Genomic DNA, 57,671 nt, shown 5'->3' on the forward strand with positions numbered 1-57,671 from the left:
GGGAAATCATGACTGCAGGGCGCTGGTCTGGCAGATGGCATATGGTTGTAGGTTCTATGACCCCAACCAAAGCCCGGGCGCAGGTGCTGGATTTCCCTGCTGTGTACTACTACACCCCGGCAGCCTTTGCGGTTCATAAAAACTCCAAGGCAACATCGCTTAAGGATCTGGACGGCAAGGTGATTGGCGTTGTGGGTTCGTCCACCTACCACAAGTATCTGGAGCACAAGCTTGAGATTGATGCGGTTGGCGCACCAGCTTTCGAATATGCCGTAACGCCGGGCGAGATCAAACTTTATAGCGATATCAATGAGTTTGACGAGCTGTCTCTTGGCGATGGTGTACGCCTTGACGCATTGGCGCAGTCCGTTCCTGTCATTCAGCAGGCGATGAAGAAAGGCCTGCCGATCAAGCAGTTGGGCGATCCGATCTTCTATGAGCCGCTGGCGATTGCAATCGACAAGGGCGACAAGGAACTGAGCGATAAGCTGGCTTCCATTGTTGAAGACATGAAGAGTGACGGCACTTTGACCAAGCTCTCCGTGAAATGGCACGGCGCGGATCTCGTGAGCGTTAAGTAAGATCATGGTTACACTCACCAATGGTGCTTTCAGGCAGGGTCCAGCCCGCCTGAAAGCTGCAGCAACGCTTGGTTCACTTGCCTTCGTGCTCGCGTTCTTTCTCGCGTTCAATCAAGGCCTGATCGGGTCATTCCTTCGCCCTGCGATGAGTGAGGAAACACTTGCCGGCTGGTGGGGGCGTTTTTCTGTATCCATGGTGATTTTCCTGCTGGTGTCAGGACTGGGGTTTCTCGTCCTCAGCCTGTCCCGGCGGGCTCAGCTGATAACCGTGTGGCTTTTGCTTGCTGCCGGAGCTCTCGGGTTCTTTCTAAGCTTTGAGCTGAGTTTTGAGTTTATCGGTCGCAAACTGCCCTTCCTGATAACGACAGGCGCGTTCACCACGCTCTATGTCTCTGCCATTGCGATCACACTGGCCTTCATATTTGCTTTGCTGGGGGCGACGGCCAAGCTCTCGGGCATTGGTGTTGTTGAAGGTGTTGGAGCCTTTTACACTTCGTACTTTCGCGGTGTGCCACTGCTGGTGCAGCTCTTTTTGATCTACCTCGGCCTACCGCAAATTGGCTATGTCATCTCGCCCGTTCCTGCAGCAATCATCGCCCTGTCGCTGGTGTACGGGGCGTATATGACCGAGATTTTCCGCTCTGGCATTCAGTCGATCTCACTTGGGCAATGGGAAGCTGCGGATGCGTTGGGCTTGCCGCGTTTATTGACGTTTCGAAAAGTCATTCTGCCCCAAGCCATGCGGGTTATTGTGCCGCCAACGGGCAACCAGTTCATCGCGATGCTCAAGGATTCCTCGCTGGTTTCGGTCGTCGGCGTCTGGGACATAATGTTTATTGCACGAACGCAGGGACGATCTGACTTCAAGATTCTGGAGATGCTGATCACCGCTTCCATCATCTACTGGGTCATGTCGGTCATGCTGGAATTTGTGCAACAGCGAATTGAGACGCATTACGCAAAATCGCTGAAGCGATAATTATTCTTCCATTGATTTTGAGCGCATAGGTGCGCCACGAGTTTTCGTGCCCTGAAGGGATACGCTTATGACAAGCAATACTGGCAAAACCACGCCGCAGAGCGTGGCTGCTGATAAAAGAACCATTGTCGGAATTTTGGCGAATTCCTCGCAAGAAGCTGGTCTTGGAACGCAAACCATTGATGATAAGTACCTGACAGCTGCATTGCAGGCTGTTGGAGCAATCCCTCTCATCATCCCGACACTTCTGAAGGAAGCTGAACTGGCTCATGTGCTGTCTTTGGTTGACGGGCTTATTCTGACAGGCGATGCCTCCAACATTCAGCCAGCCTATTACAACAATGACGGCACCTCTGAGAGCCATGGCCCTTTTGATGATAAACGCGACACTGCCGCGTTTGCGTTGATCCGTGCCGCTTTTGAAAAAGACCTGCCGCTGCTGGGAATCTGCCGCGGCATGCAGGAAATGAACGTGGCTTTTGGCGGCACAATCCGAAACGACTTATATGCGAACCATGAGTTTTCGCTGCACCACCCCATCGACTACAAGCTGCCACCAATACAAAGATACGGGGCAGCCCATCAACTTATCCTTGAAGAGACTGGCCTATTGACCACTATCCTTGGCGAAGGCGTCCATCAGGTAAATTCTCTGCACGAACAAGCGGTTGAGAGGCTTGGTGAAGGGCTTGTGCTTGACGCCCTTTCTGAGGATGGCGTGATTGAAGCCTTTCACCACCCAGACAAAGCGTTCTTCCTTGGCGTTCAGTGGCATGCGGAGTTTGAAGCGGTGAGCAACCCTGTCTCCACTCGCATTTTTGCAGCCTTCTGTGCGGCAATGCAAAGCTATGAGAATGTGAAGGTGCCTCTTTAATTCCTCACAATTCAAAGAGCATTGCAGCTATTTACCTAGGAAAATTCGAACCAATCTCAACTAAGTGTCCTCTGATTATTCAATGGTTCCGCTGAGTGGTTGAGACAGGGTTGTATCATTGTGAAAAGGTTCATTGATGAATGGAAAGGCTATTTTGGAGACCTCCCTCCCTATAGCCATTACCTCCGTGATGTACTGCCCGAAAGGTGGGTCAGATTCCATGCACTGCCGGATACAAGACGATACGCAGAAACGCCGGAAGAAGCCGCAATTGTCTTTAACAGAGGCAGAGTATTGGCCAATCGGATTTTAAAGGAGGGGCAGAATTGCCTCTTCATCTCGTATTTCCCGAATTTCGATAAGTATCCTCTCCCTTACAGTCACAAGCTTCTTGATCAGTTTCGTCTGAAATACTGGTTCAAATGGAAGTATGAGGATGACCCATGGGGCGAAGAGGAAACCATAGGCTTTTACGGCAACGAGGTGCGCTGGTTTCCTGAGGTCTATCGCGAAGCCCTAAAAGATGCAGCACAGGATGAAGAGCGTTTTCTACTCATGAACCGGGAAACATCGCGCATATTTGCGCCCTATGACGGCGGCTTCGATTGCTTCATGCAAAATGCAGAGGAAGTTGCCCACCTTAAGTGTGAGTTTGAAGAATGGCTTCCTCCTTGCTGATGTTGCGAAGCCAAAAAATCTCACACTGAGTAATAAAGCGTCATCCTGAATTGACCATCTCCAACAACTGGTATGCTTGGGCAGGCGGAGTGTGGCCAAAGCGGAACTTGACGAACTGCCGTTAAGGTGTTCACAGTCCAGCTATGATTTCTGCAGTAATATTTGATCTTGATGAAACGCTTTTTGCTCGCACGTCTTCATTGAAGGCGTTCGCAGAAGACCAGTTAAACAACCAGTACCCGAACGTGTTCCCGACTCCTTCTCATGTCGTGGCTCGTTTGTTGGAGCTCGACAATCGCGGGAAGTCGTCAAAATATAAAGTGTACCAAACGCTATTCAAAGAATTTGGAATAGACGACCAAAATCTCGCAGCTGAGTTATACGATCACTACATGCGAAACGCATGGCGATTTGCGATGCCGTTTGAGGGGCTTAACGAGGCGTTTAGTGAAATCAGGGCCTTGGGTGCAAAAATCGGAATTGTCACTAACGGAAGGACCGACATACAGTTGAGGTCTCTTCTGGCCCTAAATTTGGACAGACTCGCCGACGATTACATTATCTCCGAGGCGGTTGGCTTGCGAAAACCAGATGCGAAGATTTTTCAACTTGCAGCTGGAAATCTATCAGTGCGGACTGAAGATTGCGTCTTTGTTGGCGACTCTCCAACGGCAGATGTTTCCGGGGCCCAAAAAGTTGGAATGAAATCCGTTTGGTTTCCAAATGGCGCTATCTGGCCCACAGATCTTCCCACACGAGCTGATGCAGAAATTCAGTCTTTGTCAGAGTTAATTGGAGTATTGAAGGCTTTTTGAATATCGGCTTGGGCCTTTCGGCATACCGAATAGGCGATTTTGGCTGTTCGGAGGCTTTTGAGTATGAAAGTTTATTACTTTCTCATAGCAGGCCTGATCTATAGTGTTGCGCAAGGGACCGCGCGATATAGGGGACTGGACATATGAAGTTTATTGAAGCCGGGGTGCTGAACATCGCCTATATGGATGTTGGGCCGAAATCAGGTGTTCCAGCTGTTCTGCTTCATGGCTTTCCGTATGATGTGCGCAGCTATGACGAAGTCTCCGTCATTCTTGCCAATCGCGGTTTTCGATGCATCATCCCTTACTTGCGTGGCTACGGGCCAACCCAATATCTGTCTCCGCAAACGCCGCGCTCCGGTCAGCAAGGCGCATTGGCCTTTGATCTGCGGTCACTGATGGTGGCTTTGGAGCTGCCGCAGGCGATTGTTGCGGGCTATGACTGGGGTGGCCGTGCGGCTTGTATCGCCGCAGCACTCTGGCCGGAAAAGGTGAGGGGGCTTGTGAGTGGCGGGGTAGCCTACAACATCCAGAACATTCCTGCAGCCTATCGACCTGCCTCGCCTGAGGAGGAACAGCTCTGGTGGTATCAGTACTATTTCCAGAGTGAACGTGGCCGCAATGGCCTGACTGAGAACCGCGAAGATCTGACAAAAATGCTCTGGCAGCAATGGTCACCCACCTGGGAGTTTTCTCGCCGAACCTTCCGCGAAACCGCCGAGAGCTTTGACAATCCTGATTTTGTTGAGACTGTCATCCACTCCTACAGGCACCGTTTTGGGCTGGTTGAGGGAGACCCTGCTTTTGAGAAGATCGAGGTTCTGCTCACCGCGCAACCGAAGATCAATGTGCCAGCCATTGCATTGCTTGGTGCCAATGATGGCGTAAGCCCACGGCGGCACAGCAAAGGGCACGAGACAAACTTCAACGGATATTTTGAGGCGCGTCTCGTCGAGGGTACAGGACATAATCTGCCGCAAGAAAACCCCGAGGCCTTTGCCGCAGCAATTGTTGAAATTGCTGACAAAACAGAATAGTAAGCCGCGTTCTCGTGGTGGGGAGAGAGGGATGGACCTCTCTCCAATCGCTGGATTAAGCGGCTGATAAAGTCAGCGCGTCCAGCTCTTCAAACGGCAAGCCAACATATTCTTCTGCCAAGGCCCGCTGTTGGGTCTCATTTTGCAGCAACAGCTCGTAGCTGTTTTGCTGGATTTTCGCATCAAACCCATTCATCTCCGGGAAAACATGCAACAGCTGCGTCATCCGCCAGGAGAAGTTCTCAGAGCTCCACACTCGGCGCAAAGCCAGCTCGGAGTAACGCTCCAGGTGAGCGGAGTGATTGCTCTTGATCTGCTCAATTAACCCGCGTGAAAGATAGAACACATCGGAGGCAGCCAGGTTGAGCCCCTTCGCTCCTGTGGGTGGCACAATGTGAGCTGCATCGCCCGCAAGGAACATTCGCCCGTACTGCATCGGTTCAGCCACAAAGCTGCGGAGCGGGGCGATGGATTTTTCAATAGATGGTCCGGTGACGATATCTGACGCCACATCCGCAGGAAAACGGCTAATCAACTCTTCCCAGAACCGCTCATCGGACCAATCCATAACACTGTCTGTCAACGGGCACTGAATGTAATAGCGGCTCAGCAGGCGGTTTCGCTGTGAGGCAAGTGCAAACCCACGCTCATGATAGGCATAGACCAAATCCGGCAGGGGTGGGACTTCTGCCATGATGCCAAGCCATCCAAACGGATAGGCACGCTCGTAGGTGCGCAGAATGTTGTCAGGAATGGTCTTGCGGCTGACACCATGGAAGCCATCGCAGCCAGCAATGTAGTCACAGTCCAGGTGATACGTCTGCCCGTCCTTCACGTAGGTCACAGAAGGTTTGTCAGAGGTCACATCATGCAGGGTTACATCAGTGGCTTCGTTGATGATGTTGCCGCCAGCGCGTTCGCGGGCGTCATACAGGTCTTCGGTGATGTCGGTCTGGCCGTAGACCATCATCTCCTTGCCAATCCATTTGTGCGTATCAATGAAATGACTTTCAAAGCCCTGCCGCGTAATCCATGAGCCTTTTTTGCTCTTACCATTCTTATCCATACGCTCTGCAAGGCCATAATCGCGCAGCAGTTGCACAGTTCCGGTCTCTAAAAGACCAGCACGGATGCGAGAGAGAACATAGGCCTTGGTGCGCTGTTCCAGCACAACACTGTCCACGCCGCTTTCGCTCAGGATGTGAGAGAGTAATAAACCAGCAGGACCGCCGCCGATAATCGCAACCTGAGTACGATCTCTATGGTGGGTCATGAAAAATTCCTTAGGTTCAAAACATCTGGCAGATCGCGGCAATTGGGGTATGCGCTAAGTCAGAAGTAAAATGGATTGCGAATACACGTTTGAATGATGTTCAGTGTTGCTGTTTATGATTGATATGTAAAATTGAATTATAAGCAGAAATTATAGCAAAATTGCTATTAGAACGCTTTTATCCATTCGGTTGTCTCAGCAATCAGTCCTGCCAAGACAACCTGTTGTTTTGCGTTTAGGAAAGCACTCTGGGCAACCAAAGGGTTAGCGCTGGGAAGCTCACCAAAATGGCGACACGCACCAGCTCGGCGCCAAAGAATGGCGCAACACCCTTGAAGGTCTGGATCATTGGCGTGTCTTTTGCCAAAGCTGAAATCACGAAGACATTCATGCCCACTGGCGGTGTAATCAGCCCAAGCTCGACGACAATCAGCGCCAGAATACCGAACCAGATCTTCAGGTCTTCGGTGCTCATGCCATACCCGGCACCATCTGCTCCCTGATACATGCCGCCGTTCAGTTCCATAAGTACAGGCCAGAAGAACGGGATGACCAGCAACATCATGGACATACTGTCCATCAGACAGCCAAGCGCAATGAGTGCTAGCAGGATCAGCAGCATCACGGTCATTGGTTCCAGACCTGAGCCTGCAATCCAAGCCGCCGTCTCCTGAGGAAGACCAATGCGTGACATGAAGATCTTGAGCAGTTCTGCACCAAGCAGGATCAGATAGATCATGCCAGAGGTTGCAGCCGTCTCCTTCAATGCTTCGATCATATCCCCCAAACCAAGATTGCGCTGGAGGAGCCCGAATAGCATCACAAGAAACACACCCACCGCAGCAGCAGGTGTCGGATTGTAAAAGCCGAAATAGATGCCGCCGATGACAAGCCCGAAAACAGTCAGCACCGGCAGCACGCCGAGGGACGCTGCGAGGAACTCTTCTCGGGTTCCAGCACCACCTGCAGGGCCAGATGAGGGACTGACGAAAACATACAGCGCGATGACTGCGAGAAACAAAAGAACGGCCAAAATACCCGGAATAAACGCAGCAACGAACATAGTAACGATGTTTGCTTCCACGATCACGGCATAGATGATCAAAACGACGCTTGGCGGGATGAGAATGCCCAGAACTCCGCCAGCCGCGAGCGTTCCTGTCGCCAAAGCACCTGAATAATTGTAATGCTTCAGCTCCGGAAGGGCGACTTTACCCATGGTTGAGGCGGTCGCAAGCGACGAGCCACAAACCGCGCCAAACCCGGCACAGGAGGCAATCGCGGCCATCGCTGTGCCGCCCTTCATCCAACCAAGCCATGCATTCGCTGCTCTGAAGAGAGATTGGCTCAAACCGGTTTTTGAGGCGAGCGCACCCATCAGAATAAACAGCGGAATGACGGAGAGGTCGTAAATGGCGAACTGGCCATACGCCAATGTTTTCAACTGACTAAGCAGTAACATCGGACCGTTGATGAGCGCAATCCCAACGCCGCCAACAAGGATCATCGCATAAGCAATTGGGATACGGATAACAATGAGAAACACCAGAATGGCGAGGGCTCCAAAGCCCATGAAAAGACTTGCCGCCATCAGGTTCTCCGAGCCAGATCTCTGGTGTTTTCACTCAGCGTAATAACCGCGCCAATACTCAGGAGCAAAAGCGAAATCAAAACAGGTACATACGCATACCAAACAGGGATCTGCAAAATTGCGGTGGTGTAATCGTATTCTTTCTGATCAGACATACCATGGTACATGCGCCACAACAGCAGCAAGCCAAACCCAAACGCGATCACAGATGCGATCAGAGCCAGAAATGCTTTCAAACGAGGGCCAGCCTTACTGGTGAAGATATCCGCTGTGACATTGGCATCAGTGATCTGGCAGAAGGGCAGGAAGGAAAAGACTGCGATAGCAACGCCGATCTCAGTGAGCTCGAAATCTCCGGGAAAGGGAGCTGCCCATATGTTGCCAAGGGTGGAGTAGATGTTTATCGCGACCACCGCCAGCAGAACCACTCCGCCGGTAAGTGCCCATGCTACAATAAGTTTTTCGAATGCACCGGCAATGCCGGCGCGTCCGAGTTTTTGAAAGGCGCCCATAGCTACTCGCTGTGCTTGGAAATCAATGCCTGTGCTTTTGCAACAATCGCGTTGCCATCAATGCCTTTTTTGGCGACTTCTGAGGTCCATTTATCAACGACCGGAGCCAGAGCTTCTCTAAAGACCGCTGTTTCTTCTTCAGAAAGAGTGATGTGTTTGTTGCCTGACTTTACAGCGAGGCCGATGCCAAAGTCATCTGTCGCACGCCAAACTTCACCAACCTTTGCCCACCACTCAGGACCAGATGCATCACGGAAAGCCTTCTGAATGTCTTCAGGCAACCCTTCCCAGCGCTCTTTGTTCATGGAAACCTGGAAGACAGAAGTACCAAAGCGCGCTTTGCCAGCACCTTCGATCTGATACTCGGTCTGTTCCTGAATTTTCAGCGGTGGAATGATTTCCCAAGGAATAAACGCCGCATCAATCACGCCTTTTTGCAAAGCTGTCGGCAGCTCAGGAACCGGCATAGCTGCAGGAGAGGCGCCAAGCGCTTCAATCACCCATGCACCGGTGCGCGATGGCGTACGAATGCGCATACCTGCCATATCAGCCGGACTGCGGACTTCCTTGTCGCGCGTATGAAGGCCTGCACCGGCATGCACGTGCAGGAACATGACTTCCAAGCCCTTGTATTCAACTTCAAGATCGCTCTTGAACATGTCGTAAAGGGCAAGGTTTGCCGCGCGTGGATCATCCAGGAACACGAACGGAAGTTCCATCACTTCAGTGCGTGGAAACAGGCCCGGTGTGTAACCGTTCAGGGTCCAGACAAGATCAACAACGCCGTCACGAACCTGGTTGACCAGCTCTGGTGGACGACCGCCAAGCGACATGGACGGGTAAATCTCGATTTTGACCTGGCCGCCGGAATTTTCTTCAACGGCCTTTGCCCATGGTTCCAGCATCTTGGTCTGCGCTGGCGCTTTGGGGCTTAGAAAGTGGTGGAGCTTAAATGTGTATTCTGCTGCACCTGCCATGGAAACACTGGCAAGCAAAAGTGCTGTAGAAGCGCAGAAGCCTTTGAAATTACCAAACATAAGTATGTGACCCTCCTGAAGAATGGTCGAAACCAGACAAGCCTTCCTGATCCTGCTACTTGGGGCAGTCTCATCTCCCTAAGGCCGTCAAATTCTTAATCACGATCCGGATGATCCGCCAAGGGAATTCTTAGGAATCACCACTGTGAAATCGGAGAATTACATATACTTTTCAAAATGAATAATGAAAAATACCGTGCTTCTCATGCCGTATTGGGTATCAATATGCACCCTGAATTTGCTCTGACTTAGTGAGCTGGAGCGCGAACTTCCTCCTGCTCGCTCAACCCCATAAGGATCTCGGCAAAGCATTGGGCCGCCGTATCCAGCGTTTCGCCAGCGCGCATGTTGAGGCCGACAGAGCCGACCGTCGCACGGGTATCAATCGGCAACTCCACGAACTGGCCGCTTTCAATCTCACGCGCAATCACACCGCGCGAAATGATCCAGATCGCGTTGTATTCCTGTGTGAAGGCTCTGCCGAATGAGTCCGAGACGGTTTCGATTGCCTGCTCTGGTTCAGGAATGCCGTGTTCAATGAAAAGCCGATCGACGAACGGGCGAATAATTGAGGCTGCAGAAGGGATTAGCACCGGATAAGCATCCAGCTCATTCACGCTGATCTGCGGTTTTCCTGCGAGGGGATGGTTCTTGTCGACGGCAAAAACGACACGCTCGCGATAATGCGGTTCGAACACCAATCCCTGCATGTTCTCTGGTGCTGGCAGGCGGCCCATAACAAGATCCAGCTCACCATTTCTCAGTTGATCCAGCAGGACGTGGTTTTCTCCGGTTACGATGTGAAGACGGTTTCGCAACCCTGTATCAAGGAAAGCCTTAACGGCCTGCGGAATGAGCGATGCAGCCACTGTTGGCAGAGCGCCAATGCGGACCATCGGGCCGTCGCTATAGTTGAGCTGAGATAATGCATTGATGCCGTTACGGGCAGCGGCAAGACTGGTGCCTGCATGACGCAGAAATACCTCACCGTAATGGGTGATGCGGATTCCGCGCCCATCTTTTTCAATCAGAGGCTGCCCGCATATTTCTTCCAGTTCGCGAATAGTACGGGTGACGGCTGGCTGGGTGAGATGAAGCACCTCCGCAGCGCGGCTCACGCTGTTTTGGCGAGACACTTCCACAAATGCTTCTAAATGCCTGAGCTTTAATCTGCGTAAGTTATTCATAACAATCTCAATATGATTAGTCTGGATAATATCATTATTCATTTTGAAACAGACATGCAATTGATCCGTTTAGGGGGATGCGCATGCACTTCATAGAATTAAACTCTACAACGCTTCACTTCAGTAAGACCAATTCAGAGTCAGCAGCACCAGCGCTTGTTCTGATTAATTCATTGGGAACGGACTTTCGCATTTGGGATGAATTTCTGGTTCATCTCGGGCATCAAGGCGAAGTTCTGACCTATGATAAACGTGGGCATGGTCTTTCTAGTGTTGGCGATGAGCGGTATTCGATTGACTTGCATATGCGTGACCTTGCTGCGCTCATGGACAGCCAGTCCATCAAGAATGCAGTGATTTGCGGTGTATCTGTAGGGGGCATGATCGCAATGGCACTGCAGGCTGCCCGGCCTGATCTGGTGAGCGGGCTGATCCTGTGTGACACCGCACCGCGCATCGGTGACGCACAGACGTGGCAAGAGCGTATCAACGCAATTGAGGCCAACGGGATGGAGGGGATCGCTGATACAGTGATGTCTCGTTGGTTCTCATCGGGCTTTCAGGCAAAATGGCCAGAAGCAGTTGCAGGATATCGGAATCTTTTGTGCCGAACACCTTTGGACGGATACATCGGCACATGTGCAGCCATTCGGGACGCTGACCTGACCTGTCAGGCCGCGCAAATTGACGTACCTGTTCTCTGCGTTGCTGGTGAGGACGACCAGTCTACACCGCCAGAACTGGTCGAGGAGATGGCATGCCTCATTCCGAACGCCAAATATGAGCGTGTGGGAAACTGCGGACATCTGCCAAGTCTGGAACAACCTGAGTATCTGGCGCATCTTGTTCGGCAGGCGATTTCTCGTTGGCCAAACAGGGTTGACCAGCGTGAACTGCGGCAAAGCGAAATTTACAAACAAGGCATGCAGACACGACGTAGGGTGTTGGGAGACACTCACGTGAACGCTGCTGAAGTTCAAAAGAGCAGTTTTGATGCACCTTTTCAGGAGCTTATCACTGAAGCGGCTTGGGGGCATGTGTGGTCGCGGCACAACTGGACATTGCGAGAACGGTCCATTGTAACTATTGCGCTTCTCGCAGCGTTAGGGCACCTAGATGAGGTGGCCATGCATGTGCGGGCCGCAAGAAACACCGGGGCAACACGGGAAGATATAAGCGAAGCTCTGCTGCACACCGCAATTTATGCCGGTGTGCCAGCCGCAAACAGCGCCATCAAAGTCGTCAAAAATGTTTTCGCGCAGCTTGATGCGTCAGGGGAGTGAGATGAGCAAGCCAACGACCAATGCTGGTCCGTTCTTTCCACGAGACCGGAACTGGCATCCACCGGCATTGTCGCCTAACTACAAAACGAGCGTGTTGCGGTCTCCGCAAAAGGCGCTTCTGTCTCTCGGAAATACAATCAGCGAAACCACCGGACCAGTCTTCGACCACAACATGCTGGGTGAGCTGGATCACGATTTGGTGCAGAATTATGCCAAACCGGGTGAAAGTGCGCAGGGAGAGCGCATCATCGTCCATGGCCACGTTCTGGATGAAGAAGCCAGACCAGTTCCGAATGCGCTGGTAGAAGTTTGGCAGGCCAACGCTGGTGGCCGCTACCGCCATAAAAAAGATGGCTACCTTGCGCCGCTTGACCCGAATTTCGGCGGATGTGGTCGCGTCATCACGGATGAGAATGGATACTATGCTTTTCGTACCGTTCGCCCCGGCCCGTATCCGTGGCCAAACGGGGTGAATGACTGGCGCCCGTCCCACATCCATTTTTCGCTTTTTGGTTCCGGTTTCGCGCAGCGCCTGATCACGCAGATGTATTTTGAGGGCGATCCTCATATTCCGCTGTGTCCGATTGTGAGGACGATCAATGATCCTGCGGCGATTGAGATGCTGGTAGCCAAGCTGGACATGAACCATTGTGTACCAATGGACGCCCGTGCTTACCGCTTTGATATCGTTCTGCGTGGCCGTCGTTCGACCATGTTTGAGAACCGTATGGAGGGCAATTGATATGACTAAGCTGGAGTATCTGAAAGAAAGCCCAAGCCAGACGGCTGGTCCGTACGTTCATATCGGCTGCACCCCGAATTTCATCGGGAACACAGGGATCTTCAAAGAAGACCTTGGCGCGCGCATGGTGAACGAGCAAACCAAAGGCCCGCGCATTACCATTAAAGGTCGAGTGTTTGACGGAACCGGAACGCCTTTGAAAGATGCCATGCTCGAAATCTGGCAGGCAGACAGTGAAGGTCTGTTCAACAGCCCGTCAGAAACGCGTGGTAAAGCTGATCCCCACTTTACTGGATGGGGGCGCCAGCCGGTCAATCTGGAAAGTGGTGAGTTTTGCTTTGAGACTGTGAAGCCGGGGCCTGTTCCGTTTCCTGATGGCAGGACACAGGCACCACATATTAACTTCTGGATCGTTGCGCGCGGAATAAACATTGGCCTCAATACACGCATGTACTTCCCGGAAGAGGAAGAAGCCAACGCAGTTGATCCGGTGTTGGGCCGTATTGAACATCGCGTGCGCGTATCAACGCTGATCGCGAAGCAATCCGGCGACACCTACACCTTTGACATTTACATTCAGGGTGAAAACGAAACCGTCTTCTTTGATATCTGATTGATAAATATGGCTGAATTTCTGTCTTTAAAAGATGCGGTCACGAAATACCTCAAAAGCGGCGACACTGCCGCTTTTGAAGGTTTTACGCATCTCATTCCCCACGCCGCTGCCCACGAAGTTATTCGGCAGGGCATTGATGAACTCACTGTCATTCGCATGACGCCTGATCTTATTTATGATCAGCTCATCGGCATGGGGCTGGTCAGGAAATTGATCTTCTCCTACGCGGGCAATCCGGGTGTTGGGTTGTTGCGACGCGTTCGTGATTCAATCGAAAACGGCTGGCCGCGACCCATTGAGATTGAAGAGCATTCCCATGCCGCTCTTGCCAATGCATATGAAGCTGGGGCTGCTGGCCTGCCATGCGCCGTGTTTCGTGGTTATATGGGTACAGAACTTCAGCGCGTAAATCCGAATATCAAAAAAATAAATTGCCCTTTCACGGGTGAGGAATTGGCTGCTGTTCCCTCCATTCGTCCTGATGTTGCTTTCATCCATGCTCTTAAAGCTGACCGCAAAGGCAACGTGTTGATTGAAGGAATTGTGGGTGTCCAGAAGGAAGCCGTGCTGGCTGCTACGCACTCCATTGTGACGGTTGAGGAAGTGGTTGATGAGCTGGATACGCATATGAACGCGTGCATCCTGCCACACTGGACCGTCTCCGCTATTTGCGAAGTGCGCGGCGGGGCACATCCGTCTTATGCGCAAGGGTATTACGGCAGAGACAACAAGACGTATATCGACTGGGATCCGATCGCAGCAGATCGTGAGGCGTTTCAGGCATGGATGGAAGAACACGTGCTGAAACAGGGACCAGAGGTGTTTGCTGACCGCATCAAAGGGTTGGAGGTAACATCATGACAACACAAGATTTTACCCCGGATGAGATGATGGCCATTGCGGCATCCCGTGCTTTGAGCAACACGGATGTCTGCTTCGTGGGCATCGGTCCGCCATCAGCTGCCTGCAACATAGCACGATTGACCCACGCGCCTGATATTACGCTGATTTATGAGAGTGGAACGATTGGCACTGCGCCGGACGTTCTGCCGCTTTCCATTGGTGATGGCGAACTCTGTGATACAGCGCTCACGACAGTCTCAGTAACCGAGATGTTCCGCTATTGGCTACAAGGCGGCAAGATCACTGTTGGTTTTCTGGGGGCAGCGCAGATTGATCGTTTCGCCAACATCAACACCACTGTTGTGGGAGATTACGACAATCCAACGGTAAGATTGCCGGGTGGTGGTGGAGCGCCTGAGATCTCTTCGTCCTCTCAGGAAATTTACATCACTATGAAGCAAAGCAAGCGTGGTTTTGTAGAGAAACTGGACTTTTTTACCTCCTTTGGACACGGAGAAGGAGGGGACCATCGCACTCGCATGGGCATCACCACAAAAGGCCCAACCCTGCTGATTACGGACCTTGCTATCTGGAAACCTGATCCTGTTACCAAAGAGATGACAGTGGTCTCGCTTCATCCGGGTACGACCAAAGAACGGGTGCAACAAACCGTGTCTTGGGCTGTACGTTTCAGTGATGATTTGCAGGAGACCCCTGCGCCGACTGAGGAGGAACTGTCTGTTCTGCGCGCATTAAAAGCGCGAACAGCGGCGGCGCATGCGGGTAACAGAGTGGAGACGGCCTGATGTCTGAGGCATATATTTGCGATTATATTAGAACACCGATTGGTCGTTATGGGGGCGCGCTGTCTTCTGTTCGGGCGGACGATCTTGGCGCATTGCCAATTAAAGCGTTGATGGAGCGGAACCCTTCAGTTGATTGGGAAGCCGTTGATGAAGTGTATTACGGCTGTGCCAATCAGGCTGGTGAAGACAACCGCAACGTGGCTCGCATGGTCGCGCTGCTGGCAGGTTTGCCTGAGGCTGTGCCAGGGACAACGCTGAACCGTTTGTGCGGTTCTGGTATGGATGCTGTCATTGCGGCGTCTCGTGCCATCAAGACAGGTGAATGCGACCTTGTGATTGCTGGCGGCGTGGAATCCATGTCCCGTGCACCCTTCGTGATGCCAAAGGCGACCTCACCGTTTTCTCGTGCCAACGAAGTGTTTGACACCACCATCGGTTGGCGCTTTGTGAACCCTAAGATGAAGAAGCAGTTCGGCATCGACAGTATGCCTGAGACTGGCGAAAACGTTGCTGAAGATTTTGGCGTTTCTCGCGCAGATCAGGATGCTTTTGCCGCGGGCTCACAGGCAAAGGCAGCTGCTGCGCAAGAAAATGGCCGCCTCGCCAAGGAGATCATTGAAGTTGTAATCCCGCAGCGCAAAGGCGACCCGATCATTGTGTCCGCTGATGAGCATCCACGAGCAGGGACAACTGCCGAGAAATTGGCAAAGCTGCCGACACCATTTCGTGAAAATGGCAGCGTGACTGCGGGCAATGCCTCAGGTGTCAACGATGGCGCTGCTGCGTTGATTGTTGCCTCTGCAGCAGCGGTCAAAAAGTATGGTCTGACCCCAATTGCACGCGTGCTTGGCGGAGCGACAGCCGGCGTTGCACCGCGCATTATGGGCATTGGCCCTGCTCCTGCAGCGCAAAAACTATGCGCGCGGTTAAATTTGCAACCTTCTGATTTTGACGTCATTGAGCTCAATGAAGCCTTTGCAAGTCAGGGGATTGCAGTTCTGCGCGAACTGGGGTTGGATGCAGGTGCAGCTCATATCAACCCGAATGGCGGGGCGATTGCATTGGGCCACCCACTGGGCATGTCCGGCGCACGCATCACCGGAACCGCCGCGTTGGAACTGAGCCTGCAAGGCAAAAAACGCGCACTGGCCACTATGTGTATTGGAGTTGGTCAGGGCATCGCGATCGCGCTGGAAAGGGACTAATGTGAGTGTGAGCCTCTTCACCAATCCTATGTGGAGCGGATTGTTTGGAGATGAGGACGTGCAACGCGCCTTCGCTCTGGAAACAACTCTGGATCACTATCTGGCTTATGAAGTGGCTCTCACCAAGGCCTTGTTCGCACATTCTCTGATTTCAGCCGAAGCAAAGGACGCTGTGCTTGCTGGCTGCAAAGGGTTTGCACCTGACATAACGCGGATCAAGGCGGGCGTCGCGAAAGATGGCCTGCCAATCCCGGCTTTCATCAAGCAACTGCGCATGCGCATTGGTGAGCCATATGCCGCTGAATGCCACAAAACATCCACCAGTCAGGATGTGATGGACACCGCGCTGGCATTAGCTCTGCAAAAAACCTCTCAAATTCTGCAAAAGCGCTTGTCTGCGGTCATCGCTGCACTTGAGACTGTGAAATCAGCGAATAGCGATTATCCGTTGATGGGTAGAACGCGCATGCAAGCCGCGCTGCCAATAACGGCAGGCGACCGCATTTCCACATGGATTGAGCCGCTCAAACGGCACTATCAACGGCTAAACGATGTTGCGGCTGAAGTGGCTGTGCTCCAGTTTGGCGGACCTGTCGGAACCAGTCATGCTCAGGGCGAACATGCAGTTGCTATTGCTGCGCACATGGCTGCAGAGCTGGACTTAAGGGTTCCTGAGCACTCATGGCACACGCAGCGAGATAACATGGTGGACTACGCAAACGTTCTCTCCATGATCTCCGGCAGCCTTGGTAAGATTGGTACGGATGTCGCTTTGATGGCCCAGCAGGGCCTTGAGGAAATTAAACTTTCCGGTGGTGGACGCTCCTCAGCCATGGCCCACAAACACAACCCGATCAACGCGGAATTACTGGTAACGCTTGCCCGTTACAACAGCACCCAGGTCTCTGCGATGCATAGCGCCTTGGTGCATGAACAAGAGCGTTCTGGCTCAGCTTGGGCGTTGGAATGGATGATCCTGCCCGGCATGTGCATTGCAACGGGTGCTGGTCTTCAGAGTGCATTAAAGCTGCTGAAACAAACAGAGTGGATTGGAACCCCCTTAAGTGATTAACTGCGCCCACCTAGTTTGAAAGGGAGAATGAGAATGTCCAGTCGCAATGAAGCTATCCAACGGGCGGAAACATACTTCGACAACGGCGCATTCCTCACTGACCTGGCCCGATTAATTGCAATTCCGACGGAAAGCCAGGAACCCTACCAAAAACACCAGTTGATGCGTTATCTGAAAGAGGAGATGCGACCACTTCTCGAGCGTCTTGGCTTCAAAACGCACATCTTCGACAATCCGAACCCGATTGGTGGGCCTTTTCTGTTCGGTGAACGCATCGAAGACCCGAGCTTCCCCACAGTTCTGACCTATGGGCACGGAGATGTTGTACGCGGACAAGCCGGTAACTGGATGGGGGGAAGAGACCCGTTCGTTCTGGAAGAAGACGGCGAGCGCATTTACGGGCGCGGTACCGCTGACAATAAGTGCCAGCACCTCATCAATCTTCAGGCTCTGGGGTGTCTTTTGCAGGAGAAGAAGCAACTTGGCTTCAATTGCAAGGTGATCATCGAGACCTCTGAGGAAACCGGCTCCGCTGGCCTGCAAGAGTTTTTCGATGAACACAAGAAGATGCTGGCCGCAGATGTTCTTATTGCCTCTGATGGGCCACGCTTGCAATCCGATACTCCAACGGTCTTCACAGGTGCACGTGGGGCACAAACGTTCACCCTACAAGTGAACCTGCGCGATGGTGCAAACCACTCGGGCAACTGGGGCGGGCTGCTTGCCGATCCCGCCATTATTCTCGCCAACGCTCTCTCATGCATTGCAGACAAACGGGGGCAGATCCAGATTCCGAGTTGGCGACCAACCAGCCTGACACCAGACATTAGAGAAGCTTTAAGGGATCTTCCTGTTGGTGATAGTCAGGGCCCTACCATAAACGAGAATTGGGGAGAGGAGGGTCTCACCCCTGCCGAACGTGTGTTTGGCTGGAACTCCTTTGCCGTGCTGGCAATGAAGAGCGGCGTGCCAGAAGCACCAGTAAACGCGATTGATGGTTACGCCTTCGCAGTTTGCCAGCTGCGCTACGTGGTTGGAACAGATGTTCAGGGTCTACTACCATCTTTGCGCGCGCATCTGGATGCTAATGGATTTGATAATGTCGAGATAAGACAGGAAGATCGTGGCTTCTTTCATGCAACGCGCCTTTCGCCAGATAACGCTTGGGTGCGCATGGTGATGGCTTCCTTGGAAGAAACGAGCGGGAAGACACCCCACCTTTTGCCAAACCTTGCTGGCTCTTTGCCAAATGAGTGCTTTGCAGAAACATTGGGCCTGCCAACCGTTTGGGTTCCGCATTCTTATGCCGGGTGCTCGCAACATGCGCCCAATGAGCATATTCTCAAACCAGTTGCCCGCGATGCCATGCGGAATATGGTGGCGCTGTTTTGGGATATTTCGGAAAAAGGGGCACCTTCTTAGGCCATTCAATGACGCCGTGAGGCTCATTTTGGGATAAAACCCTCATGATTTAAGGCGCTTAAGAGAAAATGGTGAGCAGGCAGTGGAGAAAACAGATTTCTTTGTAAAAAATGCATTTGCCTGCTGGACAGGAGAAATCTGGCACCCTATAAGACGCTCACCTTCGCAGGACGGGAAACAAACCGCCCTAGCAGAATGTGCCCGGATAGCTCAGTTGGTAGAGCAGCGGATTGAAAATCCGCGTGTCGGTGGTTCGAATCCGCCTCCGGGCACCATTTATCTCCTTGAAATTACTAGATAATAAACCGAGCATTTGCTCTGCTTTCTCAAGGTTTGACACTTTTGCTCTAACTGCTTGCTGAACTCTTCCCCGCGCAGAGTGATTTCCTTCTCAAATCGAACAGCAATATCCGACATGCTTTTGCGCAAATCAGCATTATCGCTTGCCCATCATTTGCGGCTCTTGCGTGTAAGGGCGGCGGCTCTCTTGAAGAATTCGGGGTCCCAGTCGGTTATGGATGTTTCTTCGACGGATGTTTGTAGGCGGAGTGTTTGGTCGGAGACGAGGGCGGAGAAACCGGAGCCTGCGAGGTCTTCCAGCATCGTAAGTTCCATGAAGGCCTTTTGGCGTGGGGAGCGTTGTGATTTGTATTCACCGTTCCATTTTGAGGCCAATCTTGGATTGCCGACGAAATCTGTGAGCCCTTTGTTTTCCTGCTGGCTATCTGCCTGAGCAGGCATGTCTGCGTGGACTGGTTTTGAGCTCAGCCATTCTGCCGTTTCACCTTCGATGAAGGGTGTTCCATCGTTGAAGCACAGCTCACGCAGTTCAGGGATGCGACTTATGAATCCCTGGGTGCTCTCTGTGATCGCATTTGCGACTTGAATGTGATCAGCTTTGAGGGCCAATTGAGCGGAAATATACTGCCCTTCAATCCAAAATGGCATGGAAAAAAGCGTTGTCTCTAACTGGTGAATGACCGCTATATCTGCTTTGCTTTGCTTCAATGCGTCGCGATACTTGTCGCAGGTATCTATTGATACGGCAGGAATGATGGTTCGGGACTCCGATGTTATCTGAGGGGCTCCTGTGATCTCTTGCCAACATGCATGGCGGCGTAGCTGGTAGATGAAGGGAAGGGATGGATCTTCCTGAAAGATGAGTGTGCATATTTCAGCTGCAGTGCGTTTAAAAGAGCGTGCATCCATCGGAGTTGCAGAACCGATGCTTCCCGTCTTAGCTCCGTCTCCTGATGAAGAAGATCCTGAGGTGGTCTGGGCTTTTTCATTCTCCGTCTGCTTCTTTTCAAGCTCAAGTCTCTCCTGAAGCACACGAAAATCTTTTACGAGCCCGTGTTCAAGCAAGAGTTCGTTTTTGGTCAAACGGGCAAGGCTTTCATCCAGTCTTTCAGCTTCTGTACCGGGCTTGCCGGGCAAAGCATCCATGCTGAATAATCCGCAGATACGGCGCAGGATGAGATCGAATCTTCGATCTTCTTTTGGACAGAGGTCAGCTCTTGGCATCGTTAAGCAGGCATCAAGACCCCGAATGCAACTGGTTAAAGCACCACGTGTTTTCCGCGTCATTCGTGCGAGCAGCACAGCTTCCAGAACCGCCAGGCTCTTTTGAGTGTTTTGCAACAATTGCAGTGCTTCCCGCTCAACTAAGCTCCAGTCGATCGAGCCGTGAGAAAGGGTGCCGCGTTTCATTAACTCATCACTGACGGCATCAAAATCTGGGTGATCTTCAATGTCGTCTTCAAAGCTATCTGAAATGGGGGAAAGAACGGCTTTTGCAAGGTCGTCATAGGATGTTACGAAAAGAGAAGAAGCAGCCGGAGCTGCCTCTTCTGTTTTTGCTTCTGACGCAGTCATGTGAGTCACATCTTTGCTGGTAAGATAAGGCCGGACAATGGTTGCTTGCGTGCGAGCGAGCTAGCACCTTTGTGAAGCAGTGAGTAAGTCGCTTTTTGACCGTCGAAATTAAATTCGATTAGTGCACCATTGCTGTCAAAGCCCTTCGTTGTGGCAAAGTCCAGCAGTCGGAAACCAGACCAAGGGCCCTTAAACGTAACTGTATGCGGACGACCTCGTCCTGCGGGGAAGACTGAAAGGCTGCTCTCTGCTTCATTCGTGAGGACGTTGGGCCAAATTACGCGGATTGGGCGCCGGGGTCCATGTGAATAAGAAATGATCTGCCCTTCAATATTCATCACAGCGCGGCGTAGCTTGGCTGCGAGGGCAACGGGTTGAATATTATATTCAACGCCGATGAGGCCTTCAGAGTTAAAGTAGCTTCTGCGTAGATCCAGAATGATCTTGAGATTGTCCTGAAAATCCTTTTCGATGGCTAAGTGACGACCATCAATGGTTTTGGGTTCGCCCGTTGCTTCATCAACAAACACGATGAGGTTTTTCTTATAGAACGTCTCGATTTTGCCGCCGGGACCGAAAAAGCTCTCAAACTCTTCAAGCGGTATTTCTTGCTCAGCTTGCTTGTTGAATGGGTAGAGCTGAGCGTAGTTCAGATTATAGTCGGCATAAATCTCTTCATTCCAGCTGCGCTGCAGTTCCTTCTTCGCTTCTTGCAGCAGAACCTTCCAGCTTTGGTCCGCCAGTTTTGCAAAAAATCGGTTCAACGGGCTTGGTAAATCGACACCCACTCGTTTGAGTGTGTAGATCGGATCTTCTCCCTGGAGATCGATTCTGGCTTTTGCGCGAGCAAGGGCCACTTCGCCAGAGCGCTCTCCAGCTTGGCGGATGTCTTTGAGGTACTCGTAGAGCGTATTGAGTGCAGCATCGAGATCTTCAAGATAGGCTTTTTCGCCTTCCTCCGCCTCAACCAAGCCGTTCAGATTGGAAAACGCCCGCCGGACACGTAATCCTTGCTCGCGGTAAATGTCGAAGGGAAGGTCGGAGTCCACGGCCTGCTCGGCATTCAGCTCAATGAGCTTGCCCTCATAGATCTCTGTTTCACTTTTGACGCGGTTTATGAGCCTGTTCAAGGGCCGGTCTGGGCCAGTCAGGGTTTCAAGAATATCAACCGCATGATCCAGATTTCTGAAGTCGGTAATTTCCAGGCGGTTCAGCGCGGTGTTCCAGCTGGATATGTAGTTGGTTGCATAGCGAGAGACGATCTTGCGCCGGAATTCCTTCAGGTCAGCTTGAGAATACTCAACCGTTTCGCGCTCATCAGCGACCCAGGCATCTTCGACAGCGACGACAGAAAGCCCGTCATTCATCTTTACGAAGTAATCTAGGTAAGCGTCTTTTGTGAAAAATTCTTTCACACCGATTGGTTGATCGCTCCCAGAGTGTTGCCCAGTGCCATCAAAGACGATGTTGTAAGCAGGGCCAATGTCATTGCGGAAGTTGACTGATGAGGCAAGCTGTCTGTCACTGACCTGTTCGATATTGCGGTAAAGGCGTAGATCTCTTGGAACTTCTCTTAAGTCTCTTTGAGAGGTTTCTACCAGATCCTTGTCTAGTGCGGCTTCTAGGCCTGCAGTCTCGATGGCAAAGACCAGATGATCACGAAGGGCTTTTTGCAGCTTCAGATCACCTTCAAATTGCTCTTGCCATTTCTGCTCCATCCAGGCTTTGACCAGTAGTTCATTTCGTCTCGATGCATCTCCCAGCATGAGATAGACACGCAAAGCTTCTAGGCGTTCATTGCTGTCTCTGCCGGTCTCGTCTTCTCCAAGTTTTGCGATCTCATCTCGCACGTATGCCGCTACTTCAGGAAGAAAGTAACGTGCAAGCATGTCCACATATGCTTTTTCAACCTCAGGGCCAATTTTGTGGCCCTGATAGAGCTCCAGCTGAGACATAAGCCAGTTTCTGTTGCGGTAATTTCCAAATATGTCGCTTGCCGATGTAAGAGCCCCAAGAGACCGAATATAATTCTGTCCAGATGCATTAGAGTTTTGCGCCGGCCCTTGTTGGAGCAACTCTTCAAAGTTTTCAGTGATATCGACGACCTGGTCTGCGCGCGCGCGGTTGCTCTCGTAACCCATCCAATAAGCGCTGAAAAAGCCGACATACAACAATGAAGCGGCCAAACCTGACCCGATGAGGGCGAAACGCTTCGCCCGTTCAATCTTGATATTGTCGCCAGCAAGGCCCGCTTCTTTGAAAACCACTTGGTCAAACAGGGAAGAAGAGAAGTACTGTTTGGATGGACCGCTGTGAATGGGCAGGATTGGAGGCGCGATTTCGTATTTTTGTGAGGTTGCTTGTAAGACAGGATTGGTCGGGATGGCTTCCTGTCGCGCGGATGAAAAGAAGATGCCACGAATATGAGGAGCGGTTGAAAACTTGTCTTGGTGCAGGGCCTTACCGAGAAACCCACCCAAAATTGTGCTCAAGCCAGCCATTTCACGCGTAAACAGATAGAGCTGGCGACGTTTGTGTGCTGAGCGAATATCTGAGATACGATCAACCGTGGTATGATTTAGGTTTTCCAGCAGTTTGGCAAAAGCTGCATTGAACTCGTCTAACCACTTGTCCTGATCGTGGCCATTATGAAGATCAAATGTAAAGCCAAATGGTTTTGCGCGTTCTGAGGTGGGCAAACATCCAATGAACTCATGGAAGCCATCGATCAGGTCGAACTTGGTAAGTACCACGTGGACGGTATAGCGCGTGCCCAGCACTTCTGTCATTTCGCTCAAGCGAGCATGAATAAGCGCAGCTTTGGTGGTTCGCTCTTGGGAGGAGAGTGAAATGAGTTCTGACAGATCGAGACATAAGACAACGCCGTTAATGGGCCTGCGTGGTCGGTTGTCGCGTAAAAGTTTGAGAAAACGGCGCCACAAACCTGCGTAATACGTTTCCTGGGTGTCTGATTGCTTTCCGTTCACATGCTCAACAAACTGCCCGGCAACATCGAACAGAACCGCCTCATCGGTTACCCAGCAATCAACGTCTTTTGTCGGTTGTACATGCTTGGCGTCCTCCTGAGAGAAAAGATGTGCAAGTGGAAACTTCAAATTCGATTCAACAATAAGGGATGTCTTACCTGAGCTGGGTGATCCCAAGACGACAAACCAAGGTAGGGCGTAAAGGTTCTTTCCATTCTTACGAGAACCCTTGCCCGCCCAGTTTCTGCTGATGGTCTGCAGCGCTTGGTTGAAGCCACGCTCGAACTCATTGAGATAAGATAGATCAGGTGTTTTGGGTTTTTCTCTTTTGTCTTTATTTTTACTCAAATCACCTTTTTTCTTCTTTATGCTTACATAAATTAAGTTACTGGCGCCCCAAATTATGGAAAACACTGCCATCGCAAGAGCGCTATAGATTAATTTTCTTTCGCCTGAGGCCTCAAAGGAAAATATGAAATCCCTGAGCAAAAATACACTTAAAACGAGTAAAATTAGAAATATCGAGCTTATAAATATATATGATGTAGTTAATTTAAAAATCGATAATAGTATAATTTTGATTATTGAGAGAGCTCTAATTATCATTACGTTTCTCTGGTTCGTATTAATCAGGTCGAATCGCATTTTCAGGCAATGTAATCTTTTTTCTCGAAATATTTACTTTGCTAATCAATATTACTAAAGTCTAATAACGGAAGTTTTACTTTTGGGTTGTCGTCTGTTTTTCTTTCCGATAGGCCTAATGAAAATTTAGAGTCGAATTGGCGCTAAAGTTTTTAATTTTAAATTTAAGTACAATCTTAGGTAGTTTCTAAGTTGTTTTCAGATTTATTAAGAAGAGTGGGGAAGGCTAATGGCTGGCAAAGAAGGTTCTGTTGCACCCAAAGAGCGGATTAACATTCGCTATGTTCCGGCAACTGGTGACCAACAGGAAGAAGTCGAACTGCCGTTGCGTCTTGTCATGTTGGGTGATTACAACGGCAAAGAAGACGATACGCCTCTTGAAGAGCGCGAGTTGCTCTCAGTTGATAAGAATACCTTTGCATCGGTGATGAAAGAAGCCGGGCTGGAGCGTGAGCTAACGGTCAAAAATACGCTTGTTGAGGAAGAAGACGCCCAACTTGCCGTCAATCTGAAGTTTGAAGGACTAAAGGACTTCGAACCAGATTCTATCGTCAAGCAAATCCCTGAACTTAAAAAGCTAATCGATCTGCGTGAGGCTCTGGTTGCTCTTAAAGGACCGCTTGGAAACATTCCTGCGTTCCGCAACCGGCTGGAGCAGTTGCTGCAAGATAAAGAGCAGCGTGAAAAGCTTCTTTCAGAGTTGGATGCGGTGGTTTCTTCTCAAGATGAGAACAGCTGACGCTAAGTCATTATTAAAAGATTTTATACACGACTGCGGAACTCGATTGTTTTGATCCGCAAGTACATTTCAAAGTAAAAACATGGATGTGATGACATGGTAGATGTATCAGCTTCTACCGGCCAGCCAGATGTTGCCGGTTCGGGGGCCGCGATTTCTCTTCTTGACCAGATCATGGAAGAGACCCGCATTCGCCCTGAAGACGAAGAAAGCTATTCCATAGCGCGTAAGGGCGTTGAAGCGTTTATTTCTGACCTCCTTGCGAGCCAGGAAGTTGACCAACGGATAAACCGTGTACTGGTTGATCGTATGATTGCAGAGCTGGACCTGAAAGTATCAGCGCAGCTTGATGAAGTTCTGCATGATGAAAAATTTCAGGAACTCGAGTCTGCCTGGCGTGGTCTGAAGCTACTGGTTGACCGCACGGATTTCCGTGAGAACATCAAGATCGACGTGCTTTCTGTCTCCAAAGACAAATTGCTGGAAGATTTTGAAACTAGCCCGGAAGTTGTGCAATCTGGCCTTTATAAGCATGTCTACTCCAGTGGATATGGTCAGTTTGGTGGTGAGCCTGTAGGCGCGATGATTGCGAACTATGACTTCGGTCCAAGCGCTCGTGATGTAAAGCTGCTTCAGTTTACTGCCTCTGTTGGTGCAATGGCCCATGCTCCGTTTATTGCGGCAGCTGGTCCTAAGATGTTCGACGTTGATGAGTACGTGGATCTGCCTGCGCAGAAAGATCTGTTCTCCATCTATGAAGGACCGCGTTTCCGCAAATGGATGGGCTTCCGTCAGAGTGAAGACTCCCGTTATGTTGGCCTGACCTGCCCACGCTTTTTGCTTCGTATGCCATATGATGCGGAAGAAAATCCGGTTGATGCGTTCGTCTATAATGAGAACGTGACAGAAGAGCATGAGAGCTATCTCTGGGGTAATACTTCATTCTTGATGGCAACCCGCCTGACAGAGAGTTTTGCCAAGTACCGTTGGTGTCCAAATATCATTGGTCCGCAATCAGGTGGTGCTGTTAACGACTTGCCAGTGCATGTGTTTGAGGCTTTTGGTCAGCTCGAAGAGAAAATTCCAACGGAAGTTCTGGTCACAGATCGCCGTGAATTTGAGCTTGCCGAAGAAGGTTTCATTTCGCTGACAATGCGCAAAGGCTCTGACAATGCGGCGTTCTTCTCCGCAAACTCTGCGCAAAAGCCAAAGATCTTCCAGAACACCAAGGAAGGTAAAGAAGCGGAGACCAATTACAAACTTGGCACCCAGCTTCCTTACATGATGATCGTCAACCGCCTTGCTCACTACATTAAAGTGTTGCAGCGCGAACAGATCGGGTCATGGAAAGAGCGTGAAGATCTGGAGCGTGAGCTCAATACCTGGCTCCGGCAGTATGTGGCTGATCAGGAAAACCCACCTCAAGATGTACGTTCACGTCGTCCACTGCGTGCAGCAGAGGTTATCGTCTCTGATGTAGAAGGTGATCCGGGTTGGTACCAAGTGTCTTTGAAAGTGCGTCCGCACTTCAAATACATGGGAGCGAATTTTGAGTTGTCGCTCGTTGGTAAGCTGGACAAGGATAGCTAAGGTTTGCCCATGAGAAAGCGCGATGAACCCGTTGTTTGGGACAGCAGGCTTCGTACAGCGCGTGGCAGTTTGTTCGAGCGTTTGATTGCTGATGAGGAGGAGATTTCTCCTCCTCAGAACATCGATCTGTTGGAAGCAAAAGTAAACTCTATCAAGCGTCATCTAGCCAAGCTGTTGAATGCGAGAGCAGGGGCTTCTGCTGCCACTCCAGATTTGGGACTGGTTGATTTCAACTTGTCTAGCGTGGCGACAAACGACCTTACGCAACATATTGCGGCCTCTATCCGTCAATGCATTGAAAAATATGAACCGCGCGTTCAGGTGCGGTCCGTCCACTTTGTTCGTGACCCTGACCGCCCATTAGAGCTGCGGTTCAAGGCAACTCTGCTCATGCCAGCCTTAAGCCAGGGGGAGCAGGTGCAAATCGATATTCTTATGAAAGATGGGCATGTCGCTCATATTGTTTAGTCAAGCAGGCAACCAGCTGTGAAAGCTTCATACTTTCAAGACGAATTGACTTATCTGCGAGAGAGCGGTCGGCTTTTTTCCGAACGCAATCCGCGGTTGTCAAAATATTTGTCTGATGCCTCCACAGATCCAGACGTGGAACGGCTGCTGGAAGGCTTTGCGTTTTTAACGTCAAAATTGCGCGAAAAGCTGGATGATGAGCTTCCAGAGCTTACCCATTCACTCGTGCAACTGCTTATTCCGAATTTCCTACGGGCGTTTCCATCAACCACACTCATGCAGATGGTCCCCGTCGAAAAAGCTATTACTGAGCGTCAGGTGTTGCCGACGGGCTCGCAGATCTTGTCTCGCCCAGTGGATGGTATTGTCTGCCCCTTTCAGACAACGGCAGACGTGACGGTCTATCCGCTCGATATTGTAGATCAGGATGTTCAACGTTCCCGCGAAAGCACTGTTTTGACATTGCAGTTCCAGACATTGTCAGGCCTGCCTCTGTCCCGGCTGAGTTTTAATGATCTGCGTCTATGGATCGCTGGCGATGAGGTCGCCGCCCAGATGCTTTATTTGTGGATGGGACGATACCTGAAAGACGTCACGGTTTGCTTTCGTGCTGATGGGGACGACGAAGACGGTGTTAGCCGGCACAAGCTTCCAGTCTCAGCACTGCAGCCAGGCGGTTTCGGCGGCTCCGAGGCGTTGCTGCCCAATGAGAATTCTGCTTATGAGGGCTATCGTCTCTTGCAGGAATATTTTGTTTTTCCTGCAAAATTCCAATGTTATGATATTGACGGATTAGAGCCGTTCTTCCGCAATCGTGAAGAAACAGATTTCTCATTAGAGTTCACTTTCTCAAGGCCTTTGCCACCTGATGTGAAAGTGCGTCCGGGAACGTTCCGTCTCTATTGCGTTCCAGCAGTGAATTTGTTTGATTATGATGCTGAGCCGATGAAAATCGATCATAGTCAGATGCGGTATCCAATCCGGCCGACAGCAAATGGTCGCGGCGCCATAGACATTTTCTCTATCGATCGGATCATGAGTTGGCGTGCTGCGAAGGATCCAACAAGTGGTTCGCATCTGCGTGAGTATCCCTCCTTTGAATCTTTCCATCACGAGGTTGAGCGTGCGGATGGTCTAACCCAGATTTATTATCGTTTGAGACTTCGCGAAGCGTTGGGTAAGCGCGGTATGGAGCATCTGGTTTCATTCGTGCGCCACGATAATGAGCGCGCTATCCCGGAACATGAAGTTCTCTCTGCTGATCTGAAGTGCTTCCATCCCGAACATGCCATGGAGTTGGGCGCAGGTGATGTGCGTGAGCCAACAGGTGAAACGCCGAGCTTCGTGACATTTAAGAACCTGAGCCAGCCCAGTGCACCAGTCTATCCACCGCTGGATGGGTCGCTTTACTGGAACCTGATCTCCAATCTTTCTCTTAATTACGTTTCATTGCTTGAAAAAGAAGCTCTGAAGACCGTGATTGCGACCTACGATTTTCAGGCCCGCCTGAACCGGCAGGACGAGCGGGTCAGTAAGCAGCGTATTGATGGCATCATTTCCATCGAGACGAAACCAGTCGACAAGTTATTTCGAGGGCAGGCCGTTCGAGGTTTGAAAACTGTCATGTCTCTCAGCGAAGACGCATTCCAGAGCGAGGGCGAAATGTTCTTGTTCTGCAGCGTGCTCGCAGAATTCTTTTCTCTCTATTCAAGTGTCAATTCGTTCCACGAACTCATCGTAAATGGAACACAAAACAATGAAGTCTATCAATGGCCAGCGAAAATTGGGCGACAACCTCTGATTTAAGAGGCGACCTACAGTTTAATGCTCGCAGCTGGTCATTCTTCCAAGCTGTTGAGCTGATCCAGCGTTGCTATGACGAAAGCAATGAAGTTGGTACGCATCTTTTGCCTAAAGATGAGAAGATCAACTTCAGCGTCATGCATTCGCTTGGCTTTCCGCTGTCTGATATCGCCAGCATTGAAAGACAGGTTGATCACGAGACGAACGTTGAACCGGTCGACTATGTCGATTTTAATATGGAAGTGACGTTTCTCGGCCTGCACGGCTCAAGCTCGCCGTTGCCCTCTTATTATCAAGAGGTCATAGCTAAATATGATGCGCAAGGCTCCTTGATGAAGGGGTTCTTTGACTTCTTCCATAATCGACTGGTCGGCCTCTTACACCGTTCCATGCGCAAGTACCGCTTCTATGTGCGTTATGAGCCGGGTGCGTTGGATCCATTCTCGCAATGGGTGTTCTGCGTTTTTGGATTATCGGATCAGGAGTCGCGGCAAAAATCACCCATCAACTGGGCACGCTTGCTTACGTTTGCAGGCGTTCTGGCATCTCGCAATCGTTCACCTGCTGCGATCGCAAGTGTCGTATCTCATGCCTTTTTTCATAAAGAAGTGGAAGTGGAGGAATGGGTTCAACGAAGAGTGGATATTCCCGAAGGGCAACGCTCTGAGCTGGGCCAGCACAACATGTTGCTCGGTGAAGACACCATTATTGGAGATAGCGTTTCTGATATCTCCAGCAAATTCAATATCTTCATTAAGAATTTGAGCTTTGAACGTTTTCAGGACTTCCTCCCTCATGGACGAGACTACAAGGCCTTGCGAGATCTGGTGGAATTCATGCTGCGTGATCAACATGCCTATGACATCAAGTTGGAACTGGCGGAAAATCAAGCTTCACCGGTCATGCTTACCGACGAATATGAAGGGCGGCTGGGTTGGTCAACCTTTCTGGACAAGGGTGATGGACGCTCGCGCGAAGTCCTGATCTCTGCGCGGTTGTAGGAGGGTAGTATGAAACTTGTCCTGGTCATCAACAACACGTCTACGCTTGAAAACGGCAGTAAAGCCACTGCCACATTTGACAAGGCAGGCGGAAACATCGGTTCTGGTGAACAGTGTCACTGGCAGCTGCTGGATAGGCGCAACTCTGTCTCTCGCGAGCATGTACGCGTGTTTTTTCAAGACGGTGTTTATTGTGCGGAAGCCGTGAGTGATGAAGGCATCATCGTAAATGGTTCCAATCGGCCAATCCCGACGGGTCAGAGATTTCGTGTCTCTGACGGTGATGTCTGGAAGGTTGGGGCGTTCAAGTTGACCACTTATGTGGTTGCTGAAGGCAGCGAACTGGAAGACCAAAGCGAGCAATGGGCAGGCCGGTTTGCAGCCATAGACACAATTGTGTCCGGACGCTTGCAGGACGAAGATGAGCACACACAAGATAACATCGAATACATCCTCGCGGACCGGTTGGAGAGTGACCTCAGTGAGGATTTCTTTGCAGGCAATCAGCGGGCAGGTGCCCTTGCATGCGATCCTGTAGAGGTTCTTGACCAGCAGGATGATGAAGGCCTGCCAGGCAATCAAGATCCGCTCTCTCAATTAAATCATGACAGCAAGCCCGACCAACAAGAGTTGGACGAGGACTTATTGAGCACTCTGGGGCTACAGCCTGAAAACAGCGGTAAGGCACTGGGTGTGGATGATCCTCAAGCACATCACCGTTTGATGATCATGCCCCAAGCAAAAGGAAACCATACAATGACCAATACAGGTACAGAGCCGGTTGATCCGGATATGGACAGCTATCTTGAGTCTCTGACGAACTCGGGCGGGCAAGAAATGTTGGTCAGCGATATTCAGGAGACCGAAAGGTGGCATGGTTCTGTTGCTCTCTCAGAAACGGGAGAAGAGGGCATGGTAGATCATGTGGTGCTTCGACCTCTTCTGACAGCATTGGGACTGCCTGCTGGCGATATGAGTTTGCCTGAGGCGAACCGCATTACTCAGGATGTTGGCGCAGCCTTGAAAACGGCAATTGCTGGGTTGATGGCCATTCATACGCAGCAGTGGGAAGACCGTTCGTCAATGAACGACACTCACCTGCACCCGGTGGAAGACAATCCGATCCGGCTGGCTCAAAGCCCTGAACAAGCGATTGAGGACCTCCTGCTTGTTCAGAGCCCAGTTCATTTAAACGCACCGTCTGCCATTGAAGAAAGTTTGATGCAAATCGAGCTGCATGAGAAAGCCAGCCGTGTTGCTGCTGATGAAGCTTTGGAAGCGGTTCTCCTGGGCCTTTCTCCAGAAAATCTGAAGAAGCGATTTGCGCGCTACAAGGGGCATGCGCCTCGCACAGGCGATCTGGATGGCTGGAATTGGCAGATGTACGAGCACTACTACCATGAAATGCGGTCCGGTCGTCAGCGCGGGCTGACACGCATGTTCTGGGAGGTCTTCCGGCAAGTTTATGATCGCGAAATGCGGAGCCAGCAACTGTATGCAGCTGAGTGACGTTTGATGGCTAGCGAAGATTTGAGGGTGTCCAGCTTTGGGAAGAATGAGGCGGTAGGCATACGATGAACTGGGGTTGGACACTAAACGCGCTCCTGCGAAAGAGCTCACATCTTGCCTTTGCACTAGCTGCTCTGCTGGCGTTGAGTGCATGCGAAGCACAGAAAATTCCTGAGAAGGTTTTCAAGGTTGTCATGGATCCAGGCATTCCGGTTGGAGAGCCTAAGGACCAGCCGACACTGATTGATGTGACCATCTTCTCAGAACCAGGATCGAACAAGAATGATCTGGGCGAGAGCGTGCCGATTGATGTTTGGGTCTTCCAACTGGGTGACGATGGCAAGTTGCTCCAGTCCTCTTTTGAAGAGGCAACCGAAGACTACGAGAACGCTCTTGGAACAACCTTCATTGATGTGAAGGAGGTTCAGGTCATGCCCGGTGAATCCAAGGTCGTGAGTGAGCTTGAGTTGGATGAAGACACGGTCTTCATTGGCCTTGTGGGCGGCTATGCGAAGCCTGAAAAAGTCGATTGGCGCGTCGTCGAGCAGGTCAAGCCCAAGGGAGAAACTTACAAGCTGCTTGCTGTCATCAGCAGAAAAAAAATTATCACGAACCTTCATCGGTAGGTTTGAGAGCAAATAGGTTTATTTAGATTATGTCACTGCGAAACCATGTAATTTGGCGGGATGGTCTGTTTTTGAAGCCCCACCATTTTCAGCAGCAACAACGATATTTAGAGCATCTTATCCGCTCTCGCAGCGAGGCGATTGATCCTTATCAGCACGGGGTGAGCCGACTGGAGATCAATAAAGAAAGCCTGCTTCACGGCAAGCTTCTGGTTGATTATGCGCTTGGTATTTTCCCCGACGGTACAACGATTGACGTACCTAGTGAGACAATGGCGCCTGCGCCTTTGGATGTGAGCGGTGAAAATGTCGTCGGGCAGACGGTGTATCTGGCTTTGCCATTGCGCTCAAATGGTGTTCCCGAAGTAGAAGACCCGCTCAACCCTCAGGATGCGACTCGAATGCGTGCGTTCTCTCAGGATGTGCGCAACAACACCAGTTCAGATTCTGAAGCGTTTCTGGTGGATGTAGCTCAATATCGTTTGCGGTTGATGCTTGAGCGCGAAGACCGTTCTGCCTTCACATGTCTTCCGCTGACACGTATTCGAAACAAGAACTCTGATGGCAGTGTGGTGTTGGATGATGAGTTTTTGCCAATGGCCTCAACCATTGATGCTCAGCCCCGCCTGCGCAAAACCCTTGACGATCTCGTAGGACTGCTGCGCCAGCGTGCCTCACACATTTCAAGCCGCATGGGTACACCGGGTCAGCGAGGTGTCTCGGATGTTTCTGATTTTCTGATGCTGCAAACAATCAACCGTTTATGGCCGGAATTTCGGCACATGTCCTCCCTCAAAGGCGTGCACCCAAAAGAGCTTTATAAGATGTTCTCCGGTGCTGCTGGAGAACTGGCAACGTTTACGCATGAGCAACGCATGCCAACAACGTGGCCAGCCTACCATCACGAGGAACCGCAGATTTGTTTTGACCCTGTGATTAGCTCCTTGCGCCAGTCGCTATCGACCATCTTTGAAGCAAACGCAATCGCACTACCGCTGAACAAGCAGAAGTATGGCATCATCACGTCACCGCTCAGTGATCGGTCGCTTTTGAACTCAGCAATTTTTGTTGTTGCAGTGAAAGCCAGTATGGAGCTGGAAGAACTGGCAAAGTCGTTCCCGGCGCAAACCAAAGTGTCGTCCATTGAGCGAATTCGCGAGTTGATTCATCTGCATCTGCCCGGGGTCGTGCTTCAAAGGCTTCCTTCTCCGCCACGACAATTGCCGTATCATGCAGGGTTCTCGTACTTCCAGTTGGATGCCAACTCTGCTGGTTGGCAATACATTGAGAATGCGAGTGGTTTTGCCTTCCATATTGCGGGTGAATTCGCTGATTTACAGCTGCAATTCTGGGCTATTCGCAATGAAAGGACAACATAATGAGTGAAGTCGCAAACCTATTTGACTCTGGTGATCCTGAAGTTGTTGAAGAGGCGCCAATTGCAAGCGCCGAAACAGTACCTCAGAATTTGAAGGATGTTTCTCCAAGGCCGGTGCAACACATCAGTTTCCCCATGCGCGGGCACAGCATCAATAAGATCATTGATGCAAGCCAGTCATTGCTTGCCTTGATCTCACGCATTCCGGAAGTTTCTGAAAACAACAAATTAGACTATCTGCACAAAGATGTGCGGGCTGAGATTGAATCTCTTGAGCTAGAGCTCCAGCGCGAAGGATTTGATCGTGCCACCATTCTGGCACACCGCTATTGCCTGTGTTCTGCAATTGATGAAGCCGTGATGTGCTCTCCCTGGGGGCAGAACTCAGACTGGTCTGAACGAAGCTTGTTGGCGCTGTTTCATAGCGAAACCTGGGGTGGAGAGAAATTCTTTATCGTTCTCAGCCGTTTGATGCGGGATCCTGTTCGCTACATTGAGTTGATTGAGTTCCTGTATCTGCTGCTTGGGCTTGGTTTCGAAGGCAAGTATCGAGTGATGCACAATGGCAAGCTGCAGCTCGAAGAAATCATGCGTGATGTTCACCACGTCATCCGGCAGGAGCGGGGTGAGGGGAATTTCGAACTCGGTCAATCAGAGAGCAAAGTGATTGAGAAAGCGCATGTTGTTCATTGGCATACGCCTGTTTCTCTTGTTTGGATTAGCCTTTTAATTTTATGCGCACTGACCTACGCGGGGTTTTATTGGCAGATAGACCAATACACCGACGGGGTCGTCACTCAGCTGCGTGAAATGCTTTAATTTTTTGGAGATCGAGTATGGCTCGACTGGAAATCAAGGCGCTGATTGAGCGTCTCAACCCTTGCTGTCGTCAGGCAATAGAAGAAGCCGCCAGCCTGTGCGTTTCGAACTCACATCAGGAAGTGACAATTGAGCATTTCCTCATTTCTCTTGTTTCACAACCTGCAGTAGACATTAGGTTACTCGTACAAAGCCAGAATGTGGATGCAGACAAGTTGAACGAGGCTCTTCGTGCGACGTTCAACAGATATCGCCGAGTTGAAGCTGATCGCACACCAACGTTTTCACCGTTGCTTCAAGACCTTTTGCAAGATGCATGGTTGATTGCCTCCGTTGAGCAAGGTGAGAAAACTGTCCGCTCGGGTGCTGTTCTCATTGCCCTGCTCAATGAACGTGGCCGCTATATGCAGATGGACTATTATCCACTGCTGGAGCGGGTCTCTCCCGACGTTTTGCTGCGTGATTTCGAAGCGTTGACGGCTGGGTCTTTCGAAAAAGATCACCGTGCCGTGCCGGGAGCAACATCAGGTGCCGGAGAGGGGGCTGACGGCTTTCTGCAAAAGTACGGCACAAACTTCACTCAGCTGGCGAAAGATGGACAAATTGATCCGATCTTCTGCCGGGACAATGAAATCCGTCAGATCATCGAGATTTTGTGCCGTCGCCGTAAGAACAACCCAATTTGTGTTGGCGAAGCTGGTGTAGGTAAAACCGCGCTAGCAGAAGGTCTTGCCCTACGCATTGCAAATGGTGACGTGCCAGCAGATTTCGCCAATGTCTCCCTTTGGGGGCTGGATATCGGAGCGCTACAAGCTGGTGCCTCTATGAAGGGTGAGTTTGAAAAGCGCTTGAAAGGCGTCATTGATGAAGTTCGCTCCAGTCCTGAGCCGATCATCTTGTTTATTGATGAAGCACACACTCTCATCGGTGCTGGTGGTGATCAAGGTGGTTCCGATGCTGCGAACCTTTTGAAGCCTGCGCTGGCCCGAGGCGAGCTGAAAACAATCGCTGCAACAACGTGGTCTGAGTACAAAAAGTACTTCGAGAAAGACCCGGCCCTGACCCGTCGCTTCCAATTGGTGAAGTTGGATGAGCCGACCATTGATGAGGCAATCATCATCATGCGCGGGCTTAAAAAAGCCTACGAAGACGCGCATGGTGTCTACATCACTGAAGAAGCGATTGGTGCTTCCGTTCGTCTGGCCGCACGTTACATCACTGGCCGTCAACTTCCTGACAAAGCAATTGATGTTCTGGATACGGCCTGTGCTCGCGTTCGAGCCGGGGCAAATACGCCGCCAGTTGAGCTGCAAGATGTTGAGCAGAGCCTTCAAACGTTGAGTTGGGAAAGAGAGGGCCTGGAACGCGATCAACACACAGGTCCATTGGAGCCTGAGCAACTAGAGCGTCTCCACGCTATCGCAGACCATTTAAATGAGCTTGAAGCGCGTAAAGCAGAGCTTTCACAGCGTCTTGATGCTCAGGTTTCCTTAGCTGAAAACTTTATTTCAGCCCGTGAAGATCTGTTCCAGAAACTGCCAGAAACACTCGACGAAGATGCCTTGGAGCAAGTGCGCACAAACCTTGCCAGTCACAAAAATGCGCTCATAGCGGAAGCAGGGGCCGAGCCGCTCATTTCGGTAGAAGTTGGACCCTCAGAGATTGCTGCAATCATCAGCGATTGGACAGGTATTCCGATCAATTCCATGGTGCAGGATGATTACCATCGTCTATTGACCCTTGCTGAAACTATGAAAAAAGCCATCAAGGGTCAGGACCACGCCATTGATGCCATTGAGGCTCGCTTGCGTGCGTCACGACTTGATCTGCACAAGAAGGGTCAACCGCTCGGCGTGTTCTTCCTGGCCGGGCCTTCTGGTGTAGGTAAGACAGAGACAGCTCTTGAGGTCTCGCGGAGGCTGTTCGGTGGCGAAGAGTTCATTACCACCATCAATATGTCGGAGTATCAGGAACGTCATACGGTTTCCCGTTTGATCGGCTCCCCACCCGGATATGTCGGCTATGGCGAAGGTGGTGTTCTGACAGAAGCCATTCGCAAGAAGCCTTACTCCGTCGTATTGCTTGATGAAGTGGAGAAAGCCGACCCTAACGTGCTTAACCTGTTCTATCAGGCTTTTGATAAGGGCGAGCTTGCAGATGGGGAAGGGCGCCTCATCGATTGCCGCAATGTCGTGTTCTTCCTGACCAGCAATCTTGGCTCAGACCAGATTGAAAACTGGGTTGCCAATGCCGAAGATGGTCAGGTCCCAAGTCATGGCTCTATGTTGAAGTCTCTCACACCACTGTTCGCGCAGCACTTTAAACCAGCGCTTCTCGCACGCATGGAGCCTTTGGTTTACCTGCCTCTATCTGAGCAAGTATTGGCTGACATTGTGCAAATGCGCCTTGCAGATCTTATCCAGCTCCTGAAGGACACGCAGAAGGTTACGCTTTCCATCAGTGAGGAGGCTTATGAGCGGGTCACACAAATGTGCCGCGTGGCCTCTAATGGTGCTCGTCTTGTTGATCAGGTTATTCAACGCCAGTTGTTGCCTACGCTCTCTATTGAGTTGTTGGAAGCTGGTCATCGCGGTGAGCAAATTTCCGCGATTACCATCGACAGCCCGGAAGGAGAAGATGGTTTCACTTTCGCAGCAGCCTATGAGGCAGATGCTGAAGAGGAACCAGCTGAAGAGTTAACTTTAGAAGAGGCGTCTTAGTATTGGTATGGAGGCACCTTCTACAACAGACGCTCTGATGACATTGATGACGTGCAGGTCAGAAAATGAACTGCGCGCCGTGATGTTGAAGACTGTACTAGCATCAACCAAAGCACAAGCCATCGCTGTGTACCTGCCAGACATCACTGGTCGCAAACTGATACCTTTTGCGTGCGATGGTGGGCTGCCAGTTGCCCGGCTTCCGCAGCTTGACAACGAAGTCAGCACTGAGCGCTTCCGTGAACTGGATGTCCTGCAGACAGAGCCATTCTATTTTGGGAAAACGCCGAATTCTGCAAAAGCCCAAGATCTAAGCACAGCTCTATTCTGCCGTCATGGGGCTCTCGTTGCCCATCGGATACTGCTTGAAACGACAGAAGGACAGAACACTCACAATCAGGTCTACATATTCCTGCTCGCATCAGCGGGCAGCGCTCCAAGGCTTCAAGAGGAGCACCACACACTGCATGTCTTGTGGCGCTCTTACTTCCATCTGTCTCCTTTGCTTCATTCTTTAGAAAACCTGCAGAAAATCGAGGAAACGCAGGTTGAAAAGTCGAAGCACCAAAAAGGGCAGGTCGACTCCATGCTCTCAGATAATCTTGTGGGACGTTCGCCGGAGATCATCCAGGTTAGAGAGAAAATAGCCCAATATGCGCAGAACAAATACGCGGTATTGGTGCAAGGGGAGACAGGAGCAGGCAAAGAAGTCGTTGCACGCTCCTTACACCGGCTCTCTCAGTTCTCTGAGGGGCCTTTTATCGCAGAAAATATAGCCGCCTTGCCAGAGAACCTCATTGAAAGTGAGTTGTTTGGCTACAAAAAGGGAGCTTTCACAGGGGCAATTGAAAACAGAGATGGTCTCGTAAAACGAGCTTCTGGCGGAACGTTGTTCCTTGATGAGATTGGTGATCTGTCCGTTGATCTTCAGGTCAAATTACTGCGCATTCTTCAGGAGAAGAAACTCCGTCCATTGGGGGGGAGTAAGGATGAAGCCGTTGATTTCCGGCTCATCTGTGCCACCCATGTGAACTTGAAACAGGCGATTGAAGACGGGAAGTTCCGGGCAGATCTTTTCTACCGTATCACGCAGCTCACCATTGACGTACCACCATTACGATGCCGTAAGGGTGATAGAGTTTATCTTGCACGTTACTTCCTGCAGGAGATTGCAGTTAGTAACGGAGACACTTCCAAAACTCTGAGTGAAGAAGCCATCGCCGTGTTGGAAGCTGCTGAGCTGAAAGGCAATGTTCGTGAACTGCAAAACTGCATGATCAAGGCTGTCTTTCTTACTCTCGACACTGACGAAATTTCAGGCAGCATTCTCAAACAAGCCATGAATGAGCAAGTCCCCACTGTTGTTGCCTCCGACAATCAGATCAGTTCTGTTGCAAGTGAGAAGGGGTATGACGGCCTTTTGCTGGCAGAGCAAGGACTTCGCACGGTTGTCTCAAACTTCGAACTAGACCTGCTACGAAACGTGTATTCCCAGTTCGAAGGAGATCGCAGCAAAATGGCGGATTTTTTGAAAATTCCAAAACGCACGCTCGCCAACAAACTGAGCAAATTCAACTGTCAAACGATGGAATTCGACCATGAGAACTAGCAGGTTTGCTCACCCAATTTTTGCAGCGGCTCTGGCCGGCATAGTAGCTGTTCCTACCAGTATTTTTTTATCATCGACTTCCTTTGCAGAGACGATTGCCCTGGAGAAGAGAATGGTTGAAAAATGCACTCTCATCATTGGCCGGGTTAATCGTCTGTCATGCTTTGACCAGTTGCTTGAAACCCCACTTGAGGTGTTATCTGCAGGAGAACCCAATCCAGAATTTGTTGAGAATGTAAACGCACCAGCAGGCCGTTTGGAGCGGCAGGCGAAAGCAATGGAGCGGATGCGATCATCAGGGGACCTCAACTGGCAGTTTCGCTTTGGTGCAATAGGACATCCAGCAATATTCAGATGGGATGAGATTCAGGAAGAGAGCATTCCCGCTCAACCTTTGGAGAAACGCGATGGGGCAATCCCAGAGAAGGCGCAGGCATTGCAAACTGAGGAGGGACAACAACCGGTTGTTCAACCGGGTGAAACCAACGTTTATCTCAGCATGAAAGCATTGCAATCTGTTGATGCAGGTATCGAAGAGAAACCCGCTATCTTGCTGTTATCATGTGTTGAAGACATCACAACAGTTGCCTTGGTACTCAATGAACCTCACGCTAAACGCCGGGTTCCAATCCGCGTCATGCTTCGCGATCAGCGCATCGACAACGATGTTTGGCAGAGCGCTGAGAGCAAACGCATTCTTATCAGCCCACGCGGATTGACCAGCATCGCACACATTAATCGATGGGCGCATGTGGATCGAGTGCAGCTTGATGTTGTGTCAGACAAAGGCTCCCGTGCCTACCTATTCGACTTGGCAAACCTTCAGGACATGCTGTCGCCTCTTCGCAAGGCATGTCACTGGTAGGAATTTTATTTTTCGAGACAGGCATTTTCCAATGAAGCATAGTTTCCGTATTGCTGTGATCCTGGTAACCCTCGGGTTTCTGACAATTCCAGCCTATTTGATTTGTGACTATCTCAATCTCATTCCTGATGAGTATTCCATGGTGCGCAACCTTGTCGTACTTGCGGGTGGTAAGATTGAAACGTTTAGAAGTCAGTTGCCTGTCCCCAAAGGCGTGCCTTACACTCCAATTGAGCAAACATCTGTATTTTACAATGTTGCAGCAGGGCTGAGCGCACTCTTTACTGTATTTGTCGCAATTCCAGCGTTTTTGTTGCTCGCATATATAGCCAGTTCAGCTTTCGCAGCAGTTAAGGCAACACGGCGTAACTATGTTTTGGGACAGTTCACTAAAGCCGCAGAACTCCTCGAATCAGGGAATGGTGCTCTGCGTGAAGCCGGTGTTGTGATCCTTTCAGAAATCGCAAAGTCCAATCCAAATGAACACTTTCAGGATGTCCTGCAACTTCTGGCCGCTCATATTCGCAGCACGAGCTCTGCACAACGCTCAAACTTGATGGCGGGCAAAGAACACGCTCGTGCCCGCGGGGAGTTAATTGCATCAGTGCAGAAGGTGTCTGAGCTGAGAAAGTTGCTCAGAAAAAAAGACAGAAGCATTCAGCTGGATCTAAGCGGAGCTTATTTCCGGGGCATGAAAAACAGTGGTGGTCTGATCGGGAAATCAAGTACACACGGCCCCGACCTGAGCTATTGCTTGTTAACGGACAGTGTCTTCGACGACGCCGATCTCACCAACGCAAACTTCTCCCAAGCAAACGTAAACCGTGCACGCATAGAAGAAAAATGGAAGGCCTTATTCTCAGTCGAACAATGGGCCAGCGTCCAAGTCATCAACGAAAAAGGAAAAGTCATCCGCCCGCCTATCACTTGATAGCTGGTTGTATTCGTGAACACTAACAACGCTCTCTTGCTTAGCGTTCAAATCGACGTCAGTAACCTCAAATTGGCTAAAAACGTTCTTCTAGTTGCCTTTCTCCTCAATACTGCACGAATAGTCTGGCGTTGGCGCCGTGGTCTACGGCTTGGTCGGCGAGGAGGCCGTAGTAGTTGATGTTGAGTTGGATGTGATCACTGAGGTTGGACTGGAGGCCGGTTTCGATCAGGGCCACGTTGCGGGCGATGGGGACGCTGGCGACGGTGAAGGGGTTGCCGCTGTCGATGAAGCTCTGGGTGTAATCGAGCGTATCAGCAGAAGAGTATTGCCATGCTGCTAAGCCAACAAAGCTTGTGTCCCCATAAAGGTAGTTGGATAGGTCAAACTCGCCGCGTGTTCCCAGCGTCAGGAAGGTGAGAGAGTTGGATTGCCCATTTGCTTTGAGTGCTGCTGCGCCGCCGGTTTCATTGAAACCGGGGCCGGAGAGGTAAGCATAAGCAACTCCTGCGAAAGGCTGCAGATTGCCGTAGGTGCTTTCCAACGTGTATCCAAGCTCACCAAACACTTGCACAGAACCGGCGAACTGGTCAGACGACAGTGTTTCTTCCGGGAAGAGGCTTACATCGCGATCAGTTGCAATGTTGTACCAAGTACCGGCAACACCTCCGCGCAGTTTGACGTTGTCGATTGGATTAGCACTGGCGTAGCCGCCGACACTGTAGCTGTCACTGTCAGATGAGGCATCGATGGAGCTGATGTCGATGGAGGTTCTGCCGAAACCTGCAACCACACCCAGTTGGACCATGTCAAAGTAGGTCGCATCAACACCAACCAGAACACCGCCAACGCTTCTGCCTGTGGTGCGGGCATTGCCATCAGAGAAGAATTGACCCCAGCTGCCGTAGACCTGACCCCACATCTCAAAGGGGCCAACTTTTCGGGAAACTGTGTCGTCATCCACTTCTGAGGCAAATGCGCTGTGGGCCTTGTAAAGGCGGTCATTCACCGCTTGTCGCAGGAAGCGGCTATCGGCGAGGAGGATGGCACGGGTTGAAGCGTTGATTTCACCGGCGAGTGGGTCGAGAAGAGCATTAATCTGAGCGTTGTTCATGGGAGCAAGCTGTGTGAAGAGATCGCCGCTCTCATTGATGGTATCAAGCGCCAGAGTGACTGAATGCTCGTTGCGCGTATCTGCCAGACCATTGAAGTTGTTGGAGCTGCGGATGAACTGGATCGCGACATCGTTATCGTCTCCAGGAATACCGTAAAGCACATTCACATCGAGCATGAACATATCATGGTTCACGGAGTCGAACGTGCCTGTCGGAGGCTCTGTATCTGGAGTGGACAGGTTGTCGATAATGACGAACTCATCGCCGATCTTAACTGGGGTTGGGCCAGAAACACTGATGAGATCAAGGGCCACGTTGTTTAGGTCAACGCTGCCACCTGCGAGGATCTGGATCTGATCCGCGTTTGCCATTCCAGATACTGGATCAGAGCCGATTTCCATTTCGAGTGTACCACCGGTGCCAGTCGCGTCCAGACTGCCGAGCGTAATAGTGCCGAAGGACGCTCCGGGTGCGATAATGCCGCCGTTAAGCGTAACGCTGCCGCTGGCTGTGCCGTACCCTTCGAGCCGACCATCTGCGTTCACGGCTAAATTACCTGTTAGAGTAGAACTATCCGTTGAGGACGTACCAATCCGCATGGTGCCGCCGTTGATGGTGGAGCTGACCAGCGATTTGGTGCCGTCTGACAGGATAAGCGTACCTGCACCGTTCTTTAGGAAGGTACCTCCACCCGGAGTAGCATCTCCTGTCCAGGTGAGGGTTGCGCCTGCGTTTGCCATGTCGATGGTATTGTCATTGCTATCTACCTGCAGCTTGGTCGTGTCGACAGTTTCGCTGCCAGTGCCCAGATAGAAAAGGGTTCCGCCGTTTACGATTACGTTGCCGGACCCGATAGCCGAGGTGGAGAAGCCTTCCAGACCGACAGTGCCTGTGTCGATTTCAATATCTGCTGTGTAGCCTGAGTTGTCGCCAAGCAGATTGACTTCGCCGGGACCAGTGAAGACAACCTGATCAGAACCTGTCAAACCGGACATGATGTTGATCTGGCCAACGATGTCAGTCGTTCCAACTACGTTCCCGGCTCCGGAAAATGCCAGCTCATTGATGGTGACCGTGCTGCCGCCGGTGTAGGTCAGGGTTGAGGAATTCAAAGTGATTCCAACGTTACCATTGCCGATGTTGGTGCCGTCGTTGAAGATCAACTCGGTATCGGTTACCCCAAGATCTCCAGTCCATGAGCTGTTGGTGCCGGTAAGGGTAGCAGTTTGACCTCCATCAATGGACAAGTTGCCTGAACCGGAAAGGTTCGAGGAGATTTCCAGAACGACCGTATTGTCATCAATGTCGATTGTGTTGCTTGTGCCACTGGCGATAGCAATCCTTGAGAGATTGACCTCTGTGGTACCCTGATAGAGCAGGTTACCATTGCTGAGGGTGGTTGTGCCAAGCCCAAGGCGGCCCGGATCGGTAAATTCGATGGAACTGTTTTCCTGAACAATGAGGCCACCAGAGAAACTGTTGTCGCCCTGCAGGTTGACCGTGCCACCAGACCCAATGGTGAGAGTCCCCGGTGTACTGCCTCCATCTGTGATATCACCAGTCAGTGTCAAGGTGCGTCCGGTTTGCACATCAAGCGTACCATCATCATGCATCTTGAAATTATTGGCGATGGTCGCATCTGCACCGGAAATAAAACTCAGATCACCACCGTAAAAGAGAACGTCACCTGTGCCGATGTTGGCCGCTGCTCCGAACTGTGTAGTACCGGCTGCCAGGTCTAGTCCACCGCTGAAGCTGCTGCCTGCTCCACCCAGAACCAGCGTTCCTGCCCCGAGTTTCTTCAGCACCCCTGTACCACTGATGTCATTGCTTGCAGTGAGGGTATCACCAGAGCCCACCGTCACGGATGATGTTCCATCCAGATCAATCAGATTGGCAATCGTCGTGGTTGTTCCGGTGAAATTGAGGTTACCGCTGTCGAGTTCAATCGCACCTGTGCCCAGATCATCGGAGTCTGCAAAGCCAACCGTGCTGTTTTCCTGAACGATCAGACCGCCTGAGAACGTGTTGGTTCCTCGCAGATTGGCTGTGCCGCCAGAGCCGATGGTGAAGGAGCCCGGTGTGCCGTCACCGTCAACGATGTTGCCTGTGATTGTCAGAGTACGCCCGGATTGCAGGTCAAGACTACTATCATCATACAGTTCAATCGTATTTGCGATTGTTGCGGAGGTTCCGGTGAAGTTGAGGTTACCGTTGTCGAGTGCAACTGTGCCGGTGCCTAGGTCATTGGAATCTGCAAAGCCAACAGTACTGTTCTCATGAATGACAAGGCCTGCGGAAAATGTATTGCTCCCTCGCAGATTGACCGTGCCGCCGGAGCCGATTGTCAACGTGCCGGGTGAGCCCCCGCCGTCAACGATGTTGCCTGATATGGTGAGAGTACGCCCGGATTGCACGTCGAGCGTGCCATCATTGTGCATTTCGAATGTATTTGCGACGGTTGCATCTGAGCCGGAGACATAACTCAAATCACCACCGTAGTAAATGATATTTCCAGTGCCGATGTTGGCTGCTGCTCCAAACTGAACGGTGCCTTCTGCCAGATCTAATCCACCGCTGAAGCTGCTGCCTGCTCCGCCAAGAACGAGTGTTCCATCACCGAATTTTTTCAGTCGGCCCGAACCGCTGATATCATTGCTGACGGTAAGAGTATCACCAGTCCCAACTGTCATGGAGGACGTGCCATCCAGATCAATTAGGTTACTAATGGTTGCGGTGGTTCCGTTGAACGTGAGGTTGCCGTTGTCGAGCTCAACAAAACCGCTGCCAAGATCGTCGGAGTCAGAGAAGCCAACAGTGCTGTTTTCATGAACGACAAGACCACCAGAGAATGTGTTGGTACCTTGCAGATCAACTGTCCCGCCGGAGCCGATGGTTAGTTTGCCAGGTGAACTGCCACCATCAACGATGTCGCCTGTGATCGTGAGAGTACGCCCGGATTGTACGTCGAGATCGCCGTCATTATGCATCTCGAACGTGTTTGATATGGTTGCATCCGAGCCAGAAACATAGCTCAGATCGCCGCCATAGTAGATGATGTTACCGCTGCCGATATTAGCCGCTGCTCCAAACTCTACAGTTCCGTCGGCCAGATCTAATCCACCGCTGAAATTGCTGCCTGCTCCGCCGAGAACCAGAGTTCCGGAGCCCAGCTTTTTCAATCGGCCCGAACCGCTGATATCATTGCTGACAGTGAGAGTGTCACCGGAACCAACCTCCATGGAGGAGGTGCCGTCCAGATCGAACAGATTGTTGACTGTAGCGGTTGTTCCATTGAAGGTGAGGTGGCCGTTGTTAAGTTCAATTGCGCCAGACCCAAGATTTGATGCGCTGGAAAAAATAACTTCTGTGCTGTCGATATCGGCGCCGCCAGTCCAGGTATTGTTGCCTGACAGTGTGGTTGTGCCGTTGCCTTCAAATCTAACCTTGCCGTTGCCGATGATGTCACCAGCAAGAGTTAAATTGCTATTGGAGGTTTCGAATGTGGCGTCATTCAATGCACCCACATTTGTGACTTCAATATCGCCGTTGACCGTTGTGCTGCCAGTGGTCACAATTTTGCCGCCGACAAAGTCGAGCTGAGCGTTTCCTACCGCGTTGGTTCCGGTGAAGACGGCTATCGCGTTTTCCTCAAAGAACATTTTGCCAGAAAACCGGCTGTTATTATTAGTTATCTGAGTGGTACCGTTTTCAAAAAGGACTTCGCCTGCACCCGATGAGACGGAGACCAGATCTGCCATAAGATGATTTCCACCGGTGCTCGTGGTGTTAATCACAATCTTTGAGCCGTTTAGCATGTAAATGTCGTCTACCCTAAGGTAGCCGGCTGCAAGAGCAGCTGCGTTTTCTTCTCCGCCAATGTTGATAGTTCCTTGGCCTTCCAAAACAATGTCGCCAGTTGGTGCAAAAAGCTGGCCGCTCTCATAGAGATTTATAGTGCCCTCGTTGAAACCGTTTGCAACTTCTATGAGTACGAAATTTCCTGACTGAGAGACTGCCGCACCCCCAAATACGTTCAGTGTGCCGTTTGCGTTTGCAACGCCGATCTCTACTAATTGCCCAATGGGTACCGTCGTTCCACTGAATACATTCAGTGTTCCATCAGCTCCGTTTTGGCCGATGCGCAACCCATTTGTGCCATTGATTGTGTAGGGAGGATTGTCGATGGTGCCAGTAATAACTGTCTGAGCATCTGCCCGTTCCACCTGAAGGCTGAACAGGCAGGCAAATGCGAGGCCCGCAAGTGCAGTTGTTCCAAAAAGACGCTCACTGTACCACATTTCAACCCTCACACAGTTGCTAGCAACAGCAGTTCTGAGACAGTTGTTCAGTCGAGACAGCCATGACGGAAGACCGCGCATAGCAAAACGCAGCTTCAGTGTAAGTAATCGCGTTAGTAACCTGTTAAGATTTCTTTGCGCTACACAAGTATGCTGTATTCGATAGAAGAGCTATGAGGTGATACGAAATACATGTTCCACAAGCTATAGATTAACTGAATCGAATATAGTCATTAATAGAGTTTTTATTTATTAAATTAGATTTAATTGTGAACTGATAATGTCGCTGGCAAGAAGTGCTTAATATAAATTTACATGAATATTATAGATATTTTTGTGTTACTTTTGCTGAGATGCGAAAGCTGTTGGCACCGGCAAATCAGCCACAGCACTCTCAATTGTCATTTCATCAAGTACGCTCAGGAAAGCGCTAGAAGCTCGCTGCATGAGAGATTTCACGCGGCAAGAGGGGAGGAAGCAGCATTGGATTTCTCCACATTCGCTCTGTCGTAGACATTCGACCACTGCAAAGTCGTTCTCCACTGCGCGAACCACATCTCCAACGCTGACGTCTTTTGCGGCACGCCCCAATTTAAACCCACCGCCGCGTCCACGCATAGTTTCCAGAATGCCCGCCCGCGAAAGCTGATTAACGAGTTTCATCACGTGCCCGCGAGAAAAACCTTGCTGCAAAACGATTTGATCGATGCGCTGAAGTATGTCTGGTTGCATGGCGCATTGCATAACGAGCCTTAAGGCAAAATCACTGGCTTGATTTAAACGCATGACGAAGCTCCAAAGATATATCGAGCGTATATCATAAATGCCCTACTGTCTGAATGTTGAATTCAACAAGTTTTTCCAAACCACATAACTATCTGATACATTTAACAATATCAGCGGTGTAAGCCATCGGCTTTCGAATAAGATGTATTTTATATATACCTTAAAATATACCCTGTGATAAAGATATATATGAAATAGATATTATGATTCGGAATGCGATGTCTGGAAACTGAAACGCAGATTGTCCGGCGTTCCGTTTTGCTCGGCGTAGAAAATTTTGAGTGATGGAGGTCGTTATGTTGCCTGCAATTGTCTTGATCGCAGAGGGGCTGGTTGTCCTATGGTTCCTGCTATTCCTTACGATGATCACAAGCATCTATCTGGATGGCAGAGGATACGGTTCAGCAGTGAGACCCAAGGCTGAGCTGTCTTTTTTCAAACATCTTCGTGTCTTCGTAACACTCGGCATATCAATCGCCTGCATTGTAACTTTGGCCGAAGCGTTCGAGTTGATCTGACAGAAAGCGGAAGAGTTCCATGAAAATCTACGAATACTTCCCCGCCATCTTCATCTGGGCCATAGTCCCAGCCCCCCTCTGGATCTGGCTAGGCCTGGTCTGGTTTGTGTGAGAGGGTAGGGGAGCTTACTCCATTCCCTCGACGATCATAATGTCTGCCAAGGCAGCGGTTTTGCGGTGGGATTTGGCTTCTTGGTATTCTGGGGAGTGGTAGCAGGCCAGGGCTTGTTCCATGGTGTCGAACTCTATGACCACGTTGCGGGGGTGTGAGGTGCCCTCCAGGTGTTCTGTTTTTCCACCGCGGGCGAGGAAGCGGGCACCGTATTTTAGGAAGGCGGCTGGAGCAGTCTGGGTGTAGTTTGCGTATGCGTCCGCATCCGTAACTGTGACGTGGGCAATCCAATAGGCTTTAGGCATTATTTTTCGCTTTTGCTCAGCTCTGCAGTCAGAAGGGTTTTGGCAATATTGGCGGCTTCCGTCAGGTGTAACTGAATGGCAGCTGCAGCGGCTTGAGGGTCGTTTGTGTCGATTGCAGAGAAGATTTTTTCGATCCGCTTATACCCTGCATCATGACGGTCACGGGTGCCCAACGTCATCGCACGCAGGCGGCTGATACGCCCATTGAGCCGCTGAACAACTTCCCAGGCAACGTTTTGGCCGCTGATCTCGAAAATGCACTGATAGAATAATGCTGTTGCTTCAAACAGGTCGTTTGTTTCGCCACTGCTGTAGGCCAACTTGAGCTGAGCGAGTGCTTTGCCAAGTTTTTTCTTATCCCCATCTTTGGCCAGTTCTGCGCATTTTTGTGCGGCACTGGTCTCCAAAAGCATGCGGATTTCGTAGATCTGTTGCGCGTTTTCCCAATCCAGTTTTGCAACAATCGGGCCTTTGTTTGGAAGTATCTCAACAAGGCCTTCCGCTTCAAGATATCGGATTGTTTCCCTTACAACCGAACGGCTTACACCAAGCTGATCGCAGAGTGGACGCTCGACCAGGCGGTCTCCTGACTGGAAGTGGCCGGCAATGATAGCGGCTCTCATTTTCTCAAGAGCCATATCGCGGAGCGTCATAGTGGGACGCTCAATTTTCAAAGGATTATTTGCAGTAGAGATCATGGCATCAATCTAGCTCGCGTTGACTTCATTCGCAAGAAGGTATTGACATTCGGTATTATGGTATACCATCTTATCACCATTGAATTTGACAGTGGAATGAACGGAAGACCAATGCCAGCAGAGATACGCAAGACACTTCTTCACGTGGAAGACACGCTGATTGAAGGTGGCAAAAAAGCAGAGACCCCATTGCGGATGATTGCGGCAGTTGCTGTTGTCAAAAACCCATGGGCTGGGCAGGGCTTTGTTGAAGATCTGCGTCCGGGCATCCATGATGTTGCACCAGATGTTGGCAAACTGCTGACGGACATGATTATCAACTTTGCAGGTTCTGGTGAGGCTGTTGAAGGCTACGGCAAGGCAGCTGTTGTTGGTGTGAATGGTGAAGTCGAGCACGCCTCCGCGCTCATTCACACACTGCAATTTGGCAATTTTTACCGTGAAGCTGTTGGCGCCAAAACCTATCTCGCGTTCTGCAACACCCGCGCTGGTGCAAACGCTCCGATCATGATTCCGCTGATGGACAAGAATGACGGTGGGCGCCGTTCACACTATCTCACCATTCAGCTTGCTATTCCGGATGCACCGGGTCCAGATGAAATCGTCATCGCACTGGGAGCGTCACTCTCAGGACGCCCGCACCACCGGATTGGTGATCGTTATCAGGACCTAAAGGAGCTGGGACATGACGTTGACAACCCTGCAGCTGTCACATCCTAAGGGCACAGTTTGCTACCGTGAGGTTGGCGAAGGTGAGCCGCTTGTGCTGGTCCACGGGGTTGGCATGCAGGATGCTTCCTGGGAACCGCAAATCGAGCACTTTGCGAAAACGCATCGGGTTATTGCGGTAAACATGCCGGGGCATGGAGGAAGCACTGCGCTTCCTCAAGGCTCTCAGCTGGAAGACTATGTGGCGTGGTTGCATGCAGCGATCTCAGCACTTGGGTTTGATCAGGTGAATCTTGCTGGTCACTCCATGGGTGCATTGATCAGCGGTGGTTACGCAGCAACGTACCCGGAACGCGTAAAACGCGTTGCTTTGTTGAACGGTGTTTACCGCAGATCTCCTGAAGCTCGCAGTGCTGTGGAGGCACGGGCAAAGGAAATCGCGGAGGGCAACATCAACATCGATGGCCCTTTGAGCCGTTGGTTTAGTGAGAGCACTGCAGATCAGCAGGCGAAAGAAAAAGTCGGCAATTGGCTCCGGGAGGTTGATCCGGTTGGCTATGCAGTCACTTACAACGCATTTGCACATGGGGACGCGACCTATGCTGACAAATGGGAGGAGATCAGATGCCCGGCGCTTTTGTTGACGGGTGATGGTGATCCGAACTCCACCAAGGAAATGGCGGTGGATATGGCCAAGGCAGCGCAGGACGGCATGGTCTGCATCATTGAAGGCCATCGTCATATGGTCAATCTGACAGCACCGGAACAAGTCAACGCCGCAATGGCAAGCTGGTTAAAACAGCCAATAAGAACAAACGGATAGAAAGGGAGATCTACCCGATGACAGCGATGGACCCACGTACATTGAGGAATGCATTTGGTACATTCCTTACCGGTGTTACGGTTGTGACAGCCCATGGGCAGGATGGTGAGCCGCTCGGCTTTACAGCAAATTCCTTTTCAAGCGTTTCCCTTGATCCGCCATTGTTGCTGGTGTGTCTTGCGAAAAGCTCCAGCAATTATGAAGCGTTGACTGAGGCATCCGGTTTCGCCGTCAATATTCTGGCAGAAACCCAAAAGGATGTGTCCAACACCTTTGCCAGTCGTGTTGAAGACCGTTTTGCGACTGTTGACTGGAAAGTTGGTCCTCACGGGTCGCCGGTTCTTTCCGATGTTGCTGCGTGGTTTGATTGCTCAATGCACAATGTGGTGGACGCGGGCGACCATGCAATTTTGATTGGCGAAGTGAAAGCCTTTGAGACCGGCGTTGCCAATGGTCTCGGTTACGCTCGTGGTGCGTATTTTACTGCCACACAAGAAGTCAGCTCTATTCAGGTAGATAGCGAAACCGTTGTTAGCGCTCTCTTGGAACGAGACAAAAAAGTGCTGTTTTTTGAAGATGATGCAGGACAACTGCGGTTGCCAACGCGCAACGTCAGCAAAGGCACACCAACCAAAGAACTTACAGCATTACTGGAAGAGATTGGCGTCCCGTCTTCTGTCGGCTTCATTTACTCCGTCTACGAAGATGAAGAAGCGAATGCCCAGCATCTGGCTTTCCATTGCTCAGCCGGTGAAGGGGCCAGCCAGTCTGGAAACTTCCTTGCGCTGACAGATGATGTGCTGGCGCGCGTGCAGGATGCTGCCACACAGAAAATGCTGGGCCGGTTTGCGAAGGAGACGCAGAAGGGCAATTTCGGCATCTATTTTGGGAATCATGAAAACGGCGAAGTGCGCAAAATCGCACTGGGAGAGTAAGCCATGAAATTTTCACTTTTCATCCATCTTGAGCGCATTTCCGCCGATGAGAGCCAGCAAAAGCTCTATGACGAGTTTCTGCAGCTTTGTGAGATTGCAGACAAAGGCGGCATGCATGCGATCTGGACTGGTGAGCATCATGGCATGAACTTCACCATTGCGCCGAACCCTTTCATCAACCTTGTAGATCTGGCACGGCGGACCGAAAATGTACGTCTTGGAACAGGAACTGTCATCGCCCCTTTCTGGCATCCAATCAAGCTGGCTGGCGAAGCAGCTATGGCGGATATCATTATGGATGGCCGTCTTGAGCTGGGTATTGCTCGTGGTGCCTACAGTTTTGAATATGAACGCATGATCCCAGGCCTTGATGCGTGGGAAGCTGGTCAGCGCATGCGCGAGTTGGTTCCTGCCGTCAAAATGCTCTGGGATGGCGATTATGCCCATGAAGGTGAGTATTGGCAGTTCCCGAAAACGACATCTGCACCACAACCAATGCAGGATCCGCACCCACCTGTCTGGGTTGCTGCGCGTGATCCAAACTCCCATGATTTCGCTGTGGCACATGGCTGTAACGTGCAAGTTACGCCGCTTTGGAACGACGACGATGAAGTTGAAAGCCTCATGGAGCGCTTCAACGATGCTTGTGAGAAGAGCCCGTCTGTTCCACGCCCGAAAATTATGTTGCTGCGCCACACCTATGTTGGTGGTGATGAAGCGGATGTTCAGCAGGGTGCTGAAGAGGTCAACCGTTTCTACAACTACTTTGGTGCATGGTTCAAGAACGAACGCCCAATCACTCAGGGTCTTATTGAGCCGCTCAGTGACGAAGATATTGCGAACCATCCGTTCTACAGCGCAGAGCAGATGCGCACCAACAATGTGATCGGTACCTCTGAAAAAGTCATCGAGCGCCTCAAGCACTACGAAGACCTTGGTTACGATGAATACTCATTCTGGATTGATAGCGGCATGACGTTTGAGCGCAAGAAAGCCTCTCTTGAACGCTTCATCAATGAAGTGATGCCTGCTTTCCAAAAGGATGCATGATGAAACGCTTCCAGCACTATATCGATGGTCGTTTTGAAGATGGCTCAGCACAATTTCAAAGTCTGGACCCGGCAACAGGCCAGCCTTGGGCAGAAATGCCCGAGGCGCGGACTGAGGATGTAAACCGTGCTGTTGCTGCAGCTGAGCGGGCTTTCTTTGATCCTGCCTGGAGCAACCTGACCGCAACACAGCGCGGCAAGCTGCTTTACAAACTGGCAGATCTGGTTGAGGCGAATGCGCCTCAGCTGGCACAGTTGGAAACGCAAGACACCGGGAAGATCATCCGCGAAACATCTGCCCAGGTGGCGTATGTGGCGGACTACTATCGGTATTATGCTGGCTTGGCAGATAAGATTGAAGGGGCTCACCTTCCAATCGACAAGCCGGACATGGAAGTCTGGCTACGCCGTGAGCCTGTTGGCGTGGTGGCTGCCATTGTTCCTTGGAATAATCAGCTGTTCCTGTCTGCTGTTAAGATCGGTCCTGCATTGGCTGCCGGCTGTACGTTGATCGTGAAGGCATCAGAAGATGGGCCTTCGCCTCTTTTGGAGTTTGCCAAGCTGATTGAAGAGGCTGGTTTCCCCAAAGGTGTGGTCAACATCATCACCGGGTTTGGTGCTGAATGTGGGCAGGTGCTGACATCGCATCCGTCCGTGGTTCATGTCGCGTTTACTGGTGGACCGGAAACGGCAAAGCACATCGTGCGCAATTCTGCGGAAAATCTTGCCAGCACGTCACTTGAGCTGGGCGGCAAGTCTCCGTTTATCGTGTTTGAGGATGCTGATATCGACAGCGCCGTAAATGCGCAGATATCCGGCATTTTCGCAGCGACAGGCCAAAGCTGTGTTGCAGGTTCTCGTCTGATCATTGCAAAAAGCATCAAGGACGAGTTTCTTGCTCGTTTGAAGGCCAAAGCTGAAGCCGTTGTCATTGGACATCCGCAGGATATGGCAACAGAGGTTGGCCCTTTGTGCAGTCAGCGCCAGCGCGATCACATTAATGCAGTGATCAAAGCTTCTGTTGAAGCTGGTGCGACGGTGCTGACCGGTGGTGTGGATTGCGACCGTGATGGCTTCTACTTCCCACCGACCATTCTGGATTGCTCAGAGGTGCCGAATGCTCCTTGTGTGACAACCGAGCTGTTTGGTCCGGTGCTTTCTGTTCTTACCTTTGAGACAGAGGCTGAAGCCCTGCAGATGGCGAACGACACAAAATTTGGCCTGGCTTCCGGCATCTTCACACAAAGCCTGACGCGGGCACACCGCATGGTGAAGGGCATTCGCTCCGGCATCGTGTGGGTGAACACCTATCGCGCAGTTTCCCCTGTCGCTCCGTTTGGTGGACAGGGACTTTCCGGTCATGGCCGTGAAGGCGGACTGCAGGCAGCCTTGGATTACACAACAGTCAAAACAGTTTGGTTGCGCACCTCTGATGATCCGATACCGGATCCATTCGTTATGCGTTGAGAACAGGGAGAACCCCATCCGTAGCTCCTGTTCAGCAGGGGTTGGAGATAAGCCGGTGATGAAACCCGGCATGGACACAATGTCCGATTAATTTAGCCTGGGAGGGAACTATGGCTATCGAAAAAGAGCACATTCAGAAAGATCTGAATGTTGCCGAAACGGGGCTCTTTAAGGGCTTGCACAACGGAATGTCGATCGCGGCCAAGGCTATGGTTGCGGCATTTGTTGTGTTCACGATTTTGAATGTTGATTATGCTGGTGAGCTGTACGGGGCGGTACGCAGCTGGGTCGAAACAGCGCTGAGCTGGTACTACATCTCCTCAGTCATGATCATCTTCTTCATTTGCATTGGCTTGATGGTCAGCCGATTTGGCTCCATCCGTCTGGGTGATGATGATGCACGTCCGGAATTCAGCAACTTTGCATGGTTTGCAATGCTGTTTTCCGCAAGTGTATCCATCGGTATCATGTTCTTTGGTGTTGCTGAGCCGTTGTTCTACTTCGACAACTCCGCTGGTTGGGGTTACCCGAACAACCCGTTTGCGGATATGGCTGGCCACAATGAAATGAACATGGACCGAGCAGTAGATGCGGTTCGCGTGACCAACTTCCATTGGGGTCTGCATGGTTGGGCGATTTACACCATCACCGGTCTTTGCCTCGCATACTTCTCATTCCGCAAAAAGCTGCCGCTGACATTCCGTAGCGCGCTTTACCCGATCCTTGGTGAGCGCATCTATGGTCCGGCTGGTCATGCTGTTGATCTGCTTGCTGTGTTTGGCACCGTATTCGGCATCGCGACGTCCATGGGGCTTGGCGTAAACCAGATGGCACAGGGCCTGAATGTGCTGTTTGGTGTCGATCCGGGCACTCTTACCCAGATTGCTCTGGTTATTGGTATTTCCATCATCGCGACACTGTCTGCTGTCTCTGGCATTGGTAAGGGTATTCGTATTCTTTCCGAGTGGAACATCGCTCTTACACTGCTGTTGATCCTGTTCTTTGTGGTGGCGGGTCCATCTCAGTGGCTGGCAAGCTTCTTCCTCACATCCGTTGGTGATTACATGTCCCACTTCCTGTCCATGGGCTTCTGGACCGCAAGTGAACCGGGCGATGTAAAATGGCAGGGCGGTTGGACCATGTTCTACTGGGGCTGGTGGCTTTCCTGGGCACCATTCGTGGGCATGTTCATCGCACGCATCAGCCGTGGTCGTACCATTCGTGAGTTTATGTTCGGCGCGATGCTTGTGCCAACCGTGATGGCCTTCCTCTGGATCACCATTTTTGGCGGCAATGCACTGTTCATCGAAATGAATGCACCAGGCGGTGTTGGTACCGCAGGTCTGATTGATACCGTCAACAGCTGGAACCTTGGTGGCGCGCTCTATGGCACCATTGAGCAGATGACCTCTAATGGTACAATCAGCTGGTTGATTGCAGCACTCACCACCTTCTTGCTGGCGACATGGTTTATCACGTCGTCCGACTCCGGCACTTTGGTTATCACGACCATCCTGTCTATGGGCAATGCACACCCACCTAAACAGCACCGTGTGATCTGGGGTGTTGCTCAAGGTGTTGTTGCTGCGGCGCTCTTGTTGGCTGGTGGACTATCCGCTCTGCAAACTGCTGCAATTGCGGCTGCCTTGCCGATCAGTGCTCTTGTGGTTCTGATGTCATGGGGAATTGTGAAGTCGCTCATGCAAGATTCAAGTGCAGTGAGAGACCCTCATGAAGAGGTTGCTCCGGACGGAACTGCGCTGGACCGTGAATTGCGAGCCTAATCCGACTTAACGGAAAATGAACGGAATGGGGGCCACATCTGGTCCCCATTCTTTTCCGGCGTGATGACTATGCCGATGTGACAACAATGAAAGACAAAGGGTGTCGCCATGGACCTAAAGCTGAACAACCCAAGCCTGTTGCAATTCGGTGCATATATCGATGGCAGCTTTGTTTCGCGCCAGAAAACCTTTGCAGTCAACAACCCCTCTACAGGTGAACTGATTGCCAATGTTGCAGATTGCTCGCGCTCTGATGTGGTCGATGCCATCAACGCCGCGAAGACTGCGCAAAAAGCATGGGGCAAGCGCACAGGCAAGGACCGTGCGCAGGTTCTGAGGCGCTGGTTCGACTTGTTGATTGAGAATGCTGATGACCTCGCGGCTATCCTGACCGCAGAAATGGGGAAGCCAGTTGCAGAAGCAAAAGGTGAGATCCTCTATGGCGCCAGCTTTATTGAATGGTTTTCGGAAGAAGCAAAGCGTGTTTACGGCGATACTATTCCGGGGCATCAGGAAGACAAGCGCATCATGGTGATCAAGCAGCCAGTCGGGGTTGTTGGTGCTATCACACCATGGAACTTCCCCAATGCCATGATCACCCGCAAAGCTGCGCCTGCACTGGCTGCTGGTTGTGCCATGATTGTAAAACCTGCTGCTGAAACACCTCTTTCCGCATTGGCGCTGGCATTGCTGGCAGAACAGGCTGGCATTCCCAAAGGCGTGCTGAGCATTCTGCCATCGACGGATGCAGTCGCCGTTGGTGAAGAGCTGTGCACCAACGACATTGTCCAGAAGATCAGCTTCACTGGCTCCACAAATGTTGGCCGCATTCTCATGCGCCAAAGCGCTGACCAAATCAAGAAGCTCTCTCTGGAACTGGGCGGGAATGCACCGTTTATCGTGTTCAATGATGCAGATCTGGACAAGGCCGTTGAAGGTGCATTGATTTCCAAGTTCCGCAATGCCGGCCAAACCTGCGTCTGCTCCAACCGCATCTATGTACAGGATGGTGTTTATGACGCCTTCGCCAAAAAACTTGCAGATGCTGTTCGTAATCTGAGTGTTGGTGATGGCTTCCAATCCGGTGTGACCATCGGACCGCTCATCACAGAAGCTGCCGTTCAAAAGGTAGAATCCCACATCAAGAATGCACTTGAGAACGGTGCGAGTATTGTGTGCGGTGGTGAGCGCAGTGACATGGGCGGCACCTTCTTTGAGCCAACCGTTCTTGCCAATGTGACGAGTGAGATGGACGTGGCAAGAGAAGAAACCTTCGGCCCGCTCGCCCCATTGTTCCGCTTCAAGGAAGTTGATGAAGCCATTGCGGCAGCGAACGATACCGAGTTCGGCCTAGCCTCCTACTTCTACAGCAATGATCTCTCCACGGTCTACAAAGTAGCAGAAGAGTTGGAGTACGGCATGGTAGGTGTCAACACGGGCCTGATCTCCACTGAAGTTGCACCATTTGGAGGCGTCAAGCAATCCGGCCTTGGCCGCGAAGGCTCCAAGTACGGCATCGAAGATTATGTTGAGATGAAATATATCTGCATCAGCGTTTAAGAGAGAAAATGATAATGTCTGACCGGTTTGAAAAAGGCCTGAAACAGCGTAAATCCACCCTTGGCGCTGAGTACGTCGAAGCCAACCTGGCAAAGGCGGATGACTTCAATCGTCCGTTTCAGGAAGCCATGACCGAATGGTGCTGGGGTTTCGGCTGGGGAGATGACGCTATCGATGCACCAACTCGCAGTCTGATGAACCTGGCCATGATCGGTGCTCTCGGAAAAATGCACGAATGGGAGCTGCACTGCAAAGGCGCACTGCGCAACGGCGTCACCAAAGAACAAATCCGCGCCGCCTGCCACATAGTCGCCATCTACGCCGGCGTCCCCGCCGGAGTAGAATGCTTCCGCAGTGCAAGAAAGGTACTGGAAGAGGCGGGTGAATTTTAATCGGTGTTTGGCAAAAGTTAGTGCTTTGCTTTTGGTACATACTGAAATTGGATAAGAAAACTGCACCTCGAGAGTGCAAGTGTGAACTCATAGGTTGGTTGTTCTAATAGACATTCCAAACCAATCTATGAGAACCTTCATCCAGATCAACGACCTAAAAGGATCGTATTGTGCTTCTGAATACTCCTGTTTGTGACTTTGGTTGGAAGGCGCCGGATTTTACGCTTAAAGACCCTGATGGAAATAGTTCCACTATGTCGGAGTGTATTGGTGATAAGGGGCTCCTGATTGCGTTTATTTGCAACCATTGCCCTTATGTGCAGGCGGTTGGAGATCGTTTGGCGGCAGATACCAGCATGCTCATCTCTGAAGGCTTTGGGGTTTTAGTAGTGATGTCCAATGGCTATCATTTGATTCCTGCAGATGCTCCACGCAAGATGAAAGACTTTTCGCAACTGTATGGCTTTGAGTTTCCTTATCTGGTTGATGAAGACCAAACAGTAGGAAAGACATATGGTGCAGTTTGTACGCCAGACTTCTTTGGTCTCAACAATAAAGGTGAATTACAATATCGTGGTCGTTTAGATGATGCAGGATTTAACGATCCGAGCGGACGCAAAACTGAGCTTTTGGACGCGATGCAGCTAATTGCAGAAACAGGTCGAGGACCTGAAGAACAGATCCCAAGCATGGGATGTTCGATCAAATTAGTTCCATAAGATTGATTATCCGACTTTCACATCAAGGAACGGTATTTTAGACCCGTAATCTTCCAGAATTGCTGCACTTATTGGAATGAGCGACCCTGTCAAAAAAATTATACGGGAGCTCTTATCTGATGGTTACTCGAGAGCGGTATCTTTGGACGGTCCAGATCCTTGTTCGCTCCGATGGCGAGCGCCTACCGCTGGTGCTCGACGCCAACGGCGTGCCCGCCCATTATCCCACCTGCTTAATCCTTTCAAAGCGCAGCAGAAGCTTAGCGTCAGCTTCCTTGCGTGCCGTTGCGACTGATCTGGTTCACTTGGGGCAGTGCGCA

Annotated in this window: 49 protein-coding genes and 1 tRNA gene (2 of these 50 running past the window's edge); 39 read left to right on the forward strand and 11 right to left on the reverse strand. The window is 51.1% G+C overall.

The window, feature by feature from the left end:
* The 6 genes from PsAD26_RS10865 to PsAD26_RS10890 form a co-directional block, all read left to right on the forward strand.
* Positions 1 to 581, forward strand: partial view of a transporter substrate-binding domain-containing protein gene (locus PsAD26_RS10865; RefSeq protein WP_063310394.1) — the 3' portion only. It extends 256 nt beyond the left edge of the window; only the last 581 of its 837 coding nucleotides appear in the window; its start codon lies beyond the left edge, outside the window; the stop codon is at positions 579 to 581.
* Positions 582 to 585: 4 nt separating this feature from the next.
* Entirely contained in the window at positions 586 to 1,560 is a 975-nt protein-coding gene (locus tag PsAD26_RS10870; RefSeq protein WP_063292855.1) for an amino acid ABC transporter permease, read from the forward strand.
* 67 nt (positions 1,561 to 1,627) lie between these two features.
* A complete protein-coding gene (locus tag PsAD26_RS10875) occupies positions 1,628 to 2,434 on the forward strand; it encodes a gamma-glutamyl-gamma-aminobutyrate hydrolase family protein (protein ID WP_063301984.1) in 807 nt (268 codons plus the stop codon).
* Positions 2,435 to 2,554: 120 nt separating this feature from the next.
* Positions 2,555 to 3,112, forward strand: coding sequence for a hypothetical protein (locus tag PsAD26_RS10880; protein ID WP_063310395.1), 558 nt, complete (start codon positions 2,555 to 2,557; stop codon positions 3,110 to 3,112).
* Between the two features lie 143 nt (positions 3,113 to 3,255).
* The gene (locus PsAD26_RS10885; protein WP_063310396.1) at positions 3,256 to 3,927 is read left to right on the forward strand and encodes an HAD family hydrolase; all 672 of its coding nucleotides are present in this window, start codon (positions 3,256 to 3,258) and stop codon (positions 3,925 to 3,927) included.
* Between the two features lie 143 nt (positions 3,928 to 4,070).
* Complete coding sequence (locus PsAD26_RS10890; protein ID WP_063310397.1) at positions 4,071 to 4,964, forward strand: alpha/beta hydrolase; 894 nt, start codon at positions 4,071 to 4,073, stop codon at positions 4,962 to 4,964.
* 55 nt (positions 4,965 to 5,019) lie between these two features.
* On the opposite strand, the gene pobA is transcribed toward PsAD26_RS10890, so the two are convergent.
* The 5 genes from pobA to pcaQ form a co-directional block, all read right to left on the reverse strand.
* On the reverse strand, positions 5,020 to 6,237 hold the full coding sequence (pobA, locus tag PsAD26_RS10895) for a 4-hydroxybenzoate 3-monooxygenase (RefSeq protein WP_063310398.1): 1,218 nt from the start codon (positions 6,235 to 6,237) through the stop codon (positions 5,020 to 5,022).
* Between the two features lie 235 nt (positions 6,238 to 6,472).
* Positions 6,473 to 7,828 (reverse strand): TRAP transporter large permease, encoded by a 1,356-nt coding sequence (locus PsAD26_RS10900; protein WP_063310399.1) that lies wholly within the window; start codon positions 7,826 to 7,828, stop codon positions 6,473 to 6,475.
* Entirely contained in the window at positions 7,828 to 8,340 is a 513-nt protein-coding gene (locus tag PsAD26_RS10905; RefSeq protein WP_063310400.1) for a TRAP transporter small permease, read from the reverse strand. The genes PsAD26_RS10900 and PsAD26_RS10905 overlap by 1 nt, the downstream gene beginning before the upstream one ends.
* A gap of 2 nt (positions 8,341 to 8,342) precedes the next feature.
* Positions 8,343 to 9,377: a TRAP transporter substrate-binding protein gene (locus PsAD26_RS10910; RefSeq protein WP_063292848.1), complete on the reverse strand. Its 1,035-nt coding sequence runs from the start codon at positions 9,375 to 9,377 to the stop codon at positions 8,343 to 8,345.
* Positions 9,378 to 9,625: 248 nt separating this feature from the next.
* Positions 9,626 to 10,564: a pca operon transcription factor PcaQ gene (gene pcaQ / locus PsAD26_RS10915; protein WP_208981791.1), complete on the reverse strand. Its 939-nt coding sequence runs from the start codon at positions 10,562 to 10,564 to the stop codon at positions 9,626 to 9,628.
* Positions 10,565 to 10,647: 83 nt separating this feature from the next.
* Between pcaQ and pcaD the strand changes: the two genes are divergently transcribed.
* The 9 genes from pcaD to PsAD26_RS10960 all read left to right on the forward strand — a co-directional run bounded on the left by pcaD (position 10,648) and on the right by PsAD26_RS10960 (position 18,828).
* Entirely contained in the window at positions 10,648 to 11,847 is a 1,200-nt protein-coding gene (pcaD, locus tag PsAD26_RS30395) for a 3-oxoadipate enol-lactonase (protein WP_063301990.1), read from the forward strand.
* Entirely contained in the window at positions 11,831 to 12,589 is a 759-nt protein-coding gene (pcaH, locus tag PsAD26_RS10925; protein ID WP_063310460.1) for a protocatechuate 3,4-dioxygenase subunit beta, read from the forward strand. The genes pcaD and pcaH overlap by 17 nt, the downstream gene beginning before the upstream one ends.
* 1 nt (position 12,590) lies before the next feature.
* Positions 12,591 to 13,202, forward strand: a complete 612-nt coding sequence (gene pcaG / locus PsAD26_RS10930; RefSeq protein ID WP_063310401.1) for a protocatechuate 3,4-dioxygenase subunit alpha — start codon at positions 12,591 to 12,593, stop codon at positions 13,200 to 13,202.
* A gap of 9 nt (positions 13,203 to 13,211) precedes the next feature.
* Positions 13,212 to 14,066, forward strand: coding sequence for a CoA transferase subunit A (locus PsAD26_RS10935; RefSeq protein ID WP_063310402.1), 855 nt, complete (start codon positions 13,212 to 13,214; stop codon positions 14,064 to 14,066).
* Complete coding sequence (locus PsAD26_RS10940; protein ID WP_063310403.1) at positions 14,063 to 14,854, forward strand: CoA-transferase subunit beta; 792 nt, start codon at positions 14,063 to 14,065, stop codon at positions 14,852 to 14,854. Before PsAD26_RS10935 ends, PsAD26_RS10940 begins: the two co-directional genes overlap by 4 nt.
* Complete coding sequence (gene pcaF, locus PsAD26_RS10945) at positions 14,854 to 16,059, forward strand: 3-oxoadipyl-CoA thiolase (RefSeq protein ID WP_063310404.1); 1,206 nt, start codon at positions 14,854 to 14,856, stop codon at positions 16,057 to 16,059. Before PsAD26_RS10940 ends, pcaF begins: the two co-directional genes overlap by 1 nt.
* Before the next feature lies 1 nt (position 16,060).
* On the forward strand, positions 16,061 to 17,131 hold the full coding sequence (locus PsAD26_RS10950) for a 3-carboxy-cis,cis-muconate cycloisomerase (RefSeq protein ID WP_063310405.1): 1,071 nt from the start codon (positions 16,061 to 16,063) through the stop codon (positions 17,129 to 17,131).
* Between the two features lie 33 nt (positions 17,132 to 17,164).
* Positions 17,165 to 18,553: a M20 family metallopeptidase gene (locus PsAD26_RS10955; protein WP_063310406.1), complete on the forward strand. Its 1,389-nt coding sequence runs from the start codon at positions 17,165 to 17,167 to the stop codon at positions 18,551 to 18,553.
* A gap of 199 nt (positions 18,554 to 18,752) precedes the next feature.
* Positions 18,753 to 18,828: transfer RNA gene (locus tag PsAD26_RS10960), tRNA-Phe, on the forward strand.
* A gap of 175 nt (positions 18,829 to 19,003) precedes the next feature.
* Here PsAD26_RS10960 and PsAD26_RS10965 read toward each other — a convergent pair.
* The gene (locus tag PsAD26_RS10965; RefSeq protein WP_063310407.1) at positions 19,004 to 20,428 is read right to left on the reverse strand and encodes a TssA family type VI secretion system protein; all 1,425 of its coding nucleotides are present in this window, start codon (positions 20,426 to 20,428) and stop codon (positions 19,004 to 19,006) included.
* Positions 20,429 to 20,433: 5 nt separating this feature from the next.
* The gene (gene tssM, locus PsAD26_RS10970) at positions 20,434 to 23,835 is read right to left on the reverse strand and encodes a type VI secretion system membrane subunit TssM (protein WP_063310408.1); all 3,402 of its coding nucleotides are present in this window, start codon (positions 23,833 to 23,835) and stop codon (positions 20,434 to 20,436) included.
* A 454-nt stretch (positions 23,836 to 24,289) separates the two neighbouring features.
* On the opposite strand from tssM, the gene tssB reads away from it, so the two are divergent.
* From tssB to PsAD26_RS11040, 13 genes are all read left to right on the forward strand, one after another.
* Entirely contained in the window at positions 24,290 to 24,799 is a 510-nt protein-coding gene (gene tssB / locus PsAD26_RS10980) for a type VI secretion system contractile sheath small subunit (protein ID WP_063310410.1), read from the forward strand.
* Between the two features lie 96 nt (positions 24,800 to 24,895).
* Complete coding sequence (tssC, locus tag PsAD26_RS10985; protein ID WP_063310411.1) at positions 24,896 to 26,389, forward strand: type VI secretion system contractile sheath large subunit; 1,494 nt, start codon at positions 24,896 to 24,898, stop codon at positions 26,387 to 26,389.
* A gap of 9 nt (positions 26,390 to 26,398) precedes the next feature.
* On the forward strand, positions 26,399 to 26,857 hold the full coding sequence (tssE, locus tag PsAD26_RS10990) for a type VI secretion system baseplate subunit TssE (RefSeq protein WP_208980636.1): 459 nt from the start codon (positions 26,399 to 26,401) through the stop codon (positions 26,855 to 26,857).
* Positions 26,858 to 26,875: 18 nt separating this feature from the next.
* Positions 26,876 to 28,663 (forward strand): type VI secretion system baseplate subunit TssF, encoded by a 1,788-nt coding sequence (gene tssF / locus PsAD26_RS10995; RefSeq protein ID WP_063310412.1) that lies wholly within the window; start codon positions 26,876 to 26,878, stop codon positions 28,661 to 28,663.
* A complete protein-coding gene (tssG, locus tag PsAD26_RS11000) occupies positions 28,627 to 29,661 on the forward strand; it encodes a type VI secretion system baseplate subunit TssG (protein WP_063310413.1) in 1,035 nt (344 codons plus the stop codon). Before tssF ends, tssG begins: the two co-directional genes overlap by 37 nt.
* Positions 29,662 to 29,670: 9 nt before the next feature.
* Positions 29,671 to 31,170 (forward strand): type VI secretion system-associated FHA domain protein TagH, encoded by a 1,500-nt coding sequence (tagH, locus tag PsAD26_RS11005; RefSeq protein WP_063310414.1) that lies wholly within the window; start codon positions 29,671 to 29,673, stop codon positions 31,168 to 31,170.
* A gap of 65 nt (positions 31,171 to 31,235) precedes the next feature.
* Positions 31,236 to 31,796 carry a type VI secretion system lipoprotein TssJ gene (gene tssJ, locus PsAD26_RS11010; protein WP_063289819.1) on the forward strand — a complete coding sequence of 187 codons (561 nt, stop codon included), beginning with the start codon at positions 31,236 to 31,238 and terminating at the stop codon, positions 31,794 to 31,796.
* 29 nt (positions 31,797 to 31,825) lie between these two features.
* Positions 31,826 to 33,175 carry a type VI secretion system baseplate subunit TssK gene (gene tssK, locus PsAD26_RS11015; protein WP_084403635.1) on the forward strand — a complete coding sequence of 450 codons (1,350 nt, stop codon included), beginning with the start codon at positions 31,826 to 31,828 and terminating at the stop codon, positions 33,173 to 33,175.
* The gene (icmH, locus tag PsAD26_RS11020; RefSeq protein ID WP_208860544.1) at positions 33,175 to 33,993 is read left to right on the forward strand and encodes a type IVB secretion system protein IcmH/DotU; all 819 of its coding nucleotides are present in this window, start codon (positions 33,175 to 33,177) and stop codon (positions 33,991 to 33,993) included. The genes tssK and icmH overlap by 1 nt, the downstream gene beginning before the upstream one ends.
* 17 nt (positions 33,994 to 34,010) lie before the next feature.
* A complete protein-coding gene (gene tssH / locus PsAD26_RS11025) occupies positions 34,011 to 36,713 on the forward strand; it encodes a type VI secretion system ATPase TssH (protein ID WP_063310415.1) in 2,703 nt (900 codons plus the stop codon).
* Positions 36,714 to 36,750: 37 nt separating this feature from the next.
* Positions 36,751 to 38,322, forward strand: coding sequence for a sigma 54-interacting transcriptional regulator (locus PsAD26_RS11030; protein ID WP_063310462.1), 1,572 nt, complete (start codon positions 36,751 to 36,753; stop codon positions 38,320 to 38,322).
* A 112-nt stretch (positions 38,323 to 38,434) separates the two neighbouring features.
* The gene (locus PsAD26_RS11035) at positions 38,435 to 39,187 is read left to right on the forward strand and encodes a type VI secretion system-associated protein TagO (protein WP_208985627.1); all 753 of its coding nucleotides are present in this window, start codon (positions 38,435 to 38,437) and stop codon (positions 39,185 to 39,187) included.
* Between the two features lie 31 nt (positions 39,188 to 39,218).
* The gene (locus tag PsAD26_RS11040) at positions 39,219 to 40,118 is read left to right on the forward strand and encodes a pentapeptide repeat-containing protein (protein WP_063310416.1); all 900 of its coding nucleotides are present in this window, start codon (positions 39,219 to 39,221) and stop codon (positions 40,116 to 40,118) included.
* A 106-nt stretch (positions 40,119 to 40,224) separates the two neighbouring features.
* Here the strand turns inward: PsAD26_RS11040 and PsAD26_RS11045 are convergent, their stop codons facing one another.
* Entirely contained in the window at positions 40,225 to 45,534 is a 5,310-nt protein-coding gene (locus PsAD26_RS11045; RefSeq protein WP_063310417.1) for an autotransporter domain-containing protein, read from the reverse strand.
* A gap of 339 nt (positions 45,535 to 45,873) precedes the next feature.
* On the reverse strand, positions 45,874 to 46,320 hold the full coding sequence (locus PsAD26_RS11050) for an Rrf2 family transcriptional regulator (RefSeq protein WP_084403637.1): 447 nt from the start codon (positions 46,318 to 46,320) through the stop codon (positions 45,874 to 45,876).
* A 296-nt stretch (positions 46,321 to 46,616) separates the two neighbouring features.
* Here PsAD26_RS11050 and PsAD26_RS11055 point away from each other — a divergent pair, with 296 nt between their 5' ends.
* Positions 46,617 to 46,838 carry a hypothetical protein gene (locus PsAD26_RS11055; RefSeq protein WP_063310465.1) on the forward strand — a complete coding sequence of 74 codons (222 nt, stop codon included), beginning with the start codon at positions 46,617 to 46,619 and terminating at the stop codon, positions 46,836 to 46,838.
* 126 nt (positions 46,839 to 46,964) lie between these two features.
* Here the strand turns inward: PsAD26_RS11055 and PsAD26_RS11060 are convergent, their stop codons facing one another.
* Both PsAD26_RS11060 and PsAD26_RS11065 read right to left on the reverse strand, forming a co-directional pair.
* Positions 46,965 to 47,255: a DUF1330 domain-containing protein gene (locus PsAD26_RS11060; protein WP_063310418.1), complete on the reverse strand. Its 291-nt coding sequence runs from the start codon at positions 47,253 to 47,255 to the stop codon at positions 46,965 to 46,967.
* Positions 47,255 to 47,953, reverse strand: a complete 699-nt coding sequence (locus PsAD26_RS11065; RefSeq protein ID WP_063310419.1) for a GntR family transcriptional regulator — start codon at positions 47,951 to 47,953, stop codon at positions 47,255 to 47,257. Before PsAD26_RS11065 ends, PsAD26_RS11060 begins: the two co-directional genes overlap by 1 nt.
* Before the next feature lie 111 nt (positions 47,954 to 48,064).
* On the opposite strand from PsAD26_RS11065, the gene PsAD26_RS11070 reads away from it, so the two are divergent.
* The 10 genes from PsAD26_RS11070 to PsAD26_RS29345 form a co-directional block, all read left to right on the forward strand.
* Positions 48,065 to 48,673 carry an amino acid synthesis family protein gene (locus PsAD26_RS11070; RefSeq protein WP_063310466.1) on the forward strand — a complete coding sequence of 203 codons (609 nt, stop codon included), beginning with the start codon at positions 48,065 to 48,067 and terminating at the stop codon, positions 48,671 to 48,673.
* Positions 48,639 to 49,445, forward strand: coding sequence for an alpha/beta hydrolase (locus PsAD26_RS11075; RefSeq protein WP_063310420.1), 807 nt, complete (start codon positions 48,639 to 48,641; stop codon positions 49,443 to 49,445). The genes PsAD26_RS11070 and PsAD26_RS11075 overlap by 35 nt, the downstream gene beginning before the upstream one ends.
* 17 nt (positions 49,446 to 49,462) lie before the next feature.
* Entirely contained in the window at positions 49,463 to 50,380 is a 918-nt protein-coding gene (locus tag PsAD26_RS11080; protein WP_063310421.1) for a flavin reductase family protein, read from the forward strand.
* A gap of 3 nt (positions 50,381 to 50,383) precedes the next feature.
* The gene (locus PsAD26_RS11085; protein WP_063310422.1) at positions 50,384 to 51,430 is read left to right on the forward strand and encodes an LLM class flavin-dependent oxidoreductase; all 1,047 of its coding nucleotides are present in this window, start codon (positions 50,384 to 50,386) and stop codon (positions 51,428 to 51,430) included.
* Complete coding sequence (locus tag PsAD26_RS11090; protein WP_063310467.1) at positions 51,430 to 52,896, forward strand: aldehyde dehydrogenase; 1,467 nt, start codon at positions 51,430 to 51,432, stop codon at positions 52,894 to 52,896. Before PsAD26_RS11085 ends, PsAD26_RS11090 begins: the two co-directional genes overlap by 1 nt.
* 110 nt (positions 52,897 to 53,006) lie before the next feature.
* The gene (locus PsAD26_RS11095; protein ID WP_063310423.1) at positions 53,007 to 54,680 is read left to right on the forward strand and encodes a BCCT family transporter; all 1,674 of its coding nucleotides are present in this window, start codon (positions 53,007 to 53,009) and stop codon (positions 54,678 to 54,680) included.
* 108 nt (positions 54,681 to 54,788) lie between these two features.
* Positions 54,789 to 56,240 carry an NAD-dependent succinate-semialdehyde dehydrogenase gene (locus PsAD26_RS11100; RefSeq protein WP_063310424.1) on the forward strand — a complete coding sequence of 484 codons (1,452 nt, stop codon included), beginning with the start codon at positions 54,789 to 54,791 and terminating at the stop codon, positions 56,238 to 56,240.
* An 11-nt stretch (positions 56,241 to 56,251) separates the two neighbouring features.
* A complete protein-coding gene (locus PsAD26_RS11105) occupies positions 56,252 to 56,632 on the forward strand; it encodes a carboxymuconolactone decarboxylase family protein (RefSeq protein WP_208985636.1) in 381 nt (126 codons plus the stop codon).
* A gap of 170 nt (positions 56,633 to 56,802) precedes the next feature.
* Positions 56,803 to 57,351: a thioredoxin family protein gene (locus PsAD26_RS11110; protein WP_063310426.1), complete on the forward strand. Its 549-nt coding sequence runs from the start codon at positions 56,803 to 56,805 to the stop codon at positions 57,349 to 57,351.
* 119 nt (positions 57,352 to 57,470) lie between these two features.
* Positions 57,471 to 57,671, forward strand: partial view of a hypothetical protein gene (locus PsAD26_RS29345; RefSeq protein ID WP_063310427.1) — the 5' portion only. 378 nt of this gene lie beyond the right edge of the window; only the first 201 of its 579 coding nucleotides appear in the window; it begins with the start codon at positions 57,471 to 57,473; the stop codon falls past the right edge of the window.

Origin of the sequence: Pseudovibrio sp. Ad26 (genome assembly GCF_001623285.1) — a bacterium.
GTDB lineage: Bacteria > Pseudomonadota > Alphaproteobacteria > Rhizobiales > Stappiaceae > Pseudovibrio > Pseudovibrio ascidiaceicola.

What these genes read in the sequence shown, in the direction of transcription:
- PsAD26_RS10870 (WP_063292855.1), top strand. Translation starts at nt 586, where the DNA reads ATGGTTACACTCACCAATGGTGCTTTCAGGCAGGGTCCAGCCCGCCTG.
- PsAD26_RS10875 (WP_063301984.1), top strand. Translation starts at nt 1,628, where the DNA reads ATGACAAGCAATACTGGCAAAACCACGCCGCAGAGCGTGGCTGCTGAT.
- PsAD26_RS10885 (WP_063310396.1), top strand. Translation starts at nt 3,256, where the DNA reads ATGATTTCTGCAGTAATATTTGATCTTGATGAAACGCTTTTTGCTCGC.
- PsAD26_RS10890 (WP_063310397.1), top strand. Translation starts at nt 4,071, where the DNA reads ATGAAGTTTATTGAAGCCGGGGTGCTGAACATCGCCTATATGGATGTT.
- pobA (WP_063310398.1), bottom strand. Translation starts at nt 6,237, where the DNA reads ATGACCCACCATAGAGATCGTACTCAGGTTGCGATTATCGGCGGCGGT.
- PsAD26_RS10900 (WP_063310399.1), bottom strand. Translation starts at nt 7,828, where the DNA reads ATGGCGGCAAGTCTTTTCATGGGCTTTGGAGCCCTCGCCATTCTGGTG.
- PsAD26_RS10905 (WP_063310400.1), bottom strand. Translation starts at nt 8,340, where the DNA reads ATGGGCGCCTTTCAAAAACTCGGACGCGCCGGCATTGCCGGTGCATTC.
- PsAD26_RS10910 (WP_063292848.1), bottom strand. Translation starts at nt 9,377, where the DNA reads ATGTTTGGTAATTTCAAAGGCTTCTGCGCTTCTACAGCACTTTTGCTT.
- pcaQ (WP_208981791.1), bottom strand. Translation starts at nt 10,564, where the DNA reads ATGAATAACTTACGCAGATTAAAGCTCAGGCATTTAGAAGCATTTGTG.
- pcaD (WP_063301990.1), top strand. Translation starts at nt 10,648, where the DNA reads ATGCACTTCATAGAATTAAACTCTACAACGCTTCACTTCAGTAAGACC.
- pcaH (WP_063310460.1), top strand. Translation starts at nt 11,831, where the DNA reads ATGCGTCAGGGGAGTGAGATGAGCAAGCCAACGACCAATGCTGGTCCG.
- pcaG (WP_063310401.1), top strand. Translation starts at nt 12,591, where the DNA reads ATGACTAAGCTGGAGTATCTGAAAGAAAGCCCAAGCCAGACGGCTGGT.
- PsAD26_RS10935 (WP_063310402.1), top strand. Translation starts at nt 13,212, where the DNA reads ATGGCTGAATTTCTGTCTTTAAAAGATGCGGTCACGAAATACCTCAAA.
- PsAD26_RS10940 (WP_063310403.1), top strand. Translation starts at nt 14,063, where the DNA reads ATGACAACACAAGATTTTACCCCGGATGAGATGATGGCCATTGCGGCA.
- pcaF (WP_063310404.1), top strand. Translation starts at nt 14,854, where the DNA reads ATGTCTGAGGCATATATTTGCGATTATATTAGAACACCGATTGGTCGT.
- PsAD26_RS10955 (WP_063310406.1), top strand. Translation starts at nt 17,165, where the DNA reads ATGTCCAGTCGCAATGAAGCTATCCAACGGGCGGAAACATACTTCGAC.
- PsAD26_RS10965 (WP_063310407.1), bottom strand. Translation starts at nt 20,428, where the DNA reads ATGACTGCGTCAGAAGCAAAAACAGAAGAGGCAGCTCCGGCTGCTTCT.
- tssM (WP_063310408.1), bottom strand. Translation starts at nt 23,835, where the DNA reads ATGGCAGTGTTTTCCATAATTTGGGGCGCCAGTAACTTAATTTATGTA.
- tssB (WP_063310410.1), top strand. Translation starts at nt 24,290, where the DNA reads ATGGCTGGCAAAGAAGGTTCTGTTGCACCCAAAGAGCGGATTAACATT.
- tssC (WP_063310411.1), top strand. Translation starts at nt 24,896, where the DNA reads ATGGTAGATGTATCAGCTTCTACCGGCCAGCCAGATGTTGCCGGTTCG.
- tssE (WP_208980636.1), top strand. Translation starts at nt 26,399, where the DNA reads ATGAGAAAGCGCGATGAACCCGTTGTTTGGGACAGCAGGCTTCGTACA.
- tssG (WP_063310413.1), top strand. Translation starts at nt 28,627, where the DNA reads ATGGCCAGCGAAAATTGGGCGACAACCTCTGATTTAAGAGGCGACCTA.
- tagH (WP_063310414.1), top strand. Translation starts at nt 29,671, where the DNA reads ATGAAACTTGTCCTGGTCATCAACAACACGTCTACGCTTGAAAACGGC.
- tssJ (WP_063289819.1), top strand. Translation starts at nt 31,236, where the DNA reads ATGAACTGGGGTTGGACACTAAACGCGCTCCTGCGAAAGAGCTCACAT.
- tssK (WP_084403635.1), top strand. Translation starts at nt 31,826, where the DNA reads ATGTCACTGCGAAACCATGTAATTTGGCGGGATGGTCTGTTTTTGAAG.
- icmH (WP_208860544.1), top strand. Translation starts at nt 33,175, where the DNA reads ATGAGTGAAGTCGCAAACCTATTTGACTCTGGTGATCCTGAAGTTGTT.
- tssH (WP_063310415.1), top strand. Translation starts at nt 34,011, where the DNA reads ATGGCTCGACTGGAAATCAAGGCGCTGATTGAGCGTCTCAACCCTTGC.
- PsAD26_RS11030 (WP_063310462.1), top strand. Translation starts at nt 36,751, where the DNA reads ATGACATTGATGACGTGCAGGTCAGAAAATGAACTGCGCGCCGTGATG.
- PsAD26_RS11035 (WP_208985627.1), top strand. Translation starts at nt 38,435, where the DNA reads ATGGTTGAAAAATGCACTCTCATCATTGGCCGGGTTAATCGTCTGTCA.
- PsAD26_RS11040 (WP_063310416.1), top strand. Translation starts at nt 39,219, where the DNA reads ATGAAGCATAGTTTCCGTATTGCTGTGATCCTGGTAACCCTCGGGTTT.
- PsAD26_RS11045 (WP_063310417.1), bottom strand. Translation starts at nt 45,534, where the DNA reads ATGTGGTACAGTGAGCGTCTTTTTGGAACAACTGCACTTGCGGGCCTC.
- PsAD26_RS11050 (WP_084403637.1), bottom strand. Translation starts at nt 46,320, where the DNA reads ATGCGTTTAAATCAAGCCAGTGATTTTGCCTTAAGGCTCGTTATGCAA.
- PsAD26_RS11055 (WP_063310465.1), top strand. Translation starts at nt 46,617, where the DNA reads ATGTTGCCTGCAATTGTCTTGATCGCAGAGGGGCTGGTTGTCCTATGG.
- PsAD26_RS11060 (WP_063310418.1), bottom strand. Translation starts at nt 47,255, where the DNA reads ATGCCTAAAGCCTATTGGATTGCCCACGTCACAGTTACGGATGCGGAC.
- PsAD26_RS11065 (WP_063310419.1), bottom strand. Translation starts at nt 47,953, where the DNA reads ATGATCTCTACTGCAAATAATCCTTTGAAAATTGAGCGTCCCACTATG.
- PsAD26_RS11070 (WP_063310466.1), top strand. Translation starts at nt 48,065, where the DNA reads ATGCCAGCAGAGATACGCAAGACACTTCTTCACGTGGAAGACACGCTG.
- PsAD26_RS11075 (WP_063310420.1), top strand. Translation starts at nt 48,639, where the DNA reads ATGACGTTGACAACCCTGCAGCTGTCACATCCTAAGGGCACAGTTTGC.
- PsAD26_RS11080 (WP_063310421.1), top strand. Translation starts at nt 49,463, where the DNA reads ATGACAGCGATGGACCCACGTACATTGAGGAATGCATTTGGTACATTC.
- PsAD26_RS11085 (WP_063310422.1), top strand. Translation starts at nt 50,384, where the DNA reads ATGAAATTTTCACTTTTCATCCATCTTGAGCGCATTTCCGCCGATGAG.
- PsAD26_RS11090 (WP_063310467.1), top strand. Translation starts at nt 51,430, where the DNA reads ATGAAACGCTTCCAGCACTATATCGATGGTCGTTTTGAAGATGGCTCA.
- PsAD26_RS11095 (WP_063310423.1), top strand. Translation starts at nt 53,007, where the DNA reads ATGGCTATCGAAAAAGAGCACATTCAGAAAGATCTGAATGTTGCCGAA.
- PsAD26_RS11100 (WP_063310424.1), top strand. Translation starts at nt 54,789, where the DNA reads ATGGACCTAAAGCTGAACAACCCAAGCCTGTTGCAATTCGGTGCATAT.